The organism is Streptomyces sp. NPDC057271, assembly GCF_042668715.1.
Lineage (GTDB): Bacteria > Actinomycetota > Actinomycetes > Streptomycetales > Streptomycetaceae > Streptomyces.
In genome coordinates this window covers 74,380-116,986 of sequence record NZ_JBHUYJ010000005.1, presented here as the reverse complement: position 1 = coordinate 116,986, position 42,607 = coordinate 74,380, and the positions used below count along the sequence as shown (strand labels likewise).

53 protein-coding genes are annotated in these 42,607 nt (G+C 68.4%); 10 read left to right on the top strand and 43 right to left on the bottom strand.

Translation table 11 applies throughout. The features are described from left to right. Positions 1-152: 152 nt before the first annotated feature. On the bottom strand, positions 153-3,161 hold the full coding sequence (locus ACFUJR_RS04190; protein ID WP_383171330.1) for a LamG domain-containing protein: 3,009 nt from the start codon (positions 3,159-3,161) through the stop codon (positions 153-155). 28 nt (positions 3,162-3,189) lie between these two features. Further along, entirely contained in the window at positions 3,190-3,867 is a 678-nt protein-coding gene (locus ACFUJR_RS04185) for a hypothetical protein (protein ID WP_383171327.1), read from the bottom strand. Between the two features lie 545 nt (positions 3,868-4,412). On the opposite strand from ACFUJR_RS04185, the gene ACFUJR_RS04180 reads away from it, so the two are divergent. Together ACFUJR_RS04180 and coaA are read left to right on the top strand one after the other, a co-directional pair. Next, positions 4,413-4,682 (top strand): hypothetical protein, encoded by a 270-nt coding sequence (locus ACFUJR_RS04180; protein ID WP_383171324.1) that lies wholly within the window; start codon positions 4,413-4,415, stop codon positions 4,680-4,682. Positions 4,683-4,845: 163 nt separating this feature from the next. Beyond that, a complete protein-coding gene (gene coaA / locus ACFUJR_RS04175) occupies positions 4,846-5,850 on the top strand; it encodes a type I pantothenate kinase (RefSeq protein ID WP_383171322.1) in 1,005 nt (334 codons plus the stop codon). A 75-nt stretch (positions 5,851-5,925) separates the two neighbouring features. On the opposite strand, the gene glmM is transcribed toward coaA, so the two are convergent. The 4 genes from glmM to ACFUJR_RS04155 all read right to left on the bottom strand — a co-directional run bounded on the left by glmM (position 5,926) and on the right by ACFUJR_RS04155 (position 10,447). Further along, positions 5,926-7,284 carry a phosphoglucosamine mutase gene (gene glmM / locus ACFUJR_RS04170; protein ID WP_383171319.1) on the bottom strand — a complete coding sequence of 453 codons (1,359 nt, stop codon included), beginning with the start codon at positions 7,282-7,284 and terminating at the stop codon, positions 5,926-5,928. Between the two features lie 164 nt (positions 7,285-7,448). Beyond that, positions 7,449-7,967, bottom strand: coding sequence for a 30S ribosomal protein S9 (rpsI, locus tag ACFUJR_RS04165; protein WP_352188402.1), 519 nt, complete (start codon positions 7,965-7,967; stop codon positions 7,449-7,451). Between the two features lie 43 nt (positions 7,968-8,010). Beyond that, a complete protein-coding gene (rplM, locus tag ACFUJR_RS04160) occupies positions 8,011-8,454 on the bottom strand; it encodes a 50S ribosomal protein L13 (RefSeq protein ID WP_260229383.1) in 444 nt (147 codons plus the stop codon). Positions 8,455-8,824: 370 nt separating this feature from the next. After that, positions 8,825-10,447 carry an ABC-F family ATP-binding cassette domain-containing protein gene (locus tag ACFUJR_RS04155; RefSeq protein ID WP_383171316.1) on the bottom strand — a complete coding sequence of 541 codons (1,623 nt, stop codon included), beginning with the start codon at positions 10,445-10,447 and terminating at the stop codon, positions 8,825-8,827. A gap of 56 nt (positions 10,448-10,503) precedes the next feature. Here ACFUJR_RS04155 and ACFUJR_RS04150 point away from each other — a divergent pair, with 56 nt between their 5' ends. Then, complete coding sequence (locus tag ACFUJR_RS04150) at positions 10,504-11,511, top strand: hypothetical protein (protein ID WP_383171313.1); 1,008 nt, start codon at positions 10,504-10,506, stop codon at positions 11,509-11,511. 64 nt (positions 11,512-11,575) lie between these two features. On the opposite strand, the gene truA is transcribed toward ACFUJR_RS04150, so the two are convergent. The 31 genes from truA to rpsJ form a co-directional block, all read right to left on the bottom strand. Beyond that, on the bottom strand, positions 11,576-12,430 hold the full coding sequence (gene truA / locus ACFUJR_RS04145; RefSeq protein WP_383171311.1) for a tRNA pseudouridine(38-40) synthase TruA: 855 nt from the start codon (positions 12,428-12,430) through the stop codon (positions 11,576-11,578). A gap of 98 nt (positions 12,431-12,528) precedes the next feature. Beyond that, positions 12,529-13,032: a 50S ribosomal protein L17 gene (gene rplQ, locus ACFUJR_RS04140; RefSeq protein WP_383171308.1), complete on the bottom strand. Its 504-nt coding sequence runs from the start codon at positions 13,030-13,032 to the stop codon at positions 12,529-12,531. A 186-nt stretch (positions 13,033-13,218) separates the two neighbouring features. After that, positions 13,219-14,241, bottom strand: coding sequence for a DNA-directed RNA polymerase subunit alpha (locus ACFUJR_RS04135; protein WP_003966937.1), 1,023 nt, complete (start codon positions 14,239-14,241; stop codon positions 13,219-13,221). 148 nt (positions 14,242-14,389) lie between these two features. Further along, positions 14,390-14,794 (bottom strand): 30S ribosomal protein S11, encoded by a 405-nt coding sequence (rpsK, locus tag ACFUJR_RS04130; RefSeq protein WP_003956432.1) that lies wholly within the window; start codon positions 14,792-14,794, stop codon positions 14,390-14,392. 66 nt (positions 14,795-14,860) lie between these two features. Next, positions 14,861-15,241: a 30S ribosomal protein S13 gene (rpsM, locus tag ACFUJR_RS04125; protein WP_005313488.1), complete on the bottom strand. Its 381-nt coding sequence runs from the start codon at positions 15,239-15,241 to the stop codon at positions 14,861-14,863. Positions 15,242-15,426: 185 nt separating this feature from the next. Then, complete coding sequence (rpmJ, locus tag ACFUJR_RS04120) at positions 15,427-15,540, bottom strand: 50S ribosomal protein L36 (RefSeq protein WP_003956441.1); 114 nt, start codon at positions 15,538-15,540, stop codon at positions 15,427-15,429. Between the two features lie 62 nt (positions 15,541-15,602). Next, positions 15,603-15,824 (bottom strand): translation initiation factor IF-1, encoded by a 222-nt coding sequence (infA, locus tag ACFUJR_RS04115; RefSeq protein ID WP_003956442.1) that lies wholly within the window; start codon positions 15,822-15,824, stop codon positions 15,603-15,605. Positions 15,825-16,069: 245 nt separating this feature from the next. Further along, positions 16,070-16,906: a type I methionyl aminopeptidase gene (gene map / locus ACFUJR_RS04110; protein WP_383171305.1), complete on the bottom strand. Its 837-nt coding sequence runs from the start codon at positions 16,904-16,906 to the stop codon at positions 16,070-16,072. 96 nt (positions 16,907-17,002) lie between these two features. Then, positions 17,003-17,650, bottom strand: a complete 648-nt coding sequence (locus ACFUJR_RS04105) for an adenylate kinase (RefSeq protein ID WP_383171302.1) — start codon at positions 17,648-17,650, stop codon at positions 17,003-17,005. Next, positions 17,650-18,969 carry a preprotein translocase subunit SecY gene (secY, locus tag ACFUJR_RS04100; RefSeq protein WP_361445403.1) on the bottom strand — a complete coding sequence of 440 codons (1,320 nt, stop codon included), beginning with the start codon at positions 18,967-18,969 and terminating at the stop codon, positions 17,650-17,652. Before secY ends, ACFUJR_RS04105 begins: the two co-directional genes overlap by 1 nt. A 213-nt stretch (positions 18,970-19,182) precedes the next feature. Then, entirely contained in the window at positions 19,183-19,638 is a 456-nt protein-coding gene (gene rplO, locus ACFUJR_RS04095) for a 50S ribosomal protein L15 (protein WP_137993928.1), read from the bottom strand. A gap of 1 nt (position 19,639) precedes the next feature. Continuing rightward, a complete protein-coding gene (rpmD, locus tag ACFUJR_RS04090) occupies positions 19,640-19,822 on the bottom strand; it encodes a 50S ribosomal protein L30 (RefSeq protein ID WP_005313525.1) in 183 nt (60 codons plus the stop codon). Further along, positions 19,822-20,424 (bottom strand): 30S ribosomal protein S5, encoded by a 603-nt coding sequence (rpsE, locus tag ACFUJR_RS04085; RefSeq protein ID WP_015035588.1) that lies wholly within the window; start codon positions 20,422-20,424, stop codon positions 19,822-19,824. The genes rpmD and rpsE overlap by 1 nt, the downstream gene beginning before the upstream one ends. Positions 20,425-20,470: 46 nt before the next feature. Then, positions 20,471-20,854, bottom strand: coding sequence for a 50S ribosomal protein L18 (gene rplR / locus ACFUJR_RS04080; RefSeq protein ID WP_352188391.1), 384 nt, complete (start codon positions 20,852-20,854; stop codon positions 20,471-20,473). Positions 20,855-20,857: 3 nt separating this feature from the next. Beyond that, entirely contained in the window at positions 20,858-21,397 is a 540-nt protein-coding gene (gene rplF / locus ACFUJR_RS04075) for a 50S ribosomal protein L6 (protein WP_383171298.1), read from the bottom strand. A 21-nt stretch (positions 21,398-21,418) separates the two neighbouring features. Then, entirely contained in the window at positions 21,419-21,817 is a 399-nt protein-coding gene (rpsH, locus tag ACFUJR_RS04070) for a 30S ribosomal protein S8 (RefSeq protein WP_158989430.1), read from the bottom strand. A gap of 208 nt (positions 21,818-22,025) precedes the next feature. Then, positions 22,026-22,211 (bottom strand): type Z 30S ribosomal protein S14, encoded by a 186-nt coding sequence (locus ACFUJR_RS04065; protein WP_003948630.1) that lies wholly within the window; start codon positions 22,209-22,211, stop codon positions 22,026-22,028. Positions 22,212-22,216: 5 nt separating this feature from the next. Continuing rightward, positions 22,217-22,774 (bottom strand): 50S ribosomal protein L5, encoded by a 558-nt coding sequence (rplE, locus tag ACFUJR_RS04060; protein ID WP_260229393.1) that lies wholly within the window; start codon positions 22,772-22,774, stop codon positions 22,217-22,219. Next, positions 22,774-23,085 carry a 50S ribosomal protein L24 gene (gene rplX, locus ACFUJR_RS04055; protein WP_015035583.1) on the bottom strand — a complete coding sequence of 104 codons (312 nt, stop codon included), beginning with the start codon at positions 23,083-23,085 and terminating at the stop codon, positions 22,774-22,776. Before rplX ends, rplE begins: the two co-directional genes overlap by 1 nt. Positions 23,086-23,087: 2 nt before the next feature. Next, complete coding sequence (rplN, locus tag ACFUJR_RS04050) at positions 23,088-23,456, bottom strand: 50S ribosomal protein L14 (protein WP_003956455.1); 369 nt, start codon at positions 23,454-23,456, stop codon at positions 23,088-23,090. 103 nt (positions 23,457-23,559) lie between these two features. Beyond that, positions 23,560-23,841, bottom strand: a complete 282-nt coding sequence (gene rpsQ / locus ACFUJR_RS04045) for a 30S ribosomal protein S17 (protein WP_260229394.1) — start codon at positions 23,839-23,841, stop codon at positions 23,560-23,562. After that, complete coding sequence (gene rpmC, locus ACFUJR_RS04040) at positions 23,841-24,065, bottom strand: 50S ribosomal protein L29 (protein ID WP_361445390.1); 225 nt, start codon at positions 24,063-24,065, stop codon at positions 23,841-23,843. Before rpmC ends, rpsQ begins: the two co-directional genes overlap by 1 nt. Then, a complete protein-coding gene (rplP, locus tag ACFUJR_RS04035) occupies positions 24,065-24,484 on the bottom strand; it encodes a 50S ribosomal protein L16 (protein WP_015035580.1) in 420 nt (139 codons plus the stop codon). The genes rpmC and rplP overlap by 1 nt, the downstream gene beginning before the upstream one ends. 5 nt (positions 24,485-24,489) lie before the next feature. Then, positions 24,490-25,326: a 30S ribosomal protein S3 gene (gene rpsC / locus ACFUJR_RS04030; RefSeq protein WP_383171293.1), complete on the bottom strand. Its 837-nt coding sequence runs from the start codon at positions 25,324-25,326 to the stop codon at positions 24,490-24,492. Then, the gene (gene rplV, locus ACFUJR_RS04025; RefSeq protein WP_041662774.1) at positions 25,326-25,673 is read right to left on the bottom strand and encodes a 50S ribosomal protein L22; all 348 of its coding nucleotides are present in this window, start codon (positions 25,671-25,673) and stop codon (positions 25,326-25,328) included. The genes rpsC and rplV overlap by 1 nt, the downstream gene beginning before the upstream one ends. Positions 25,674-25,715: 42 nt before the next feature. Beyond that, complete coding sequence (gene rpsS / locus ACFUJR_RS04020) at positions 25,716-25,997, bottom strand: 30S ribosomal protein S19 (RefSeq protein WP_015035577.1); 282 nt, start codon at positions 25,995-25,997, stop codon at positions 25,716-25,718. A gap of 12 nt (positions 25,998-26,009) precedes the next feature. Continuing rightward, positions 26,010-26,846: a 50S ribosomal protein L2 gene (rplB, locus tag ACFUJR_RS04015; RefSeq protein WP_030214008.1), complete on the bottom strand. Its 837-nt coding sequence runs from the start codon at positions 26,844-26,846 to the stop codon at positions 26,010-26,012. A 39-nt stretch (positions 26,847-26,885) separates the two neighbouring features. After that, a complete protein-coding gene (gene rplW, locus ACFUJR_RS04010) occupies positions 26,886-27,209 on the bottom strand; it encodes a 50S ribosomal protein L23 (RefSeq protein WP_352188385.1) in 324 nt (107 codons plus the stop codon). Further along, positions 27,209-27,859: a 50S ribosomal protein L4 gene (rplD, locus tag ACFUJR_RS04005; protein ID WP_383171288.1), complete on the bottom strand. Its 651-nt coding sequence runs from the start codon at positions 27,857-27,859 to the stop codon at positions 27,209-27,211. Before rplD ends, rplW begins: the two co-directional genes overlap by 1 nt. Before the next feature lie 4 nt (positions 27,860-27,863). Further along, positions 27,864-28,508: a 50S ribosomal protein L3 gene (rplC, locus tag ACFUJR_RS04000; protein ID WP_361965481.1), complete on the bottom strand. Its 645-nt coding sequence runs from the start codon at positions 28,506-28,508 to the stop codon at positions 27,864-27,866. A gap of 13 nt (positions 28,509-28,521) precedes the next feature. Continuing rightward, the gene (gene rpsJ, locus ACFUJR_RS03995) at positions 28,522-28,830 is read right to left on the bottom strand and encodes a 30S ribosomal protein S10 (protein WP_003948644.1); all 309 of its coding nucleotides are present in this window, start codon (positions 28,828-28,830) and stop codon (positions 28,522-28,524) included. Positions 28,831-29,678: 848 nt separating this feature from the next. Between rpsJ and ACFUJR_RS03990 the strand changes: the two genes are divergently transcribed. From ACFUJR_RS03990 to ACFUJR_RS03975, 4 genes are all read left to right on the top strand, one after another. Beyond that, on the top strand, positions 29,679-30,497 hold the full coding sequence (locus ACFUJR_RS03990; RefSeq protein WP_383171284.1) for an RNA repair domain-containing protein: 819 nt from the start codon (positions 29,679-29,681) through the stop codon (positions 30,495-30,497). A gap of 386 nt (positions 30,498-30,883) precedes the next feature. Further along, complete coding sequence (locus ACFUJR_RS03985; RefSeq protein ID WP_383171281.1) at positions 30,884-31,270, top strand: hypothetical protein; 387 nt, start codon at positions 30,884-30,886, stop codon at positions 31,268-31,270. A 25-nt stretch (positions 31,271-31,295) separates the two neighbouring features. Further along, positions 31,296-32,174, top strand: a complete 879-nt coding sequence (locus ACFUJR_RS03980) for a hypothetical protein (RefSeq protein WP_383171278.1) — start codon at positions 31,296-31,298, stop codon at positions 32,172-32,174. A 317-nt stretch (positions 32,175-32,491) separates the two neighbouring features. Further along, a complete protein-coding gene (locus tag ACFUJR_RS03975; protein WP_383171333.1) occupies positions 32,492-34,513 on the top strand; it encodes a PIG-L family deacetylase in 2,022 nt (673 codons plus the stop codon). A gap of 153 nt (positions 34,514-34,666) precedes the next feature. Here the strand turns inward: ACFUJR_RS03975 and tuf are convergent, their stop codons facing one another. From tuf to ACFUJR_RS03945, 6 genes are all read right to left on the bottom strand, one after another. After that, positions 34,667-35,860, bottom strand: coding sequence for an elongation factor Tu (tuf, locus tag ACFUJR_RS03970; RefSeq protein ID WP_361965487.1), 1,194 nt, complete (start codon positions 35,858-35,860; stop codon positions 34,667-34,669). A 150-nt stretch (positions 35,861-36,010) separates the two neighbouring features. Continuing rightward, on the bottom strand, positions 36,011-38,140 hold the full coding sequence (gene fusA, locus ACFUJR_RS03965) for an elongation factor G (protein ID WP_383179948.1): 2,130 nt from the start codon (positions 38,138-38,140) through the stop codon (positions 36,011-36,013). Between the two features lie 39 nt (positions 38,141-38,179). Continuing rightward, the gene (gene rpsG / locus ACFUJR_RS03960; protein WP_003966970.1) at positions 38,180-38,650 is read right to left on the bottom strand and encodes a 30S ribosomal protein S7; all 471 of its coding nucleotides are present in this window, start codon (positions 38,648-38,650) and stop codon (positions 38,180-38,182) included. A 2-nt stretch (positions 38,651-38,652) separates the two neighbouring features. After that, positions 38,653-39,024: a 30S ribosomal protein S12 gene (rpsL, locus tag ACFUJR_RS03955; protein ID WP_003948652.1), complete on the bottom strand. Its 372-nt coding sequence runs from the start codon at positions 39,022-39,024 to the stop codon at positions 38,653-38,655. Positions 39,025-39,313: 289 nt separating this feature from the next. After that, the gene (locus tag ACFUJR_RS03950; protein ID WP_383450213.1) at positions 39,314-40,279 is read right to left on the bottom strand and encodes a hypothetical protein; all 966 of its coding nucleotides are present in this window, start codon (positions 40,277-40,279) and stop codon (positions 39,314-39,316) included. A gap of 251 nt (positions 40,280-40,530) precedes the next feature. After that, positions 40,531-40,968, bottom strand: a complete 438-nt coding sequence (locus tag ACFUJR_RS03945; RefSeq protein WP_383179944.1) for a helix-turn-helix domain-containing protein — start codon at positions 40,966-40,968, stop codon at positions 40,531-40,533. Between the two features lie 184 nt (positions 40,969-41,152). Here ACFUJR_RS03945 and ACFUJR_RS03940 point away from each other — a divergent pair, with 184 nt between their 5' ends. From ACFUJR_RS03940 to ACFUJR_RS03930, 3 genes are all read left to right on the top strand, one after another. Next, positions 41,153-41,467: a WhiB family transcriptional regulator gene (locus ACFUJR_RS03940; protein ID WP_383179942.1), complete on the top strand. Its 315-nt coding sequence runs from the start codon at positions 41,153-41,155 to the stop codon at positions 41,465-41,467. Between the two features lie 136 nt (positions 41,468-41,603). After that, positions 41,604-42,320: a hypothetical protein gene (locus ACFUJR_RS03935; RefSeq protein WP_383179939.1), complete on the top strand. Its 717-nt coding sequence runs from the start codon at positions 41,604-41,606 to the stop codon at positions 42,318-42,320. Continuing rightward, entirely contained in the window at positions 42,317-42,511 is a 195-nt protein-coding gene (locus ACFUJR_RS03930) for a hypothetical protein (RefSeq protein WP_383179936.1), read from the top strand. Before ACFUJR_RS03935 ends, ACFUJR_RS03930 begins: the two co-directional genes overlap by 4 nt. Positions 42,512-42,607: the final 96 nt, after the last annotated feature.

Sequence of the window (42,607 nt, the reverse complement as noted above, 5' to 3'; positions counted from 1 at the left end):
CGTGTGGACACAGCTGAAATGCTCCTTTCAACCATTCGATCGAGCTGATGGGAGGCGCGAAGTTGTGTGCCCGAAGTGGGGCAGTGCCGTTCGTTCAGAGCGCGATCGCGCGCTCTGACCGACCGGGTAGCGAGAAGCTGGCTGGTGCGGGATCACATTCCGACGACGGCTTGCACCTGTGCGTCGTTGCTCAGCGCGCCGGCCCACAGGCGAATGTCGCTGATCTTCCCGGGCAGGAAACTGCCCCAGGCTGTACCGGTCCGGCCCTTGCCCACGGTGAAGTCCGATCCGAGCGTGGACTGATAGGCCAGCGGAACACCGTGCTGGGCACCACCGACGTAGAGCCGGACGGTCTGTGAGGTGGTATCGAACACCCCGGTTACTTGGACTTCTCCCTCGGGGGTGACGAGCTCATCGCTCTGCACTGAGACACCCGTGCCATCCGAGGTCAGCCGGCCGAAGTGCCAGCGGCCTACCGGAACCTGCTTGACGATCACCTCGCCGGTCTCCTCGTCGATCACGGGATCCTCCCCGGCGTCGACCTCGGCATCGCGCATTCCGGTCTTCTCGAACCAGATACCCCATGAGGAACCCGTCCCGGTCTGCTGGCCCACGACCTGCATGCGCGACTCGTTCGCCATACCCTTCAGTTTCTCCGTGTCCACGTCCACTGCCGTGGACACAGAGAAGGAACCGGTGTCGTCCACCGGAGGACGGGCTGTCGAAGCGGAGTCGTCCACACCGTCCAGGGCGATGGACTCACCGTTCAGGGAAGAGTCCGAGCTCAGGGTCAGCGTGTTGCCGTAGCCGCTGTCGTCTGCCAGGGAGAATCCGGAACCTCCCGCCGGCTTGTACTGGGCCACCAGCTCGACATAGCCCCATTCCCGGCTGTCCTTCGGGCCGGCCTCCTGCGCCATCTCCGCGTCGGACAGGGCACGCTGCCACACTGCGACCTCGTCGATCTGACCGGGGAAGAAGTCGGTGTAGGTGCTCGCGTACTTGGCCCGTCCGACCTTGAACGCGCTGGCCGAGGCCCACACGCCCGTGGTGAACGCGTCGGTACCCTGCAGAACGCCGTTGACGTAGAAGGACATCTTCTTGCTGGTGGTGTCGACCACGACTCCGAGGTGAGTCCACGCCTTGGGCTGGGGCGGGTTGATGGCGTTCACCCGCTGATTCGAGAATGAAGTCCCGTCAGCGTCCTGCTCGGGCAGTCGGACACACCATCTCTGCACGTCGGCGCAGTAGCTCAGGTAGAAGGCGCTGTGCCGCGCGCCGTCCTGAGCCAGGACGGTGGCGTTCGCCGATCCCGCGGCATCGAGCCGGGCCCACGCCGTCAAGGTGTAGGACGCCAGAGTCTCGACGACCTGTGAGGCGGACGTCGCGCTTCCCTGGCTCGTGTGGACCAGCGACAGCGCCTTGTCCTGCGACTTGCTGTTGTCCGCGGCGGTCAGCTCGCCCCGCCGGCCGTGATCCGTCCGAGTCGCACCCGCAGCGGTGAGCGTCAGATTGTCCTGCAGAGCGGGGTCCGTCGTGGATCGGTCCATCGCCACGCCGGACGACTCGTTGAAGTCCCAGCGGCCAACAGGCCAGGAACCCTCCAGGACCAGGAACTTCACCACCGTCTCGCCGACACGCCCCGCAGAGTCCTTGGCCTGAACGCTGAGAAGGAAGGACCCAGACCTCGGAGGTGTGATGCTGACGGTGTACGACCCTGCCGTCGGGGCCTTCCAGCCACTCCAGGCCGGGTCGGTTGAAAGCCTGTACTGATAGTGGGTGTTCACGTCACCGGCGGCAGGGCTGAAGGTGAACGAGCCTGCCTGTCCAGGACCGCCTCGTGGTGTGCAGGAACCGCCCGTGACGCACTGGGTGTACACCGAGTTGAACGTCACCACCGGAGGCTTGGGCGCGCTGGAGTCCACCTTGAAGTAGCACCAGGGAGTACCGCTGCTGCTCAGCGCGCCGGTGTACGAGGTGTTGGGGAACGAATGAGTGAAGGCCGAGTAGCGGTAGAGCGTGCCTTCCTTGAGCGCTACATTCCACTCCTTCGTCAGATTGGCGAAGTCCTTGGCTGTGGCGCTGTACGCCACATGACCTGTGGTCGGCTCGAGCGAGGTCGTCGTCGGCTGGGGAGCGTCGAACCACGATCCGTCCGAGTTCTTGCCGTCGATGTCGTAGTACACCCGGAGCATGGCTCCGCTCTCACCACCGGCCACAACGCGTGGCGTGGCTACAAGGCTGGGTGTCGCGTCGGAGACGGTGGTCGGCGAAGACTCCGACTTGCTGCAGATCTGTGTGCCTCCCGAAGAGGGGAAGCCGTACTCGGCAGGGGTCGCCGGCTTGCTCATGTACGTCGCCACGAGCACCGCGTCGTTGTTGAACCGCTTCCACGCGACCGTGTCCGACTCGTCCTTCGCCCTCAGCATCAACGTCAGCACGTTCAGAGTGCCATCGGCGAACGACTTGGTGGTCGCGGTCAGGTTCTCGTCCGGTTCGGCCGGGTTGTCGTTGAACTCGATCACCGCACGCGGCTGGGACGGAGAACATGCGGTGCCTCGGCCCGCCGAAACGTAGCGGTCACCCATCTGGTCCCGCTGGGTCGGCCCCGGCCACCTGGAGGCTGATGAGATCGTGTCGGTGCGTTCCAGGTCCACCCATCGCGGACTGCAGGAGAACGACCAGGTTTCCGTCACACGGAACGTGGCATCGAGGACATGCTTGCCCCTGAGCTTGGTGGGCGAGAACTCGAAGTACATGCGGTTCACGTAGCCGGACCCGCAGTAGTACGACACGCCGTTGATCACCGCAGAGCCGCACTTGCCGACGCTCATGCCGTTCTCGCCGTTGCCGAAGGCATAGAAGACATCGCCGTCGGACGAGAGCACCGTGCGCTCCGACTGGCCCGCTTCCACGGACGGGTCGATGTAGAGAGGGAAGTCCTCGGCCGGGGTGGCGGCGATGAGAGCCGCATCCGGCACCACCGTCAGTGAGTCCGGCGCCAGCTCCACCTCCATGACCGCGGCCTTGTCACCGGCCCCAGGACCAGCCAGCGCGTCACCCTCCTCCGGAGGCGCCACCGGCTCCGGCACCTCCTCCTGCGCGGAGGCGGTCCGGGCGGAAACCCCGGCCCGTTCACGGAAGCCCGCAGTCTGCGCGCTCACCCCCGCGTCCGAGGCCGATACACCGTCATCACCGGCGGAATTCCACATCCGGGCGGTCGGCGAAACGGAACACCACCTGGCCGTTGCCGTCCAGCGCCTCCACACTGCCCACCGCGCCCTCGCGCAGCCGCAGCCCGTCGGCCTTCAGGCCGTACTCGATCGCCTTCAGCTCGGGAAGTGCCGCCGCCTCAGGCGTCTCGACCTCCAGCACCTGGCGGAACCCATCCACCGTCGCGGTCAGGATCAGGTTCACGTCCGGCAGGACGTTCTCGTAGACAGCACGCTCGCTGTCGAGGCGGGGCTCCGGCAACTGCCCGGGCCAGCCCATCGACACCGACTGACCGTCCTGCCCGATCGTCGCGAGCCCCTCGCCCGGACCGCCTCCGGAGAACGACAGATCCACCACGGCGGCCTTCGGACCGATCGAACCGTCTTCGCGACGCGTGAGTGTCGGGTCCGGCTCAGCCCAGCCGTTCCCGGTGTCCACCCGGACCGGCACAGTCGACTTCTCCAGCGTGAACGTCGCCCCATCCGGGTTCGCGAACACGGTCTCCCGCTCCGTTCGCTCCCCCACCACCTCCACCCGGTCACCGGAGTCCGCGGCTTTCTTCAGTGCCTTCTCGGACTCGGTCAGGCCGAGGGCAGGGGATCCATCCGCCACCGCAGGACTGGCTGTCAACGTCGGCACCGCCCCTGTCAGCAGCACCCAGGCTGCCGCCAGGGCGAGTACACGCCCCCGTCTGTGGGCGCGCGTCGCGCACCTTGGTCTCGCGTTCATTCCCCACCCGTAACTTCATCCGGCACACAGAGTGCACGGTCTGGTGTACGACATGTACACATGGAGTGAAGATCAGAGAGTTCTGCGTGATCTTCCCGTGGGGATCCAATGACGCAGGCAACAACTTGTCAACGCACTTGTCTGCACACCCCCACAACTTCGCGCACGGATCCGACATCTGTCGCCGACTGTCGCGAGCAAACGGGACACAAGCCCCAGTTCTGAGTGATGAAGAGCATGGAGCCTGGAGGCAACTTCGTAGAGCACCGATGTTCGCCGGGCTGCCCGTGACGGATCTGGTCGAGCACCCTGTGCCTGATGGGTTCTGAATGTCGCAACAAGTGGTGTCGCCGATGGAGATCGGGCTTGGTGCATGGGGACAACCCGGCTCCGAAGATCGCTTGCCCTCGACTCGGCTTCCCTGAGAAGGTCCGTCTGACGGCTGTGGACGGCCGCATTCCGGGGAGGGAATCATGACGAGCGCGGGGATCCTGCTGCTCACGCTGGGCTTGGCCAGCTCCGCATGGGGTGCAATGTTTCTGTTCAACTTCCGAAGGGCGGCAAACAAGGCGGCCGAGCGTCGCAACGCGGTGCGGGCCGTGACCGCGGCTCGCACCGTGGATCTGGGACTCACTCAGCCGTCGATGTTTGGTGCCTGGTTCTTCCGACTCGTCGGCGGCATCGTCCTGCCGGCAGGCCTTTTCCTCGCGTTCGTCGGTCTGGCACTCACCGTGGCGGAGTAGCCTCACCACGCCGACCCGCTGACCGCTCGCCCCGCTCCCCACCGAGACCGTGTCGTTCCGCAGCGAGAGCTTCGACGCCCGGGCGGTGGCGCGTTCCGCCCCACCCCGCCACCTCCCCCGCGTGACCGACACCACCCACCACCCTCCCCTCCCAGCCGCGACAATGGGACCCGTGATCACTTCGCCGCCACGAGGTACCGGCTCCAAGGGCAACGGCCAGCGTCGGCCCGAGGCCACGCCTTACGTCGACCTGACCAGGGACGAGTGGAGCGCGCTGCGCGACAAGACGCCGCTGCCGCTCTCCGCCGACGAGGTCGAGCGGCTGCGGGGGCTCGGCGACGTCATCGACCTCGACGAGGTCCGGGACATCTACCTGCCGCTCTCCCGGCTGCTCAATCTGTACGTCCAGGCCACCAGCGGGCTGCGCGGCGCGCTCAACACGTTCCTCGGCGAGCGCGCCGAGCAGCGCGGCACCCCGTTCGTCATAGGGGTCGCCGGCTCCGTCGCCGTCGGCAAGTCCACCGTCGCCCGCCTCCTCCAGGCGCTGCTCGCCCGCTGGCCCGAGCACCCGCGCGTGGAGCTGGTCACCACCGACGGCTTCCTCTATCCGATGGAGGAGCTGAAGGAACGCGGGCTGATGTCCCGCAAGGGTTTCCCCGAGTCGTACGACCGCCGCGCCCTGACCCGGTTCGTCGCCGACATCAAGGCGGGGAAGGAGGAGGTCACCGCCCCGGTCTACTCCCACCTCATCTACGACATCGTCCCTGGTGAGCGCCTCGTGGTCCGCCGCCCCGACATCCTGATCGTCGAGGGGCTGAACGTCCTCCAGCCGGCGCTGCCCGGCAAGGACGGCCGGACGCGGGTCGGGCTCGCCGACTACTTCGACTTCTCGGTGTACGTCGACGCCCGGCCGGAGGACATCGAGCGCTGGTATCTCAACCGCTTCCGCCGGCTCCGCGAGACCGCGTTCCAGAACCCCTTCTCGTACTTCCAGAAGTACACCCAGGTCTCCGAGGAGGAGGCCCTGGAGTACGCCCGCACGATGTGGCGGACCATCAACAAGGTGAACCTGCTGGAGAACGTGGCGCCGACGCGCGGCCGGGCCACTCTCGTCGTGCGCAAGGGACCGGATCACAAGGTGCAGCGGCTGTCCCTGCGTAAGCTCTGACGACAACGCCCCTGGTACGGAAGCGACTTCCGGTACCAGGGGCGTCGGCGTCTCTGCCTGACGGGCGGCGGGGTTCTAGCCGAGCGCCGACTTCACCACGTCGGCCAGTCGGCCGGCCACGGCGCGCGCCTGCTCGATGTCGGCGGCCTCGACCATCACGCGTACGAGCGGCTCGGTGCCCGAGGGGCGGAGCAGGACGCGACCGGTGGAGCCCAGCTCCCGCTCGGCGTCGCCGACCGCGGCGGCCAGTTCGCCGGAGGTCTTCACCCGGGACCTGTCGACGTCGGGCACGTTGATGAGGACCTGCGGCAGCCGCTCCATGACGCCGGCCAGCTCCGCGAGGGACTTCCCGGTGGCCGCGACCCGCGCCGCCAGCATCAGACCGGTGAGCGTGCCGTCGCCGGTGGTGGCGTGGTCGAGCACGATGACGTGCCCGGACTGCTCGCCGCCCAGCGCGTAGCCGTGCTCCTTCATCGACTCCAGGACGTAACGGTCGCCGACCGCCGTCTGCACCAGCTGGAGGCCTTCGCGCTCCATGGCCAGCTTGAAGCCGAGGTTGGACATCACGGTCGCGACGACGGTGTCGCCGCGCAGCGTCCCGGCCTCGCGCATGGCGAGCGCGAGGACGGCGAGGATCTGGTCGCCGTCGATCTCGTTGCCCGCCGCGTCCACGGCCAGGCAGCGGTCCGCGTCACCGTCGTGGGCGATGCCGAAGTGGGCGCCGTGCTCGACGACGGCTTCCTTGAGCAGGCCGAGGTGGGTGGAGCCGCAGCCGTCGTTGATGTTGAGGCCGTCGGGCTCCGCGCCGATGGTGACGACCTCGGCACCGGCCCGGGCGAACGCCTCGGGCGACACGCGCGCGGCCGCGCCGTGCGCCTCGTCGAGGACGACCTTGAGCCCGTCGAGGCGGTTCGGCAGGACGGCGATGAGGTGGGCGACGTACTTGTCGAAGCCCTCGTCGTAGTCACGGACCCGGCCCACGCCGGCGCCGGTCGGCCGCTCCCACGGGGCGCCGGTCCGGTGCTCCTCGTAGACGGACTCGATCCGGTCCTCCAGCTCGTCGGCGAGCTTGTGGCCGCCCCGGGCGAAGAACTTGATGCCGTTGTCGGGCATCGCGTTGTGGCTGGCGGAGAGCATCACGCCGAGGTCGGCGCCGAGCGCTCCGGTGAGGTACGCCACAGCGGGGGTGGGCAGGACGCCGACGCGCAGGACGTCGACGCCCGCGCTCGCGAGGCCCGCCACGACGGCCGCCTCCAGGAACTCTCCCGACGCACGGGGGTCACGCCCGACCACCGCGGTCGGCCGATGGCCCTCGAAGGTCCCCGCCTCGGCGAGCACGTGCGCCGCCGCGACCGACAGGCCGAGCGCGAGCTCCGCCGTCAGATCCGCGTTCGCCACACCGCGCACACCATCCGTGCCGAAGAGTCGTCCCACAGCTGTCCTCCGAAACTGCTCCGAAAAGTGCGATCCCCTGAACGCGTGATGCCCGTTTTCGCGTCAAAGCTGACCGAAAGGGCCCAGGGGGAGGAAAAGACGTACGCCCCGGCAGCACGGGCAGTGCCGCCGGGGCGTACGTGCAAAGCAGACCGAGCAGGCGATTAGCGCTTGCTGTACTGCGGGGCCTTGCGGGCCTTCTTGAGACCGGCCTTCTTGCGCTCGACCGCACGGTCGTCGCGGGAGAGGAAGCCGGCCTTCTTCAGCGGACCGCGGTTGTTCTCCACGTCCGCCTCGTTCAGGGCGCGGGCCACACCGAGACGCAGGGCGCCGGCCTGGCCGGAGACGCCGCCACCCGAGATGCGGGCGATGACGTCGTAGCGGTTGTCGAGCTCGAGCACCTTGAAGGGCTCGTTGACTTCCTGCTGGTGGACCTTGTTCGGGAAGTAGTCCTCGAGCGTACGCCCGTTGATCTTCCACTTGCCGGTGCCGGGAACGATCCGGACGCGGGCGATGGCGTTCTTGCGACGGCCCAGGCCGGCGGCCGGCTGCGGGTCACCGAAGCGCGACGCCAGGGACTCCGAGGTGTACTCACCCTCGACGGGGACCTCGGACTCGAAGGTGGTGACCTCGGCGTAGGTCTCCTCGCCCTCGATGGGGTTCTCAACAGTGGTCTCGGCCACGATTCTCCTCAGATTTCTTTCGTTCTTAGGGGTGTGGCCGGAACTACTGCGCGACCTGGGTGATCTCGAACGGGACCGGCTGCTGGGCAGCGTGCGGGTGGTTCTCGCCCGCGTAGACCTTCAGCTTCGAGAGCATCTGACGGCCCAGGGTGTTCTTGGGGATCATGCCCTTGATGGCCTTCTCGACGGCCTTCTCGGGGTTCTTCTCCAGCAGCTCGTCGTAACGGACGGAGCGCAGACCACCCGGGAAGCCGGAGTGGCGGTACGCCAGCTTCTGGGTCTTCTTGTTGCCGGAGAGGTGGACCTTGTCGGCGTTGATGATGATGACAAAGTCGCCCATGTCCATGTGGGGCGCGTAGACGGGCTTGTGCTTACCCCGGAGGAGGTTCGCAGCCGTCGTCGCCAGACGACCCAGGACAACGTCCTGCGCGTCGATGATGTGCCACTGGCGAGTGACATCGCCGGGCTTGGGGCTGTACGTACGCACTTCGTAGCCTTCGCTTCTTCAGTGGATGGAGTCCAGACACACCTGAAGCGATCATGCAGCTGGGGCCTGCACTGCCGGGAACACCGCCCGTATGCGAGCCACTGGTAACTGCTCCAGGGAACCTGCGTAAGGGCCCTTCGCGTGAGAACGACGAAGCCGATACGCATAACAAACCGCAACGGTACCCGCGCCACCCCCGACGGGTCAAAACGCCGCAGGACACCGGGTCAGCGCGCGCTCCACCCGGCGTCCGTCCCAGACCGGCTCGACGCCCCCCTCGCGCGGCTCGGCCCCGAGGGGCCCCCGGCTTCGGAGGGCTCTGCGCCGGACTCCGTCCGCCGACCCGGCGGCCGCTGAACCCTCCTCGGAGTCAGCGCGCGCGCTCCACCCGGCGTTCGTCCCAGACCGGCTCGGGGGTCTCCCGGACGACGCCGTCCGAGCCGAAGACCAGATACCGGTCGAAGGTCTTCGCGAACCAGCGGTCGTGCGTGACGGCCAGCACCGTGCCGTCGTACGACTCCAGGCCGTCCTGGAGCGCCTCCGCGGACTCCAGGTCCAGGTTGTCCGTCGGCTCGTCGAGGAGCAGCGCCGTCGTGCCGGACAGCTCCAGGAGCAGGATCTGGAAGCGGGCCTGCTGGCCGCCGGAGAGCTTCTCGAAGGGCTGGTCGCCCTGGCCCTCCAGTTCGTACCGCCGCAGGACAGACATCGCCCCGCCCCGGTCCTTCGCGTGTTCCGACCAGAGGATGTCCACGAGCGAGCGGCCCAGGAGCTCCGGGTGGGCGTGGGTCTGCGCGAAGTGACCCGGCACGACCCGCGCGCCGAGCTTCCACTCGCCGGTGTGGGCCACGGACGGGTCCCCGGCCAGCAGACGCAGGAAGTGTGACTTGCCCGACCCGTTCGAGCCGAGGACGGCGACCCGCTCCCCGTAGAAGATCTCCAGCGAGAACGGCTTCATCAGACCGGTCAGCTCAAGGTTCTCGGCTGTCACGGCCCGCACCCCGGTCCGGCCGCCGCGCAGCCGCATCCGGATGTCCTGCTCGCGCGGCGGCTCCGGCGGCGGGCCGGCCTCCTCGAACTTCCTCAGCCGGGTCTGCGCCGCCGCGTACCGCGACGCCATGTCGTGGCTGACCGACGCCGCCTGCCGCAGGTTGATCACCAGCTTCTTCAGCTGAGCGTGCTTCTCCTCCCAGCGCCGCTTCAGCTCCTCGAAGCGCGCGAAGCGGTCCCGCCGCGCCTCGTGGAAGGTCCCGAAGCCGCCGCCGTGCACCCAGACGTCCGACCCGGCCGGACCCGGCTCGACCGCGATGATCTTCTGCGCGGCCCTGGCGAGCAGCTCCCGGTCGTGGGAGATGAAGAGCACGGTCTTACGGGTCTCCCGCAGCCGCTCCTCCAGCCACCGCTTCCCCGGAACGTCCAGGTAGTTGTCCGGCTCGTCGAGGAGCAGCACCTCGTCGGTGCCGCGCAGCAGCGACTCCAGGACCAGCCGCTTCTGCTCGCCGCCGCTGAGCGTGCGGACCTCGCGGAACTGCGCCTTCTCGTACGGGACGCCCAGCGCCGCCATGGTGCACATGTCCCAGACGGTCTCGGCCTCGTACCCCTGGACCTCCGCCCAGTCGCTGAGGGCCTGCGCGTACTTCATCTGCGCGGCCTCGTCGTCGACCGTCATGATCAGGTGCTCGGCCCTGTCGACCGCCTCCGCCGCCTCGCGGATGCGCGGCTGGGCGACGGACACCAGCAGGTCACGGACCGTACGGTCGTCCCGGACCGACCCGACGAACTGCGGCATCACGCCGAGCCCGCCGCTCACGGTGACCGAGCCGCCGTGCGGCTGGAGCTCCCCGGCGATCATGCGGAGCAGCGTGGTCTTCCCGGCGCCGTTGGCCCCGACCAGGGCGACGACCGCGCCCTCCCCGACCCGGAAGGAGGCGTCCGCGAGCAGGACCCTCCCGTCGGGAAGGTAGTACTCCAGATGCGCGGCCTCGACATGTCCCATGAGGTGCATTGTCGCCGCCCGCACCGCTTACGCCCAACCGGTTTAGGATGCGCGGCATGAGCTTTGGGGGACCCCAGTGGCCGCAGGAGCCGCAGCAGCCGTACGGGCAGCAGCCGCAGCAGCCGGGACAACAGCACTACGGACAGCAGCAGTACGGACAGCAGCAGCACGCACAGCAGCACGGGAACCAGTTCGGGCCGGGGGTACCTCCCGGGCCGCAGGGCCCGGGAGGACAGCCGAGCCCCTTCCCGGGCACCCCGGAGGGCGGGACACCCGACTGGGGCGCCCTCGCCGACGCCTCCGCGGCCGGTCGGCGCCGTAAGCGCTGGCTGGTGATCGGTGGTGGCGTGCTCGCGGCCCTCGTGGTCGGCGCGGTCGTCGCCACGGCGGTCGTGAACAGCAACAAGGGCGACAACGCGGGGAAGAACGGCACGGTGACCCCGACCGGCTCGGCCGCCCCCAGCGACTCCCCCACTCCCGGCCCGACCTTCTCCTCCGTCGCGCCGCCGCCCCCGCCCAACCCCAAGGACTACATCTCGGACGGTAAGAAGGACAAGGCGCCGCTGAGCGCCGAGGGCCTCTTCCCGGGCAAGAAGCTGACGATGAGCGGCCGCGCCTACAAGAAGGGCGCGACCTCCTCGACGGCCGACTGCGCGAGCGTCACGCAGGGCGGTCTGGGCGCGGTCCTGAAGAAGAACGGCTGCGACCGGGTGATCCGCGCCACATACGTGAAGGACGGCGTCGCCATCACCGTCGGCGTCGCCGTGTTCCCGACCGAGGCGGCCGCCCTGAAGGCGAAGAACCAGGCCAGCGGGGGCATCGCGCCCCTGGCCGGGGCGGGCGTGAAGGACTTCTGCCGCGCCACGGTCTGTCTGCGCCGGGCCAACTCGATCGGCCGGTACGCGTACTTCACGCAGGCCGGCTTCACCGACGGCAAGAAGGTCACCACGTCCGACAAGGGCGTCTTCCAGGCCAGCGACGACCTGGGCACCTTCGCCTTCAACCAGATCTACGCCCGCGGCAAGTCCCAGGCCTCCGCGGCGGCGGGCGCTCCCAAGGAGTGACGGCGAGGGGCGGGCGCCGGACGGGCCCCCGCCCCCGGCGACGCGGTGAGGATGTACGGCCGGATCAGCAGCAGCCGGCGCCCGGCAGGGTGCGCCTGTTCCTGGCCTCGCGGTTGCGGGCGGCCAGTTGCTCGTCGGCCGGGTAGCCGACCTCCTCGAGGGTGAGGCCGTGCGGCCTGACCACGTGCACGGCCGAATCGCGCACACCGGCCGCCAGCACCTTCGCGGGCCATTCCACCGGACGGTGCCCGTCGCCGACGAAGAGCAGCGCGCCGACGAGCGAGCGGACCATGTTGTGGCAGAAGGCGTCCGCCTTCACGGTCGCTTCCAGAACGCCCCCGGGCCGCCGCTCCCACCGCAGCTCCTGGAGCGTACGGATGGTGGTCGCACCCTCGCGCTTCTTGCAGTACGCGGCGAAGTCGTGCTCGCCGACGAGCCGCTCGGCGGCGGCGTTCATCGCGTCCATGTCGAGGGTCCAGTCGTGCCACAGGACGTGCCCGCGCAGGAGGGGGTCGACACCGCCGGGGTTGTCCGTGACGCGGTAGGCGTAGCGGCGCCAGATCGCGGAGAAGCGCGCGTTGAACCCGGCGGGGGCCTCGGTGAGCCGCCAGACCCGTACGTCGTGGGAGAGCCGCCCGGCGAGCCGCCTGAGCAGCTTGTCCCGGTGCTCGGTCCACAGCTCGACGGGCAGGTCGACGTGCGCGACCTGGCCGCGGGCGTGCACACCGGCGTCGGTGCGGCCGGCGACGGTCAGCTCGTACGTCTCCTTCGACCGGGTGACGGTCTTCAGGGCGTCCTCGATGTCACCCTGGACGGTCCGCTGCCCCTGCGCCTGCTTGGCCCAGCCGGAGAAGTCCTTGCCGTCGTACGAAAGGTCGAGCCGCACCCGTACGAAGCCGTCCTGCACGTCGTCGCTCACGCGATCAATCCTCTCAACATCACGGGAACGGGCCCGTACCCCTAGGGGTACGGGCCCGCACACAGGATCGTCGGAACGCTTACGCGTCCTTCACGGATCTACTTGGTCGAGTCCTCGACGGGCTCGGCCGGGGCCTCAGCGGCGTCCTCGACCTTGGTGTCCTCGACCTTGGCGGCCTCGTCGGCCTCCTTGACGGCGCGCTTGGTGGCGGCCTCGGCCTCGGCGACGGTCGCCTTCTTGGCGATCTCGCCCTCGACCAGCTCGATCACAGCCATCGGGGCGTTGTCGCCACGACGGTTGCCGATCTTGGTGATACGGGTGTAGCCACCCGGGCGCTCGGAGTAGCGCGGGGCGATCTCGGTGAAGAGCGTGTGGACGACGCCCTTGTCCGTGATCGTCTGCAGCACCAGGCGACGGTTGTGGATGTCGCCCTTCTTCGCCTTGGTGATCAGGCGCTCGGCGACCGGACGCAGGCGGCGGGCCTTGGCCTCGGTCGTGGTGATGCGGCCGTGCTCGAAGAGGGACTTCGCCAGGTTGGCGAGCAGCAGACGCTCGTGAGCGGCGCTGCCACCGAGGCGGGCACCCTTGGCGGGACGCGGCATGGTGTTTCTCCTTGTGATCTGCACCGGCCGTGTGAGGTACCGGTGTCAGTGTCCGAGCAGGCGGTTACCTGTCGGAGATCCGGGCTGGCCCCCTGCGGGGGCGCCCGGAAGGGGCGCGGGGACCGTGTGGGCGCGATCAAGCGCTGCGCCCCCGCACCCGAGTACGGACCGGGAAGGCCCGAGCTCTTAGTACTGCTCGGTCTCGACGAAGCCCGCGTCCGCGTCGTCGTCGGCGCCGAAGGCGTCGGCGGCGGCGGTCGGGTCGAATCCGGGCGGGCTGTCCTTGAGGGCCAGGCCCATGCCGGCCAGCTTCGCCTTGACCTCGTCGATCGACTTCGCACCGAAGTTGCGGATGTCGAGCAGGTCGGCCTCGGAGCGCGCCACGAGCTCACCCACGGAGTGGATGCCCTCACGCTTGAGGCAGTTGTACGAACGAACGGTGAGCTCGAGCTCCTCGATCGGCAGCGCCAGGTCGGCGGCGAGGGCGGCGTCCGTCGGGGACGGGCCCATGTCGATGCCCTCGGCGTCGATGTTGAGCTCGCGCGCCAGACCGAACAGCTCGACCAGCGTCTTACCGGCGGACGCCATGGCGTCGCGCGGCCGCATGGCCTGCTTGGTCTCGACGTCGACGATCAGCTTGTCGAAGTCGGTGCGCTGCTCGACACGGGTCGCCTCGACCTTGTACGTGACCTTGAGCACCGGCGAGTAGATGGAGTCGACCGGGATACGGCCGATCTCCTGGCCCACCTGCTTGTTCTGCACGGCGGAGACGTAGCCGCGACCGCGCTCGACGGTCAGCTCCATCTCCAGCTTGCCCTTGCCGTTGAGCGTGGCGAGCACCAGGTCGGGGTTGTGCACCTCGACACCGGCCGGCGGGGCGATGTCAGCAGCGGTGACCAGGCCGGGGCCCTGCTTGCGCAGGTACATCACGACCGGCTCGTCGTGCTCCGAGGAGACGACCAGCTGCTTGATGTTCAGGATGAGGTCGGTGACGTCCTCCTTGACGCCCGGCACGGTGGTGAACTCGTGCAGGACACCGTCGATGCGGATGGACGTGACCGCCGCACCCGGGATCGAGGAGAGGAGCGTACGGCGGAGGCTGTTGCCGAGCGTGTAGCCGAAGCCCGGCTCCAGGGGCTCGATGACGAACCGCGAGCGGAACTCGTCGACGACCTCTTCGGTCAGCGAGGGACGCTGAGCGATAAGCATGGTGTGTGTTCCTTCAGTCGTGGACGCCCACTATTTGACGCCCGACGGGTACTACGTCTCTCAAGGGTACGGGCGGCACGCCTCCGAAGAGCCGTACCGCCCAACCCTCAAACCAACCGTTGCCGGTCGCTACATCGGACGCGGAACGTCAGACGCGGCGACGCTTCGGCGGACGGCAGCCGTTGTGCGGCGTGGGGGTGACGTCCTGGATCGAACCGACCTCGAGGCCCGTGGCCTGGAGGGAGCGGATCGCGGTCTCACGGCCGGAGCCGGGACCCTTGACGAAGACGTCGACCTTGCGCATGCCGTGCTCCTGCGCGCGGCGAGCGGCCGACTCGGCGGCCATCTGCGCGGCGAACGGGGTGGACTTGCGCGAGCCCTTGAAGCCGACGTGGCCGGCGGAGGCCCAGGAGATCACGTTGCCCGAGGGGTCCGTGATCGAGACGATCGTGTTGTTGAACGTGCTCTTGATGTGCGCGTGGCCGTGAGCGACGTTCTTCTTTTCCTTGCGGCGCACCTTCTTGGCAGCGCCCTGACGACCCTTGGGGGGCATCTATAACTCCTACGGGAGGTGGTCGGTCCTACAGCGAAGACCGCTTGGTCAAGCGTCCGCTGAGGACTACTTCTTGCCCGGCTTCTTCTTACCGGCGATGGCGCGACGCGGGCCCTTACGGGTACGGGCGTTCGTGCTGGTGCGCTGACCGTGCACGGGCAGGCCGCGACGGTGGCGGATGCCCTGGTAGCACTGGATCTCGATCTTGCGGCGGATGTCGCCCTGGATCTCGCGGCGGAGGTCACCCTCGGTCTGGAGGTTGGCGTCCACGTACTCGCGGATCTTGACCAGGTCCTCTTCGGCCAGGTCACGAACGCGGGTGTTCGGGTTCACGCCCGTGGAGGCGAGGATCTCCTTGGACCGGGTACGCCCGATACCGAAGACGTAGGTGAGTGCGATCTCCACACGCTTTTCGCGCGGGATGTCAACACCGGAAACGCGTGCCATTCAATGGCTCCTGTGTGTTCGGGGGTCTTCCGCAAAGCCGCTCCCGACCGCCGTATGAGGTACGAATCGGGTCCCCGGCCCCCGCCGGAGGTGCCGCCGACCCTTGCGGGCTGGGCGGGCTCTGCGTATGTACGTACTGCTTGCGTCGCGCGAAGAACTGCGGGGTGCAGGTCGGTCGGCGTGCGTCAGCCCTGGCGCTGCTTGTGGCGCAGGTTGTCGCAGATGACCATGACCCGGCCGTGACGGCGGATCACCTTGCACTTGTCGCAGATCTTCTTGACGCTCGGCTTGACCTTCATGGGATGTGAGGTTCTCCGGGTCAGTGCCACCACCCGCGGCGGAGCCGGGGTGCGGGCAAGATCTACTTGTACCGGTAGACGATCCGGCCACGCGTCAGGTCGTACGGAGAGAGCTCCACGACGACCCGGTCGTCCGGAAGGATTCGGATGTAGTGCATCCGCATCTTGCCGGAGATGTGCGCGAGGACCTTGTGACCGTTCTGGAGCTCCACCTTGAACATGGCGTTCGGGAGGGACTCGATCACGGTGCCCTCGATTTCGATGGCACCTTGCTTCTTGGCCACGCTTCGCCTTTCGAATCGGCTACCTTGATCGACTCTCGCTCCGCGTGCGGACACACGGGTACACGAGAGCCGACGCATCAGTCTACGCCAGGGCCCCGGAAAAGACGAATCCGGGAAGTTTGCCCACCGGAGAAGATCCTTACGCAGCCGACCACGCCGCAGCCCCACTCCGGCGAACCTGGGAGCCTCCCCCGCCCCACAGGGCCCAGGCGAAGGCCCGGTCCGCCCTCTCCGACCCCCAGGGGCTAGGCCAGCGGATCGGGGGCCGCTACGACCCCCAGCTCCGCCAGCTTCGCCCTGCCGCCGTCGGGGGACGTCAGGACCAGAGGGCCTTCCTCGGTGAGGGCGACCGAGTGCTCCCAGTGGGAGGACCAGGTGCCGTCCGTGGAGACGACCGTCCAGTCGTCCTCCAGGACCTCCGTGCGCGGCGTGCCGAGCGAGACCATCGGCTCGATCGCCAGACAGAAGCCGGGCACCAGCTTCGGGCCCTTCCCGCGCTTGCGGGAGACGTAGTTCAGGAGGTGCGGGTCCATGTGCATCTCGGTGCCGATGCCGTGGCCGCCGTAGTCCTCGACGATGCCGTACTTGCCGCCGCCCGGCTTCGGCTGGCGGCGGATGTACGTCTCGATCGCCCGCGACACGTCCACGAGCCGGTTGCCGTTCCTCATCGCGGCGATGCCGGCCCACATCGACTCCTCGGTCACCCGCGAGAGCTCGATCAGCTCCGGAGCATGGCCCGAGCCCACGAACGCCGTGTACGCCGCGTCGCCGTGCCAGCCGTCGACGATCGCGCCCGCGTCGATCGAGATGATGTCGCCGTCCTTGAGGACGGTCTTCTCGTCCGGGATGCCGTGGACCACGACCTCGTTCACCGAGGTGCAGATCGTCGCGGGGAATCCGCCGTACCCGAGGAAGTTCGACTTCGCCCCGTGGTCCGCGATCACCTTCCGCGCGACCTCGTCCAGGTCCTTCGTCGTGGCGCCCGGCACCGCCGCCTCACGCGTGGCCGCGTGGATGGCGGCGACGACAAGCCCCGCCTCGCGCATCTTCGCGATCTGCTCGGGGGTCTTGATCTGCACCATCGTGACGGGGGCCTTTCCTACGAGTACACGGGACAGAACAACGATACGGCCGCGGCGCCCCCGAGGGGCACCGCGGCCGTGTCGTACGAACCAGGGTCACTTCTTGAGCGCGGCCATCGCCTTCGCGGTGACCTCGTCCACCTTGCCGAGCGCCGAGATCGTCACGACCAGGTTCTGCGCCCGGTAGTAGTCGATGATCGGCTCGGTCTGCGTGTGGTAGACCTCCAGGCGCCGGCGGACGGTCTCCTCGGAGTCGTCGTCACGCTGGAAGAGCTCCCCGCCGCAGACGTCGCAGACGCCCTCGGTCTTCGGAGCGTTGTACGTCAGGTGGAACACGTGCGCGCTGTCGTTGCGGCAGATGCGGCGACCCGCGATCCGCTTCACGACCTCGTCCTCGGGGACCTCCAGGTCCAGGACCGCGTCCAGCTGCATGTCCTCGGCCTTGAGCACCACGTCGAGCGCCTCGGCCTGGGCCACGTTCCGCGGGAAACCGTCGAGCAGGAAGCCGCCCACGGCGTCGGCCTGCTCCATGCGGTCCTTGGCCATCCCGATGGTCACCTCGTCGGGCACGAGGTCGCCGGCGTCCATGTACGCCTTGGCCTTCACGCCCAGCTCCGTGCCCTGCGAGATGTTGGCACGGAACAGGTCACCCGTGGAGATGTGCGGAATGTCCAGGTTCTTGGCAAGGAACGCAGCCTGCGTACCCTTGCCGGCCCCGGGCGGTCCGACGAGGACGATTCGCATCAGCGGAGGAACCCTTCGTAATTGCGCTGCTGGAGCTGGCTCTCGATCTGCTTCACGGTCTCCAGCCCCACACCCACGATGATGAGGATGCTCGTCCCACCGAAGGGGAAGTTGGCATTGGCACCGCCGAAGCCTGCCAACGCCATCGTCGGCACAAGAGCGATCAGACCCAGATACAGCGAGCCCGGCCAAGTGATCCGGTTGAGCACGTAGCTCAGATACTCGGCAGTAGGTCGACCAGCCCGGATACCCGGGATGAAGCCACCATACTTCTTCATGTTGTCCGCGACTTCCTCGGGGTTGAACGAGATCGCCACGTAGAAGAAGGCGAAGAACACGATCAGGAGGAAGTACGTAGCGATGTAGTAGGGGTGGTCACCCTTGACGAAGTGGGCTTCGATCCAGGTCTTCCACCCTGCGGTGGAACTCGAGAACTGAGCGATCAAGGCCGGGATGTAGAGCAGCGACGAGGCGAAGATGACAGGAATCACACCTGCCTGGTTCACCTTGAGAGGGATATAAGTGGACGTTCCGCCGTAGGACCTGCGGCCGATCATCCGCTTCGCGTACTGCACCGGGATGCGCCGCTGGGCCTGCTCGACGAAGACGACGAGAGCCACCATCACGAAGCCGATCAGGATGACGGTGCCGAACTCGATCCAGCCCTTGGCGAGCTTGCCGCTCTCCTTGATGGCCCACAGGGCGCCCGGGAAGCCGGCGGCGATCGAGATGAACATCAGGATCGACATGCCGTTGCCGATGCCGCGGTCGGTGATGAGCTCACCGAGCCACATGACGACGGCGGTACCGGCGGTCATCGTGATGACCATGGTGGCGGTGACGAAGATCGACTGGTCGGGGACGACCTGGTTGGCCACCGTGCAGCCGCTGAAGAGCGCGCCGGTGCGGGCCGTGGCCACGAGACCGGTGCCCTGGAGGATGGCGAGCGCGATCGTCAGATAACGCGTGTACTGCGTGATCTTGGCCGTGCCCGACTGACCCTCCTTCTTGAGGGCCTCGAGGCGCGGGATCACGACGGTCAGCAGCTGCAGGATGATGCTCGCCGTGATGTACGGCATGATGCCGAGCGCGAAGATGGTGATCTGCAGCAGCGCCCCGCCGCTGAACATGTTCACCAGGCCGAACAGGGAGTTGTTGCCCTGGCTCGCCTGGTCCACACACTGCTGTACGGCCTGGTAGCTGACACCGGGGACGGGGATGTGTGCCCCGAGCCGGTACAGCACGATGATGCCGAGCGTGAAGAGCAGCTTCTTGCGCAGGTCGGGCGTCTTGAACGCCCGGGCGAACGCGGTGAGCACGGTGCCTCCTGCGACCCCCGCGCCATGCGCATGAGGTGACGGTCTTGAGGTTCGACGAATAGGTAACGGTCGTGAAATCCGTGTGGGCATACCGCACGGAGCCTAGACAGTGCACGCCACCTTACCGGCGACCATGCCCCCCTAGGAACGACCAACCGGGGATGCCCCTTTTGGGAGGCATCCCCGGTCGGATGTTCAAGCCATCGAGTCGTCTCAGACGAGCTCGGTGACGGTGCCGCCGGCGGCGGCGATCTTCTCCTTGGCGGAGCCGGAGACGGCGTCGACCGTCACCTGCAGCGCCACGGAGACCTCGCCGGTGCCGAGCACCTTGACGAGCTGGTTCTTACGAACCGCACCCTTGGCGACCAGATCGGCCACCGTGACCTCGCCACCCTGCGGGTAGAGCGCGGCCAGCTTGTCCAGGTTCACGACCTGGTACTCGGTGCGGAACGGGTTCTTGAAGCCCTTGAGCTTCGGGAGACGCATGTGGAGGGGCATCTGCCCACCCTCGAAGCGCTCCGGAACCTGGTAGCGGGCCTTGGTGCCCTTCGTACCACGACCGGCCGTCTTACCCTTCGACGCCTCACCACGACCCACACGGGTCTTGGCGGTCTTGGCGCCCGGGGCGGGACGGAGGTTGTGGACCTTCAGCGGGTTGTTCTCCGCCATGTCAGTCGACCTCCTCGACCGTCACGAGGTGGCGGACGGTGTGCACCATTCCGCGGAACTCGGGGCGGTCCTCCTTGACGACCACGTCGTTCAGGCGCTTGAGCCCGAGCGAACGCAGGGTGTCGCGGTGGTTCTGCTTGCTGCCGATGTACGACTTCGTCTGCGTGATCTTGAGGCGAGCCATTACGCACCCGCTCCCGCACGCGCACGAAGCAGAGCCGCGGGGGCGACGTCCTCGAGGGGCAGACCACGGCGAGCCGCGATCTCCTCGGGGCGCTGCAGACCCTTCAGGGCCTCCACGGTCGCGTGCACGATGTTGATCGCGTTGTCGGAGCCGAGCGACTTCGACAGGATGTCGTGAACGCCGGCGCACTCGAGCACGGCACGCACCGGGCCACCGGCGATAACGCCGGTACCGGGGGAAGCCGGCTTGAGCAGGACGACGCCCGCGGCCTTCTCGCCCTGGATCGGGTGAGGGATGGTGCCCTGGATGCGCGGAACCTTGAAGAAGTTCTTCTTGGCTTCCTCGACGCCCTTGGCGATGGCCGCGGGAACTTCCTTGGCCTTGCCGTAACCGACACCTACGGTGCCGTCACCGTCACCCACCACGACGAGCGCGGTGAAGGAGAAACGACGACCACCCTTGACAACCTTGGCGACGCGGTTGATCGCGACAACGCGCTCAACGTACGCGGTCTTCTCGGCGGCAGCGCCACCGTCGCGACCCTTCCGGTCCCGCCGCTCGCCGCCACCGGCACCGCTTCCGCGGCGCTGGGGTCCAGCCATTGGATTTACCTCTCTCTGTTACGTCCGTTAGTCCCGGAACCGGGGCTTAGAACTTCAGCCCGGCTTCGCGGGCGGCGTCAGCCAGAGCGGCAATGCGCCCGGCGTACCTGTTGCCACCACGGTCGAACACGACAGCCTCGACACCCGCGGCCTTGGCGCGCTCGGCGACGAGCGCGCCGACCTGCTTGGCCTGCGACGACTTGTCACCCTCGCCACCACGGATCGACGCGTCCAGGTTCGACGCGGACGCAAGGGTGTGACCCTTGAGGTCGTCGATGACCTGAGCGGTGATACCGCGGTTCGAACGCGTCACGACGAGGCGCGGACGCTCCGCCGTACCCGACACGTTCTTGCGGATGCGGATGTGACGGCGGGCCTTGGCCGCACGCTTGTAAGCGTCGCCCTTGGCGATCTTCACACCGTATGCCATGGCTTACTTACCAGCCTTTCCGACCTTGCGGCGGATGACCTCGCCGGCGTACTTGACGCCCTTGGCCTTGTACGGGTCGGGCTTCCGCAGCTTGCGGATGTTCGCCGCGACCTCGCCGACCTTCTGCTTGTCGATGCCCTCGACCGAGAACTTGGTCGGCGACTCGACCTTGAAGGAGATGCCCTCGGGCGCCTCCACCAGGATCGGGTGGCTGTAGCCGAGCTGGAACTCCAGGTTGGAGCCCTTCGCGGCGACGCGGTAGCCGACACCGCTGATCTCGAGCGCCTTCACGTAACCCTGGGTCACACCGGTGATCATGTTGGCCACCAGCGTGCGGGACAGGCCGTGGAGGGCCTTGTTCTGACGCTCGTCGTTCGGACGGGTGACGTTGAGAACGCCGTCCTCGCCCTTAACGACCTCGATCGGCGCGGCGACGGTGTGGGTCAGGGTGCCCTTGGAACCCTTGACCGTGACCGCGCGGCCCTCGATGGTGACGTCCACGCCGGCGGGAACCTGGATAGGCAGCTTGCCAATACGCGACATTAGCTATTCCTCCGTTCCCGACTACCAGACGTAGGCGAGGACTTCCCCACCTACGCCCTTCTTGCCTGCCTGCTGGCCGGTCAGGAGACCGTGGGACGTGGAGATGATCGCCACGCCCAGGCCGCCGAGAACCTTCGGCAGGTTGGTGGACTTCGCGTAAACCCGGAGGCCCGGCTTCGAGATCCGCTTGATGCCCGCGATGGAGCGCTCACGGTTCGGACCGAACTTGAGCTCGAGGACGAGGTTCTTGCCGACCTCGGCGTCCTCGACCTTCCAGCCCGTGATGAAGCCCTCCTGCTGGAGGATTTCCGCGATGTGAGACTTGATCTTGCTGTGCGGCATCGACACGGAGTCGTGGTACGCCGAGTTCGCGTTACGCAGACGCGTGAGCATGTCTGCGATGGGATCAGTCATGGTCATGAATTGGCCTTCGGCCTCTCTCGCCGGGGTTTCCTGTATGCGCCATCCCTCTCCCCACACAGGGGCGGGACGGGTGCGGCGCGGGGACCTACGGCGTAGTAAGTCGTACGGGCGGCGGACGCCCAACCCTCCTAGCCTAAGCCATGGAGGGGTGGGCCTCCGCCAACCCTCTGCTTACCGAGAGACTCCGGTTATCCCAAGTAAGGGATTACCAGGAGCTCTTGGTCACGCCCGGCAGCTCGCCACGGTGAGCCATCTCACGAAGGCACACGCGGCACAGGCCGAACTTGCGGTACACGGAGTGGGGACGACCACAGCGCTGGCAGCGCGTGTAGCCGCGCACGCCGAACTTGGGCTTGCGGGCAGCCTTCGCGATGAGAGCCTTCTTCGCCATCTCGCTTACGCCTCCTTGAACGGGAAGCCGAGGTGACGGAGAAGGGCACGGCCCTCAGCGTCGTTGGTCGCCGTGGTCACCACGGTGATGTCCATACCCCGGACACGGTCGATCTTGTCCTGGTCGATCTCGTGGAACATAACCTGCTCCGTGAGACCGAAGGTGTAGTTGCCACGCCCGTCGAACTGCTTGGGGGACAGACCACGGAAGTCGCGGATGCGCGGAAGCGCGAGCGACAGGGTGCGGTCGAGGAACTCCCACATGCGGTCGCCACGGAGGGTGACGTGCGCACCGATCGGCTGGCCCTCACGCAGCTTGAACTGCGCGATGGACTTGCGAGCCTTGGTGACGGCCGGCTTCTGACCGGTGATCGTGGTGAGGTCGCGGATGGCGCCCTCGATCAGCTTGGAGTCGCGGGCGGCGTCGCCCACACCCATGTTGACCACGACCTTGACGAGGCCGGGAATCTGCATGACGTTCTCGTAGGAGAACTCCTCACGCAGCTTGCCCGCGATCTCCTCGCGGTACTTCGTCTTGAGACGCGGAGTGGTGGTGGTAGCCATCAGATGTCCTCACCCGTCCGCTTGGCAACGCGGATCTTGTTGCCCTCGTCGTCGAAGCGGTAACCGACGCGCGTGACGACCTTCTTGCCGTCCTTCTCAACGACCAGCTGGACGTTGGAGACGTGGACCGGCGCCTCGGTCGTGACGATGCCACCGGCCTGCGACGGGCCGGCCTTGGTGTGCTTCTTGACCCGGTTGACACCCTCGACGAGGACGCGGTTCTCGCGGGGGAAGGCCGTGATGACCTTGCCCTGCTTGCCCTTGTCCTTACCGGTGATGACCTGGACCAGGTCGCCCTTCTTGATCTTCATGCTTACAGCACCTCCGGCGCGAGCGAGATGATCTTCATGAACTTCTTCTCGCGCAGCTCACGGCCCACCGGGCCGAAGATACGGGTGCCGCGAGGGTCGCCGTCGTTCTTGAGAATGACAGCGGCGTTCTCGTCGAAGCGGATGTACGAGCCGTCCTGGCGGCGGCGCTCCTTGACGGTGCGAACGATGACCGCCTTGACGACGTCACCCTTCTTCACGTTGCCACCGGGGATCGCGTCCTTGACGGTGGCGACGATGACGTCACCGATGCCCGCGTAGCGGCGACCGGAACCACCGAGAACACGGATGCAAAGGATCTCCTTGGCACCAGTGTTGTCGGCGACACGCAGTCGCGACTCCTGCTGGATCACGTCTATCTCCTGATTGTCTGCCGGTTCCCGGCAGGGGCTTCCCTCGCGGGAGGCCCCTGCCGAGCCTGGCGGAACGAACTCGAAGGGTTACCCCTTCAAGTGATTACTTGGCCTTCTCGAGGATCTCGATGACGCGCCAGTGCTTCGTCGACGACAGCTTCCGGGTCTCCATCAGGAGGACGCGGTCGCCGACGCCGGCAGCGTTCTGCTCGTCGTGAGCCTTGAGCTTGTTCGTACGGCGGATGACCTTGCCGTACAGCGCGTGCTTGACGCGGTCCTCGACGGCGACGACGACGGTCTTGTCCATCTTGTCGCTGACGACCAGGCCCTCGCGGACCTTGCGAGCGTTGCGCTCGGTCTTCTCAGTCACATTGCTCTCGCTCATCAGGCGTTCTCCACCGTCTCGATGCCCAGCTCGCGCTCACGCATCAGGGTGTAGATCCGGGCGATGTCCTTACGGACGGACTTGAGCCGACCGTGGTTCTCGAGCTGACCGGTCGCCGCCTGGAAGCGGAGGTTGAACAGCTCTTCCTTGGCCTCGCGGAGCTTGGCGACAAGCTCCTCGTTGCCCAGCTCGCGCAGCTCGGACGCCTTGGTACCGGCGGTCATCACAGCTCACCTGCTTCGCGCTTAACGATCTTGCACTTCATCGGCAGCTTGTGGGCCGCACGGGTCAGGGCCTCGCGCGCGATCTTCTCGTTCGGGTAGGACAGCTCGAACATCACCCGACCGGGCTTGACGTTCGCGATCCACCACTCCGGCGAACCCTTACCGGAACCCATGCGGGTCTCGGCAGGCTTCTTGGTCAGCGGGCGGTCCGGGTAGATGTTGATCCAGACCTTGCCGCCACGCTTGATGTGGCGGGTCATCGCGATACGAGCCGCCTCGATCTGGCGGTTGGTCACGTACGCCGGAGTGAGGGCCTGAATGCCGTACTCGCCGAACGCAACCTGCGTACCACCCTTGGACATACCGCTGCGCTTCGGGTGGTGCTGCTTGCGGTGCTTGACCCTACGGGGGATCAGCATTTCGGTCAGGCCTCCGTTCCGGTGCTCTCAGCAGCCGGAGCGGCGGCGGGAGCGTCGGCCTTGGGGGCCTCGGCAGCCGGAGCCTGCTGCGGCTTGCGACCGCGACCGCCACGCTCGCCACCGCGACCACCGCGGCCACCGGCCGGACGGTCACCGGCGCCACGGGCCGGGCGGTTACCCGCACGGGCCGCTGCGTTCTCGGCGCGGACCTCGGCGATGTTCTTGACATCGCCCTTGTAGATCCAGACCTTCACGCCGATGCGGCCGAAGGTCGTCTTGGCCTCGAAGAAGCCGTAGTCGACGTTCGCGCGGAGCGTGTGCAGGGGCACACGGCCCTCGCGGTAGAACTCCGAGCGGGACATCTCGGCGCCGCCGAGGCGACCGCCGCACTGGATCTTGATGCCCTTGGCGCCGGCCTTCATCGTGCCCTGCATGCTCTTACGCATGGCGCGACGGAAGGAGACGCGGGAGGAGAGCTGCTCGGCAACGGCCTGAGCAACCAGCTGAGCGTCCATCTCGGGGTTCTTGACCTCGAGGATGTTCAGCTGGACCTGCTTGCCCGTGAGCTTCTCGAGGTCGCCGCGGATGCGGTCGGCCTCGGCGCCACGGCGGCCGATGACGATGCCGGGACGCGCGGTGTGGATGTCCACCCGCACGCGGTCACGGGTGCGCTCGATCTCAACCTTCGAGATGCCGGCGCGCTCCATGCCGGACGTCATCATCCGACGGATGGCGACGTCTTCCTTGACGTAGTCCTTGTACAGCTTGTCGGCGTACCAGCGGGACTTGAAGTCCGTGGTGATGCCGAGCCGGAACCCATGCGGGTTAACCTTCTGGCCCATTACCGGGTTCCTTCCTTGCTGCTGACGACCACGGTGATGTGGCTGGTCCGCTTACGGATCCGGTAGGCACGGCCCTGAGCACGCGGACGGAACCGCTTCAGGGTCGGGCCCTCATCCACGAACGCCTCGCTGATGTACAGCGAAGAGGCGTCACTGTGGTCGTAGTTGTGCGCGGCGTTGGCGATGGCGCTGTCCAGCACCTTGCCGACCGGCACGCTCGCGGCCTGCGGGGCGAAACGCAGGACCGCCTGAGCCTCCGTGGCATCCATGCCACGGATAAGGTCCACCACACGGCGGGCCTTCATGGGCGTAACGCGGATGTACCGCGCCTGGGCCCTGGCTTCCATGGTTGTCCTTCCAGTGTCTGTCATGGTCATTCCACCCCGCTACTAGCGGCGCTTCGACTTCCGGTCGTCCTTCACGTGACCCCGGAAGGTGCGCGTCGGCGAGAACTCGCCGAGCTTGTGGCCGACCATCGACTCGGTGACAAACACCGGAATGTGGGTCTTGCCGTTGTGCACCGCGATCGTGTGGCCGAGCATGGCCGGGATGATCATCGAGCGACGGGACCAGGTCTTGATGACGTTCTTGGTACCGGCTTCGTTCTGAGCGTCCACCTTCTTTACGAGGTGGCCGTCAACGAAGGGTCCCTTCTTGAGACTGCGCGGCATCTAAACCCGCTCCTAGCGCTTCTTGTTCGTCTTGCGGCGGCGGACGATGTACTTGCTCGAAGCCTTCTTCGGCGAGCGAGTACGACCCTCCTTCTGACCCCACGGGGAGACCGGGTGGCGACCACCGGAGGTCTTGCCCTCACCACCACCGTGCGGGTGGTCCACCGGGTTCATCGCCACACCGCGAACGGTCGGGCGAACGCCCAGCCAGCGCTTACGGCCGGCCTTGCCCCAGTTGATGTTCGACTGCTCGGCGTTGCCGACCTCGCCGATGGTGGCGCGGCAGCGGGCGTCGACGAGACGGATCTCACCGGACGGCATACGAAGGTGGGCCATCGTGCCCTCCTTCGCCAGCAGCTGCACGGAGGCACCCGCGGAACGGGCGAACTTGGCGCCACCGCCGGGACGGATCTCGATCGCGTGGATCGTGGTACCGACCGGGATGTTGCGGAGCGCCAGGTTGTTGCCGGGCTTGATGTCCGCGCCGGGGCCGTTCTCGACGCGGTCACCCTGCGTCAGACCCTTGGGGGCGATGATGTAGCGCTTCTCGCCGTCCACGTAGTGGAGCAGCGCGATGCGCGCGGTGCGGTTCGGGTCGTACTCGATGTGAGCGACCTTGGCCGGCACGCCGTCCTTGTCGTGACGACGGAAGTCGATCACGCGGTAGGCGCGCTTGTGGCCACCACCCTGGTGCCGAACCGTGATCCGACCGGTGTTGTTACGGCCGCCCTTGCTGTGCAGGGGGCGGACCAGCGACTTCTCCGGCGTGGACCGCGTGATCTCGACGAAGTCGGCTACGGAGGAGCCACGGCGGCCCGGCGTAGTCGGCTTGTACTTGCGGATTCCCATTTCTCAGTCCTCGTCCGATTCCGGACGACTCGACCGCCGTCAGGCGGTCGGGCCGCCGAAGATGTCGATACGGTTGCCCTCGGCAAGGGTCACGATGGCGCGCTTGGTGTTGGCGCGCTTGCCGAAACCGGTGCGGGTGCGCTTGCGCTTGCCCTGACGGTTGATCGTGTTGACCCCGGTGACCTTGACCGAGAAGACCGCCTCGACGGCCTGCTTGATCTGGGTCTTGTTGGCGCCGGGCGCAACGATGAACGTGTACTTGTTCTCGTCGAGCAGCGCGTAGCTCTTCTCGGAAACAACCGGCTTGACGAGGATGTCACGCGGGTCCGTGAAGGTCTTGCTGGTGATCGTGGCCTCGGACATCAGGCCTCGCTCCCTTCGTTGTCAGCGGCCTTGGGGCCAGACACGAAGGACTCGAGGGCGGCCTGGGTGAAGACCACGTCGTCGGATCGCATCACGTCGTACGTGTTCAGCTGGCCCGGCTCCAGGATGTGCACCTGGGGCAGGTTGCGGGCGGACAGCCACGCGGCCTCGTCGGAGCGCTCGACGACCAGGAGCAGGTTCTTGCGCTCCGAGATCTTGCCGAACAGCGTCTTGGCGGCCTTGGTGGAGATGCCACCCTCGACCACGCCGGAGACGACGTGGATGCGGGAGTGGGTCGCCCGGTCGGAGAGGGCACCGCGGAGGGCGGCGACCTTCATCTTCTTGGGGGTCCGCTGCGAGTAGTCACGCGGCACGGGACCGTGCACGACGCCACCACCGGCGAACTGCGGGGCGCGGGTCGAACCCTGACGGGCGCGGCCGGTGCCCTTCTGGCGGTACGGCTTCTTGCCACCACCGCGGACCTCGCCACGCGTCTTGACCTTGTGCGTGCCCTGACGGGCGGCGGCCAGCTGCGCGACGACGACCTGGTGGATCAGCGGGATGCTGACCTTGGCCTCGAAGATCTCGGCCGGGAGCTCGACGGTCCCGGTCTTGTCGCCGGAGGGCGACAGAATGTCAATGGTGCTCATATCCTCAGGCCCCCTTGGCCGCGGTGCGGACCAGGACGAGGCCGCCGTTCGGACCAGGAACCGCACCCTTGATCAGGAGCAGGCCCTTCTCCGCGTCAACGGCGTGAACGGTCAGGTTCTGGGTGGTCACGCGCTCGTTACCCATGCGGCCGGCCATGCGCATGCCCTTGAAGACACGGCCCGGGGTGGCGCAGCCACCGATCGAACCGGGCTTGCGGTGCACGCGGTGGGCACCGTGGGAGGCCTTGCCACCACGGAAGTTGTGGCGCTTCATGACACCGGCGAAGCCCTTGCCCTTGCTCTTACCGGTGACGTCGACCTTCACGCCGGCCTCGAAGACCTCGGCGGTGATCTCCTGGCCGAGCGTGTACTCGGAGGCGTCAGCGGTGCGGAGCTCCACAAGGTGACGGCGCGGGGTGACGTCGGCCTTGGCGAAGTGGCCCTTGAGGGGCTTGTTCACCTTGCGCGGGTCGATCTCGCCGAAGGCGATCTGGACCGACTCGTAGCCGTCGATGTCGTTCGTACGCACCTGGGTCACGACATTGGGGCCGGCCTTGACGACGGTCACCGGGACAACCCGGTTGTTCTCGTCCCAGACCTGCGTCATGCCGAGCTTCTCGCCCAGGATGCCCTTGATGTTCTTAGCCATCTCGCGCGTCACCTCAGAGCTTGATCTCGATGTCGACGCCCGCCGGCAGGTCGAGACGCATCAGCGAGTCAACCGTCTTCGGCGTGGGGTCGAGGATGTCGATGAGGCGCTTGTGCGTGCGCATCTCGAAGTGCTCGCGCGAGTCCTTGTACTTGTGCGGCGACTTGATGACGCAGTACACGTTCTTCTCAGTGGGCAGCGGCACCGGGCCCGCGACCGACGCACCAGTGCGCGTCACCGTCTCGACGATCTTCTTCGCCGAGGAGTCGATGACCTCGTGGTCGTAGGCCTTGAGCCGGATGCGGATCTTCTGTCCCGCCATGGCTACTCAGTAGTCCTGTCTCGTAGTAACGCTCTGGACTCGGGGGCTCTCATGACTCCGCCTCCGACCCACGCGGTCGGGCGTGTCGCACTCCCTCTACGCAGAAATCCCGCAGGATTTCCCAACCAAGGGTGTGCGGTCACCATGACCGCGAGCCGGGGGCGGGCTGCAACATCTGCAGGAGGGCCACCGAGTGCCTGGCCGGTACCCCGCTGACACTTCCCGGAAGATTCCCGTACGTCCGCCCCTGAAAAGGAGCGACGAGTACTGTGGGACTCGCTTCCGGTCCCCCCGACGGGAGGCGTGCAGCATCGGCACTCAACCGAGCAACCCCGACAGTCTGCCATACGGGACACCGGCCTGGCCAATCGAGCCGGAGAGAATACCCCGGACGTGACCCAAGTCAAACGCCGACCCTCCGTGACCCCTGCTCGACCCGGCTCGGACGTCCGCCGTTCCGGCGCCACCGAGGACGCCGCGCACCGGAGAAGGGCCGGCGCACAGGGGAGACCGAGGACGGCCGAGGGGTGCACCCCTCGCGCAGCGGCCAGGCCCCGGCAGGCCTCCGGCCGGCATCGCCGCGGTCGAGTCCCTGCCTGCATCGCCGTGAGGACGGGGCCGAGCACGAGAACGCCCACGGCCTCGATCACGCCGGTCGCCAGGGTGAGCACGACCATGACGAGGCGAGCGCGCCGCCTGCCCCCGGGGCCCGTATGCGGACCCTAGGAGGACCACTCCGCTCGCCGCGGATGACGGACGGACCCTGAGGGGCCGCCCAGCGGGAAGCCGTCCCCGGACACCGGCCGACCCGTCCGACTGAGACGCCGCTGCCGGGGCAGTCGCCGGGCGTGCACACCAGCGACGAGATCTACCACCGGGTGCTGTGGGATCCCCGCTTCGACCCCGAGCGCTTCGTCATGGGGATCGCGGAGCGCGGGGCGGGCCCCTCGCGGATCGCCCTGCCCGACTTCGTACCGGGCGGGGAGATCCCCTGGCACCGCGTGATCTTCTTCGAGGCGGACGGGGAGCTGGTCTGGGACCGCGCGACGGGCCTGGACCGGCTCGACGCGACCGTGGCGGCCGAGGAACCCCTCGCCAGGCCCCGGGAGGTCCTCGCCGTGCCCTCGACGAACCGGACCGCCGTGGCCTGGATCCCGCCGCGCCGGCTCTGGCCGGCGATCCAGCACATCCGCCGCGCCCACGACCGCCAGATCCACCGCTGGCCGCCGCACGTCAACGTCCTCTTCGGCTTCGTCCCGGAGGCCGACTTCGAGCGGGCGGTGCCGCTGGTGGCGGAGGCGGCCGGCGAGACGCCTCCCTTCCGGGCCCGCCTGGAGGGCGTCCACTGGTTCGGCCACCGCGAGGAGGCCACCGTCTGGCTCGACCCCTGCGCGGCCGGTGAGGCGCCGTGGGCCCGTCTGCGGGGTGCCCTGGAAGCCCGGTTCCCCCTGTGCGGTGGGCAGGCCAGGGGCTTCACCCCGCACCTCTCGCTCGGCCGCAGCCACGACCCCCAGACGCTGGCCACCACCTCCGAGGCCCTGCTCGGCTCCACGACGGCCCGGGTCGCCGAACTGGTCCTGCTCTCCCGCCGCGAGGACGGCCCGATGCGGGTCCGGACGACGGTGTCGCTGGGAACGGGTGAGGTCGGCGCGGAGTGGCACACGTGACGAAGCGGTCCCTCCCCCCGTGCGCTGACCGCTTCCACCTCCAGGAAGGGACCGGTCCGAGAGTCCCGGCAGGCGCCACCGACCGGTCCCGCGAACCACGGCGCCTCCGGCCGGGTCCCGCGAACCCCGCCGGGCGCCCCCCGGCCGGTCCCGGGTCGCGGGCGTCCGTGACGCGGTGGCCCACGACAGCGGGACATCGACGGCCGCGTGACCCCGACGCACGAACCACCCCGCTCCACGGAACACTGCTTTTCGCCAACTGGCCTGTTTCTGTAGTCAGTTGGTCGAATCGGACCGAGCTCTGCCATCATCTGACCCAACGTCGGATCAGGCCCAGGCGGCGCCGCGCGCCGGCGCCCTGGTGCGGTCACCTTTCGGAGAGACCCATGGACATTGCGCTTGCCCAGTCGGTGGCTGCCGCGGTCGCGCAGGGCGCGCTCGGCGCGGTCGGAGCCGGGGCTCTGGACAGCCTGCTCGGCGTGATCCGGCACCGGTTCCGCCGCGACGACGAGGCGATGACCGCGCTCGACGCGGCCGAGACCGAGACCGCGCCGCTCGTCGAGGCCCTGTCGCGCTACATCGAGAGCGATCCGGCCTTCGCCGAGGACTTGCGCGACTGGCTCAAGGAGTACGAGAGCGGTGGTCAGGCAACCGCCCCGACGAACCAGCTCCGGCACAGCAACCAGGTCTCCGGCACCGTGCACGGGAACGTGATCCAGGGCCAGAACATCCGGGGACGCTTCAGCTTCCGCGGCCTGCGCGGCGGAAAGTGACCGATCGCAAGTGACCGATCGCAAAGTGACCGATCGATCCACGAACGGGGCGCCTCCGTCCGAACAGACCGCCAACGAGATCTCCGCCGGATCTCATGTCGGGGGTAACGCCTTTCAGGCGAAGACCATCCACTTCGGCGGCCGCTCGGTGGGACTCACCCTCGTGGCCCTCGCGCTCGTGGGAGCGGTGGTGACGCTCGTCCTGACCGACACGGGAGGGGAAAGACCCGATCAGCAGGCTGTGGAACCCGCGTCCACCACGGCGGGCGCGGCCCTGGCCCCTTCCTCCCCGCCGAGCACGCCCACGACCGTGCCCACGCCCACAGCGGTGAGCCCGTCCCCCTCCGGCGCGCCGAAGACGGAGGAGCCGGCCGCCGCCGGACCGAGCGCGGCCGCCCCGAAGGGCACCAGCACACGCCAGGCGACGGACAGCACTCCCTACGCGGGCAGTCACATCTACTGCGCGGACTGGAGGTCTGCGGGGCAGTCGCCCAACCTTCAGCTCAAGCCCTGCGTCCAGGTCAACCCCGCCGAATCGCGCGCGACGTTCGGTGTGATCGTGAAGAACGTCGGCAAGACCCAGGCGGTCGCCGATGTGCGCGTCGTGTACACGGCCGGCGTCGAACGGGAGTGCTCCCCGGAGCCCTACACCCGTGACGGCATCGTGATCGACCCCGGGGGCACCTGGTTCAGCGACCTGGGGCGTTGCTCCGCGCAGGGTCTGGACCGCCAGGATTTTCAGGGGACGGCCTGGGCGGTCGAAGACCCCCACGGGACGGTCGCCACCTCTGTCGGTACGGCGAGGTCCTCGGCCCATCCCTCCCTGCTGAACGGCCAGGTGTCCTGCCGCCAGAGCGACAGGACCTACGGCAGCTGTGCCCCCTGGGCGTACAAGCCCGAGTAATGCCCGCGTAGTGATCGTCGGCCGGTCCCCTTCCCAGCTGATCCCCTTCCCAGCCGGTCCCCTCCGCAGGGAGCGGTCGACGAGGCCCAGCCACCCCCACAGGCCCGCGTCCCTCCACCCTCCGGTCCCGCACGTACCCCCGTACGAAGTCCGAACGTCCGCGCAACCCGCGGTGCCTGAATCCCGTCTAGCCAGTCGCGGATTCGGCTCCGGCCAGGCCGTCCGTCGTCTCAGGGGTGGTCAGGGACCGGTGTGGGCCGGTGTGCGGTACGGGGGAAGCTGCAGTGGACGACATATCCGGGTCCGGGCTCTTCGGCATGCCCGGGCGGCGTGCCGTGCTCGCGACCGCCACCGCCGTCGGTGCGACCGCGCTCGCCGGGTGTTCCGTGCCGGCCCCGCGCCGCAGTGAGCCCGCGGCCGATCCCGCGCCCGGGGTGCCGATCGCCAGCACGCGACGCGCGCAGCTCATGCAGTTCGCCGCGCACCCGGACGACGACCTGTTCTTCATGAACCCCGACACCCAGCGCCTGCTCGACGCCGGCGTCCCCCTGGTCTCCGTCTACGTCACCGCCGGCGAGCACAGGGGCGTCAACCGGATCGACGGCATGCCGGAGGTCCCGCCGGACCGGGCCGCCTACTCCTCGTCCCGCCACCAGGGCCTGCGCCAGGCCTACGCGACGCTCCTCGGACTCGACCGGTTCACCCCCTGGCAGAAAGGCGTCGCCACCCTCCACGGCGGGCGCCGCGCCGAGATCAACACGCTCGTGCACGGCGGCCGCCGGGTCGAGCTGATCTTCCTCAACCTGCCCGAGCACGCTCCCCGGCGCTTCACGGCCCTGCCCGCCCTCTGGCACGACCGCGCGCTCGAACTCCGTACGCACCTCTCCGCCGACTCCCCCGTCGACCGGTCCGACCCCTACGACCACGACCAGCTGATCGACGTCCTCGTCGGCCTCCTCGACCGCTACCGGCCGACCGTCGTACAGACCCTCGACCCGGATCCCGACATCCAGGTCAGCAACGAGGCGACCCGCCGGCGCGACAGCGAGCAGCCCGGCTACTCCGACCACGGCGACCACACCGCCGCCGCCTGCTTCACCTGGGCCGCGCTGATCCGCTGGGTCGCCGAGGCGCAGAGGAGCCCCGGGGCGATACCCGCGTTCGTCGTGACCTCGTTCCGCGGCTACTACAACCGCCACTGGCCCAAGAACCTGCCGCCGCAGGTGCTCAAGGAGAAGGCCGGCCACCTCTTCCAGTACGGCGGCGATCCGGGCTGGGAGTGCGGCAACCCGTCCGGCTGCGGCGACTACGGCGTGGGCGGCGGCCGGCCCCTCACCAACCGCAAGGGCTGGGTCAGGTCCACGCACCACCGCTGGCCGGGCACCGGCCCCGCGGTCGTCGCGCGGCCCGACGGGCGACTCGACGCCTTCGGGGTGCTGGGGCTGCGGGCCGTCCGCTGGCGGGAGACGGAGAAGGGCTCGGGCCTGTGGGGCGAGCCGGAGGACCTCGGCGGCGGGCCGCTCGCGCCGGCGCTCGGCTCGGCCACCCTGCCCGATGGCAGGACCCTGCTCCTCGGCGTGCGGTTCGCCGCGTTCGGCGGCCGCGGAGGGCCCAACAGACGGGAGGTCGTCCTGCTGGAGCAGCGCTCCCCCGGCGGTCCCTTCCTCGCCTGGCGGGGCCTCGGGAATCCGGAGCGGAGCGACGACCGGGGACGGCGTATCGGTGTGCCGGTGGCCGTGACCGCCCCCGACGGCCGGGTCCATCTCTTCGTACGGAACGCGGACAAGGGTGTGTCGACGCGCGTACGGGACGCGGACGGGACCTGGTCCCCGTGGCGGGTGCTCCCCGGCACCGAGGAGATCCAGGACGGTCTGGAGGTCGTGGCCGACACCGAAGGACGCGTCCACGTCCTCGCCGCCGGACGGGAGTCCGTCCTGCACTGGATCGGCTCCGCCCCGGCCGCCCCGCTCCCCCTCGCGGGCGACCCGGTCGCCGCCGTACCGGCCCAGGGCCACGCCGGTCTTGACGTGTACTACCGCAGGCCCGCCGCCAGGCAACTGCTGTCGCCGGGGCGCGGGAACGTGTCCTTCGACGGGTACGGCTCCGTGGCCGCGGCGGCCGACGCGCAGGGGCCGGTTCTGCTCGGCAGGGACCTGCGCGGCCGGATCCAGCTGCGGCGGGGCGACCGGCTCTTCACCCGTACGAGCGGAACGGCCGCCGTCCAGGCGGCGGCCCTGCGGCTGGTCCCGGGCGGACCGGTCGCCGTCGGCCTGGGCGCGGACGCCCACCCGTGGGTGTGGCGGCCGACGGAGCGGTCCGCGCTCGTCGAGAACGAGTAGCCGCGGCGACGACGGGCGGCGACCCGCTCCACCGGTCGCTGCCACGACACGATGCCACCGCAACGAAAAGGGCCCCCGCCCCGCCGCGAACGGCGGGCCGGGGGCCCTCTCATGACGCTCCGTCAGGAGCGGCACAGGTCACGCGATCGACAATTACTTGTTGATCTTGACGACCTGGCCGGCGCCCACGGTCCGGCCACCCTCACGGATGGCGAACTTCAGGCCCTCCTCCATGGCGACGGGCTGGATCAGCTCGACGGTCATGGAGGTGTTGTCGCCCGGCATGACCATCTCGGTGCCCTCGGGGAGGGTCACGACGCCGGTCACGTCCGTGGTACGGAAGTAGAACTGCGGGCGGTAGTTGTTGAAGAACGGGGTGTGACGGCCACCCTCGTCCTTCGACAGGATGTAGGCCTGGGCCTCGAACTCGGTGTGCGGCGTGACCGAACCGGGCTTGATGATGACCTGGCCGCGCTCGACATCCTCGCGCTTGATGCCACGGAGGAGCAGACCGACGTTCTCACCGGCCTGGCCCTCGTCGAGCAGCTTGCGGAACATCTCGATGCCGGTGACCGTGGTGGTGACCTTCTCGGTCTTGATACCGACGATGTCGACGGTCTCGTTGACCTTGAGGACACCACGCTCGATACGACCGGTGACGACGGTGCCACGACCGGTGATCGTGAAGACGTCCTCGATCGGCATCAGGAACGGCTTGTCGACGTCACGCTCGGGCTGCGGGATCGCCTCGTCGACGGCGGCCATCAGGTTCAGGACCGACTGGCCCCACTCCTTGTCGCCCTCGAGCGCCTTGAGCGCCGAGACCTTGACGACCGGCAGGTCGTCGCCCGGGAACTCGTACTCGGAGAGGAGCTCACGGACCTCGAGCTCGACGAGCTCCAGGATCTCCTCGTCGTCCACCATGTCGGCCTTGTTCAGGGCGACGACGATGTACGGAACGCCGACCTGGCGGGCCAGGAGCACGTGCTCCTTGGTCTGCGGCATCGGGCCGTCGGTGGCGGCGACCACGAGGATGGCGCCGTCCATCTGCGCCGCACCCGTGATCATGTTCTTGATGTAGTCCGCGTGACCGGGGCAGTCGACGTGGGCGTAGTGACGCGACTCGGTCTGGTACTCGACGTGCGCGATGGAGATGGTGATACCGCGCTGGCGCTCCTCAGGAGCCTTGTCGATCTGGTCGAAGGCCGAGGCCTCGTTCAGGTCCGGGTACGCGTCGTGCAGCACCTTGGTAATGGCGGCCGTGAGGGTCGTCTTACCGTGGTCAATGTGACCGATGGTGCCGATGTTGACGTGCGGCTTAGTCCGCTCGAACTTCGCCTTCGCCACTGGGGTCCTCCTGGAGTGGTTCTGAACGCCTTGCTTCATCGGCGCCAGGTGATCTTTGCTGGGATGCCAGGCGCCGGGACCCGATCCCTCGGGTTTCGGGGGCTGAGCCCCGGCGACTGGTGTCAAGCCTAAAGCGTGAACTTGGGAGAGTTACTCGCCCTTGGCCTTCGCGATGATCTCCTCGGCGACGTTCCGGGGAACCTCGGCGTAGGAGTCGAACTGCATCGAGTAGCTTGCGCGACCCGAGGTCTTGCTGCGGAGGTCTCCGACGTAGCCGAACATCTCCGAGAGGGGCACGAGGCCCTTCACGACGCGAGCGCCGCTGCGCTCCTCCATGGCCTGGATCTGACCACGGCGGGAGTTGATGTCGCCGATGACCTCACCCATGTAGTCCTCGGGCGTGACGACCTCGACGGCCATCATCGGCTCAAGGATGACGGGGGAAGCCTTGCGCGCGGCCTCCTTGAAGGCCTGCGAACCGGCGATCTTGAAGGCGAGCTCGGAGGAGTCGACCTCGTGGTAGGCACCGTCGAGAAGGATGACGCGGACGCCAGTCATCTCGTAGCCGGCCAGGATGCCGAACTGCATGGCCTCCTGCGCACCGGCGTCGACCGAAGGGATGTACTCCTTCGGGATGCGGCCACCGGTGACCTTGTTCACGAACTCGTACGAGGCGTCGCCGCCCTCGATGGGCTCGATCGCGATCTGCACCTTGGCGAACTGACCGGTACCACCGGTCTGCTTCTTGTGGGTGAAGTCCACGCGCTCGACGGCCTTGCGGATCGTCTCGCGGTACGCGACCTGCGGCTTGCCGACGTTCGCCTCGACCTTGAACTCGCGACGCATACGGTCGACGAGGATGTCGAGGTGAAGCTCGCCCATACCACCGATGATGGTCTGGCCGGTCTCCTCGTCCGAGTGAACCTGGAAGGAGGGGTCCTCCTCCGCGAGACGCTGGATGGCGACACCCAGCTTCTCCTGGTCACCCTTGGACTTGGGCTCGATCGCGACCTGAATGACCGGCGCCGGGAAGTCCATGGACTCCAGGATGACCGGGTTCTTCTCGTCGCACAGCGTCTCACCGGTGGTGGTCTGCTTCAGGCCCATGACGGCGACGATGTCGCCGGCGCCCACCGAGTCGATCTCCTCACGCTTGTTCGCGTGCATGCGGTAGATCTTGCCGATGCGCTCCTTCTTGCCCTTGACGGAGTTCAGCACCGAGGTGCCGGCCTCCAGGCGACCGGAGTAGATCCGGACGAAGGTGAGCTTACCGAGGTGCGGGTCGCTCGCGATCTTGAACGCGAGGGCCGACAGCGGCTCCTCGTCGGACGGCTTGCGGCTGATGACCGTCTCGGGGTCCTTGACGTCGGCGCCCTCGATGGCCTCGACGTCCAGGGGCGAGGGGAGGTAGCGCACGACCGCGTCGAGCAGGGGCTGAACACCCTTGTTCTTGAACGCGGTGCCACAGAAGACGGGGGTGATCGTCTTCTCGCCGCCACCCTTGCCGGAGGCGATGGTGATACGACGGATCGCGGCGTACAGCTGCTCCTCGGTGGGCTCCTGGCCCTCGAGGAAGAGCTCCATGATCTCTTCGTCGTTCTCGGCGACGGTCTCGACCAGCTTGCCGCGCCACTCTTCAGCGGCCTCGGTGTGCGTGGCCGGGATGTCGACGACGTCGTACATCTCGCCCTTGGTCGCCTCGGCGGACCAGACCAGAGCCTTCATGCGGACGAGGTCCACAACACCCTGGAAGTCCATCTCGGAACCGATGGGGAGCTGCATGACGATCGGGACGGCGCCGAGGCGGTCCACGATCATGTCGACGCAGCGGTGGAACTCGGCGCCCGTACGGTCGAGCTTGTTGACGAAGCAGATACGCGGAACGCCGTAGCGGTCCGCCTGACGCCAGACAGTCTCGGACTGGGGCTCGACACCGGCGACGCCGTCGAACACCGTCACGGCACCGTCGAGCACGCGGAGCGAACGCTCCACCTCGACGGTGAAGTCGACGTGGCCCGGGGTGTCGATGATGTTGATGGTGTGGTCGACGTCCTCGAGCGGCCAGTGGCAGGTCGTCGCGGCGGACGTGATCGTGATGCCGCGCTCCTGCTCCTGCTCCATCCAGTCCATCGTGGCAGCGCCGTCGTGGACTTCACCGATCTTGTACGAGACGCCGGTGTAGAACAGGATCCGCTCGGTGGTGGTCGTCTTGCCCGCGTCGATGTGAGCCATGATGCCGATGTTGCGCACCTTGGCAAGGTCAAGCGAAGTGGTAGCCATATCGGCTCAGTCTTCTCTCGGTCTCGATGTGGGTTGCGACTACCAGCGGTAGTGCGCGAAGGCCTTGTTGGACTCGGCCATCTTGTGCGTGTCCTCACGCTTCTTGACCGAAGCACCGAGGCCGTTGGAGGCGTCGAGGAGCTCGTTCATGAGGCGCTCGGTCATGGTCTTCTCGCGGCGGGCGCGGGAGTAACCCACGAGCCAGCGCAGAGCCAGGGTGGACGCGCGACCGGGCTTGACCTCGATCGGCACCTGGTAGGTGGCGCCACCGACACGGCGGGACTTGACCTCGAGGGACGGCTTCACGTTCTCGAGGGCGCGCTTCAGCGTGATGACCGGGTCGTTGCCGGTCTTCTCGCGGAGGCCTTCCATGGCGCCGTAGACGATGCGCTCGGCGGTGGAACGCTTGCCGTCCAGCAGGATCTTGTTGATCAGCGAGGTGACAAGAGGAGAGCTGTAGACCGGGTCGATGATGACCGGGCGCTTCGGGGCGGGGCCCTTACGAGGCATTCTTACTTCTCCTTCTTGGCGCCGTAGCGGCTGCGAGCCTGCTTACGGTTCTTGACGCCCTGCGTGTCGAGGGAACCGCGGATGATCTTGTAACGAACACCCGGCAGGTCCTTCACACGGCCACCACGCACGAGCACGATGGAGTGCTCCTGCAGGTTGTGACCCTCACCCGGGATGTAGGCCGTGACCTCGATACCCGAGGTCAGACGCACACGCGCGACCTTACGGAGGGCCGAGTTCGGCTTCTTCGGGGTGGTCGTGAACACACGCGTGCAGACGCCGCGACGCTGAGGGGAACCCTCGAGTGCGGGCGTCTTGTTCTTCTCGACCTTGTCCTGCCGGCCCTTCCGGACCAGCTGCTGGATCGTAGGCACTACTTCTCCGGTTTCTGTGTGCCGTCGTAAAACTAACCTGGAACACCGCACCGACCCACGCGGTCGGGTGTGTCGAATACTGCGGACCTCCGCCGAGGGCGGAAAAGGCGCAGATTGCGGTGGCCGTTGATGAGCTCGCCATGCGGTTGAGGACACGCACACGAGCCCAGGCACACCCCAGGCACAAGGTCTGAGCGTACCTATCGCATGGACTCCGGTCAAAACAAATGCCCACGCGCACGGGGGCGCGGCGACCTCGGAGAACGTGGGAACCCCGCCGCCCGAGCGGCTACACCGCGCCGCCGGGCGTGGCCTCCTCCCCGGCACCGCCGGATGTCCCGTCAAGGGCCCCGCCCCGAACCCCTTCGGGAACCGCCTCCGGAGCCCCGCCGGCAGCGGGTTTCCGGCGCCCACCGGAGCCGCGGGGTGACGGGAGCCGCGGAATCGTGGGCACCTTGGACTTGGGATTCTTGCGCACGAAGGCAGGCCGGTCGGCGGGCGACGCCGAGCGGGGCCCGGGCACGGCGCCGGAGGGTCCGGCACCCGAAGGTACGGCGCCGGACGGTACGGCACCCGAAGGTACGGCGGGCACAGGGTCGGCAGGCACAGGGGCCGCGGGCCCAGGGTCGCCGGGCACAGGGCCGCCGGGCACAGGGCCGGAGGCCGGGGCGTCGGAGGCCGCTGCCGCCCCGGCGCCCCCCGCGCCGCCCACGTCCCCGGCGCCGCCACCGACCGCGGGCGGCCGGGCGGCCCTGGCCGGCCTTCGCACGTCGGTGCCGCGCTCCGGGGCCGGGCCCGGGCCGGGCGGCGAGGCGAGCGGACCCGGGGCCGAGCCCGACTCCTCCCCGGTCCGCGGGGTCGGCGGCGCGTCGTCCGGCGACGATGCCACGGCGTCCGCGCGCTCGTGCGGGAAGGGAATCACCGCGGCCTGCCCCGGCGTGCGCCCCACCAGCCGGAGTGGACGCCTGCCCAGCCGGCGCGCCTCCTCCAGCGCGGGGGCGTACGCCTCGGCCGCGTCGCGCCAGCCACTGGCATAGGCGGCCGTCTCACGCCGGTCCAGCTCCTCGCGAAGGACGACCGCGACCTCTTCGGGCGCGTGCTTCTCCAGAAGCTCCCCGAGTAACGCCAGCAGGCCCGGCACGTCGTCCGGGGGTACGGGCGACGGCTCCGGTGCCGGCTGCGTGGGGGTGTCGCCGCCAAGGGACGGCGGCGCCTCTCTCCGCTCGTCGCTGCGGCGATCGCGCCCCTGCCCCATCACTGCCCCCATCCCCGCGCACGTCAGAGCGCACCCAGGCAACGTAACCGCTGCGAGGGCGCGCACTTCTGGGGGGAGTACGGCCTGCGTGGTGTGGGGGACAGGCCGGAACAGCCTACTGGGGCGAAGGGGACGATGCCGTTCCGGCCCCTGCGCCCCGACGCTCCTACGTCGCCCGACGTCGCTCCACGTCACCTCACGTCGCGCCGCGGTGTCCCGCAGCCCCACGGTGTCCCGCGAAGGCTTCCGCGTCAGTCGCGGACGGCCGGGGCCCGCTGGGCGGACGGCGGCGGCAGGAACTGTCCGGCGACCCTGATGAACATCTCCCGCTGGTCGGCGGGGACGCCGAGAGCGGCGGCGGCCTCCTCCAGGGTGAGGCGCCGGTCACCGGCGGGAACGACCGGCGGCTCGGCGGCCTGCGGAAGCGGCAGGTCCTCCTCGGTCAGCCGGCCGGAGCGGATGAGCATGTCGCGTACCGGAACGTCCAGGACGTGCGCGAGGCGCCGGGTCGTCTCCAGGTCCGGCATGGACTGACGCTGCAGCAGGCGGGTGATCGCCGCGCGGTGCACGCCCGCCTCGTCGGCGAGCCGGGACTTGCCGCCGCCGCGAGGGCTGTCGATGTCGAAGCCGCGGCGCCGGATGAGCTCCTCGATCCAGGCGGCGAACTGATCCAGGTCATTGGCGGTCATGGTGGTGTCGCCTCCCTCCGAAGCGGACCTCAGAGTATCGCGCTTGCGCGCACGGAATTACGTGCTCCTGCGCGCGCACGGTGTGGATTCCGAGAAGAACGACCCCCCAAATAAGTTGCGAGCGCGTGCGCAACATGCCAATGTGCGGGTTCGCAACACTCTCTCCGAGTCCGGGAGTCGCCCCATGTCCCTGCCCGAAGCACGCGAGTCCGAAGCGCGGGAGTCCGGCGGCTGGCGCGCCGCCGCCGCATGCCTGGACCTCCCCCCTCAGATCGTGTTCGCACGGCGGGAGGAAGTGGCCCGAACTGCACTGATCGCATGCCAAGCCTGCCCTGTGATCCGGCACTGCGAAGAAGCGGTGAACCCGGCCGAGAGCTTCTTCGACGGGGTCGCCGCCGGGCGCCTGTGGCGCAACGGCCGCCTGGTCCGCCTCCGCTCCCGCGACGTTGCACGCCCGCACGTTGAGGGCCCGCGTGAGCGCGCCGCAGTCGAGAAGTGACACATACGCGGCGCGTAGCGACCCTACGTCACCTCACAGACACCGGGGCTGGCATCGCGCGTATGCCGATCGGCGTCCGGCCGCCCCCCTCCCCGCCTCACCCGCCCTCTCACCGTCCGCACCGTCAGGAGGCCCCATGACCACCCCGATACAGGACGCCACGCTCTGGATCGAGGCGCTGCTGCGACAGTTCCCCGAGCTGCTGACCGAGCTCGCCCCGGGGCGGCGCGGACCGGCCTCCGGCGCGCCCGAGCGACGGCACTCGGCGCAGGACGTCGATTCGCTGCGCGAGGAGCGGCGCGAGGCCCTGCTCATGGAGCAGCGGCACGGCCTGTCCGTACCCGGCCACTCGGCTGCGCCGCTGCGCCTGCACGTATCCGACGCCATCCGGGACATCACCGACGGCGTCGTGGAGCTCGACGAGGCCGTCCACGAGAAGCTCGGTCTCGGCCGGCCCCGCCACGCGCGCGTGCCCCAGCGGCTCGCCCGGATCCTCGATCTGCTCGCACGCGCGGAAGGGCACACCGCCCTCGTCGAACACGTACGGGACGAGTCGCGGCGGATGGCCCGGCGCTGCGCCCGTGCGCTCGGGGACACCGAGTCGATGGTGCGGGTGCGCGGCCGCTGCCCCTGGTGCGGCTCGGTGTCGTTGCGCGCCTTCCCCGCCCGCCGTGCGGTCCTGTGCGTCAACCCGGCCTGCCGATGCGCGACCGAGGCGTGCGACTGTCGTACGGATCCGGCCTACCGCCACGTCTGGCACGAGGGTGACTGGGCGGCGCTGACCACCGCGGGCGGCGATCACCACGAGATCGCCGCCTCCATGGACGCCCCGGACGAGGGGGTACGACGATGACCGCCACTGCCGTCGCACCGCTGATCAACGCCGCGCTGGCCGCCGAGGAGGCCGGCGTGGTCCCGGCCACCATCCGCAAGTGGGTGCAGCTCGGCCATCTCGTACCGGCGGGGCGACAGGGCCGGGCGCTGCTGTACCGGCTGGAGGACGTGTTCGCCGCCGAGCGCATCGCGCGCGGCAGGCGGTCGTAGCGGAAGGCCGGGGCGAAGGGTTTCCCGGACGGACAGGAGAAGAGCAAGAGGCGGGGGGCCCCCCCCGGGCGGGCCTCCCCTTCCTCTTTCCCCCGT

Excerpts from the sequence above, each read along its gene's own strand:
- rpsQ (WP_260229394.1), bottom strand. The coding sequence starts at position 23,841 with ATGAGCGAGAGCAATGTGACTGAGAAGACCGAGCGCAACGCTCGCAAG.
- rpsG (WP_003966970.1), bottom strand. The coding sequence starts at position 38,650 with ATGCCTCGTAAGGGCCCCGCCCCGAAGCGCCCGGTCATCATCGACCCG.
- rpmJ (WP_003956441.1), bottom strand. The coding sequence starts at position 15,540 with ATGAAGGTCAAGCCGAGCGTCAAGAAGATCTGCGACAAGTGCAAGGTG.
- rplO (WP_137993928.1), bottom strand. The coding sequence starts at position 19,638 with ATGGCGGAGAACAACCCGCTGAAGGTCCACAACCTCCGTCCCGCCCCG.
- ACFUJR_RS03985 (WP_383171281.1), top strand. The coding sequence starts at position 30,884 with ATGGACATTGCGCTTGCCCAGTCGGTGGCTGCCGCGGTCGCGCAGGGC.
- rplF (WP_383171298.1), bottom strand. The coding sequence starts at position 21,397 with ATGTCGCGTATTGGCAAGCTGCCTATCCAGGTTCCCGCCGGCGTGGAC.
- rpmC (WP_361445390.1), bottom strand. The coding sequence starts at position 24,065 with ATGACCGCCGGTACCAAGGCGTCCGAGCTGCGCGAGCTGGGCAACGAG.
- rpsH (WP_158989430.1), bottom strand. The coding sequence starts at position 21,817 with ATGACCATGACTGATCCCATCGCAGACATGCTCACGCGTCTGCGTAAC.
- rpsS (WP_015035577.1), bottom strand. The coding sequence starts at position 25,997 with ATGCCGCGCAGTCTCAAGAAGGGACCCTTCGTTGACGGCCACCTCGTA.
- rplR (WP_352188391.1), bottom strand. The coding sequence starts at position 20,854 with ATGGCATACGGTGTGAAGATCGCCAAGGGCGACGCTTACAAGCGTGCG.
- rplE (WP_260229393.1), bottom strand. The coding sequence starts at position 22,774 with ATGGCTACCACCACCACTCCGCGTCTCAAGACGAAGTACCGCGAGGAG.
- rpsC (WP_383171293.1), bottom strand. The coding sequence starts at position 25,326 with ATGGGCCAGAAGGTTAACCCGCATGGGTTCCGGCTCGGCATCACCACG.
- rplC (WP_361965481.1), bottom strand. The coding sequence starts at position 28,508 with ATGGCTAAGAACATCAAGGGCATCCTGGGCGAGAAGCTCGGCATGACG.
- ACFUJR_RS03945 (WP_383179944.1), bottom strand. The coding sequence starts at position 40,968 with ATGACCGCCAATGACCTGGATCAGTTCGCCGCCTGGATCGAGGAGCTC.
- ACFUJR_RS03950 (WP_383450213.1), bottom strand. The coding sequence starts at position 40,279 with ATGGGGCAGGGGCGCGATCGCCGCAGCGACGAGCGGAGAGAGGCGCCG.
- rpsK (WP_003956432.1), bottom strand. The coding sequence starts at position 14,794 with ATGCCCCCCAAGGGTCGTCAGGGCGCTGCCAAGAAGGTGCGCCGCAAG.
- rpmD (WP_005313525.1), bottom strand. The coding sequence starts at position 19,822 with ATGGCTCGCCTCAAGATCACGCAGACGAAGTCGTACATCGGCAGCAAG.
- rplB (WP_030214008.1), bottom strand. The coding sequence starts at position 26,846 with ATGGGAATCCGCAAGTACAAGCCGACTACGCCGGGCCGCCGTGGCTCC.
- ACFUJR_RS03935 (WP_383179939.1), top strand. The coding sequence starts at position 41,604 with ATGACCACCCCGATACAGGACGCCACGCTCTGGATCGAGGCGCTGCTG.
- rplP (WP_015035580.1), bottom strand. The coding sequence starts at position 24,484 with ATGCTGATCCCCCGTAGGGTCAAGCACCGCAAGCAGCACCACCCGAAG.
- coaA (WP_383171322.1), top strand. The coding sequence starts at position 4,846 with ATGGGACCCGTGATCACTTCGCCGCCACGAGGTACCGGCTCCAAGGGC.
- ACFUJR_RS03930 (WP_383179936.1), top strand. The coding sequence starts at position 42,317 with ATGACCGCCACTGCCGTCGCACCGCTGATCAACGCCGCGCTGGCCGCC.
- rplV (WP_041662774.1), bottom strand. The coding sequence starts at position 25,673 with ATGGAAGCCAGGGCCCAGGCGCGGTACATCCGCGTTACGCCCATGAAG.
- ACFUJR_RS03975 (WP_383171333.1), top strand. The coding sequence starts at position 32,492 with ATGCCCGGGCGGCGTGCCGTGCTCGCGACCGCCACCGCCGTCGGTGCG.
- ACFUJR_RS04065 (WP_003948630.1), bottom strand. The coding sequence starts at position 22,211 with ATGGCGAAGAAGGCTCTCATCGCGAAGGCTGCCCGCAAGCCCAAGTTC.
- ACFUJR_RS04150 (WP_383171313.1), top strand. The coding sequence starts at position 10,504 with ATGAGCTTTGGGGGACCCCAGTGGCCGCAGGAGCCGCAGCAGCCGTAC.
- rplX (WP_015035583.1), bottom strand. The coding sequence starts at position 23,085 with ATGAAGATCAAGAAGGGCGACCTGGTCCAGGTCATCACCGGTAAGGAC.
- rplQ (WP_383171308.1), bottom strand. The coding sequence starts at position 13,032 with ATGCCGCGTCCCGCCAAGGGTGCCCGCCTCGGTGGCAGCGCCGCTCAC.
- ACFUJR_RS04180 (WP_383171324.1), top strand. The coding sequence starts at position 4,413 with ATGACGAGCGCGGGGATCCTGCTGCTCACGCTGGGCTTGGCCAGCTCC.
- ACFUJR_RS04155 (WP_383171316.1), bottom strand. The coding sequence starts at position 10,447 with ATGGGACATGTCGAGGCCGCGCATCTGGAGTACTACCTTCCCGACGGG.
- ACFUJR_RS04105 (WP_383171302.1), bottom strand. The coding sequence starts at position 17,650 with ATGCGAATCGTCCTCGTCGGACCGCCCGGGGCCGGCAAGGGTACGCAG.
- ACFUJR_RS03940 (WP_383179942.1), top strand. The coding sequence starts at position 41,153 with ATGTCCCTGCCCGAAGCACGCGAGTCCGAAGCGCGGGAGTCCGGCGGC.
- rplD (WP_383171288.1), bottom strand. The coding sequence starts at position 27,859 with ATGAGCACCATTGACATTCTGTCGCCCTCCGGCGACAAGACCGGGACC.
- rpsM (WP_005313488.1), bottom strand. The coding sequence starts at position 15,241 with ATGGCACGCGTTTCCGGTGTTGACATCCCGCGCGAAAAGCGTGTGGAG.
- rpsJ (WP_003948644.1), bottom strand. The coding sequence starts at position 28,830 with ATGGCGGGACAGAAGATCCGCATCCGGCTCAAGGCCTACGACCACGAG.
- rpsE (WP_015035588.1), bottom strand. The coding sequence starts at position 20,424 with ATGGCTGGACCCCAGCGCCGCGGAAGCGGTGCCGGTGGCGGCGAGCGG.
- ACFUJR_RS04135 (WP_003966937.1), bottom strand. The coding sequence starts at position 14,241 with ATGCTTATCGCTCAGCGTCCCTCGCTGACCGAAGAGGTCGTCGACGAG.
- rplW (WP_352188385.1), bottom strand. The coding sequence starts at position 27,209 with ATGTCCGAGGCCACGATCACCAGCAAGACCTTCACGGACCCGCGTGAC.
- fusA (WP_383179948.1), bottom strand. The coding sequence starts at position 38,140 with ATGGCTACCACTTCGCTTGACCTTGCCAAGGTGCGCAACATCGGCATC.
- map (WP_383171305.1), bottom strand. The coding sequence starts at position 16,906 with ATGGTGCAGATCAAGACCCCCGAGCAGATCGCGAAGATGCGCGAGGCG.